Genomic DNA, 57671 nt, shown 5'->3' with positions numbered 1-57671 from the left:
AGCGCACCAGCAGGCGGGCGTCCGGCGGCTCGGCAGCCCAGACGCCCCAGAGGCTTTCAGGCGGTACGTAGCCATCCAATTCGCTCAGGATGGCCAGGGCATCGGTATGGCCCTCGTACAGCTTGACCAGGCCCAGATCATGATGGGCTACCTGGGCCAAGGCGCGCCAACGGTCGAGGGTCTGACCCTGGCCGGGCAAGGGCAAGCGGTCGAGGCCGCGCTGATTGAGAATCTGGAGTCGGTGTTGCAGCAGTGCGGGAGTGACCTCGTCATAGGCCCACTCGTCCAGGGTGTCCTGAAGGCTATCCAGATCGATCGACATCGGCTCCATCCCGTGGCTGGCGACGGCGCTGTCCACGACAACGCTCGTTAGTGCAGACCACGGGGAGCGATAAGGGGTTTCGCTTGGGTCCTATGCTGGCCGACGGCAGGCGTGTCGCTAGGCCATGCCCAGTCGTTTGCGCCGCGCGGCCGTGAGGCTCTGGCGCACCCCGGCATACCCGGCCCAGGGGTCGTCCTTGAGCCCTTCGAGGCGTTGCAGGAGGGAATCGAAGCGCCATTGGTCGCTGCCCTGCAGGTCGTTCAGCTCGGCGCGCGCCACGGGCACCGAAACGCCGAGGTGGGGACGGGCGCGCAGGGAAAAGGCACTGACCGTGGTGGCGCCGTGGCGATTGCGCAGGTAGTCGACGAAGATCTTGCCCTGGCGGTTGTGTGCGCCCATCTTGGCAGCGAAGAGCCTGGGCAGGGTGTTGGCCAGGTGCTGGGCGGCCGCCTGGGCGAAGGCCTTGACGGTGTCCCAATCCTGGCGCCGATCCAGGGGCACCACCAAATGCAGGCCGCGGCCACCGCTGGTCTTGACGAACGCCTGGAGGTCCAGCTCGTCGAGCAGGGTAAGCACCAGCTCCGTCGCTTCCACCATGCGTGACCAGAGCAGGGCGGGATCGGGGTCGAGATCGAGGATGAAGCGGTCGGGGCGATCGATACGGCCGGCGGTGGCATTCCAGGTATGGAGTTCCAGCGTACCCATCTGGGCCGCGCCGATGAGCGCTTCCCGACTGTCGATGACCATCAGCGGTGCGTGACCCGGATCCAGCTCGGGCGGCAGTTCGCGGATATGGGGGATCGCCAGGGTCTGCTTGTGCTTCTGGAAGATCTGCTCGCCGGCGATACCCTCGGGCGTACGGACCAGGGCCACGGGCCGCTCGGCCAGGTGCGGCAGGATCCAGTCGGCGACGGCGGCGTAATAGCCGGCCACGTCGAGTTTGCGCGCGCCGCTGGCCGCGTCGATGACGCGCTCGGGGTGGCTGATGCGCACCCCGGCGACGGTAGCCTCCTGCTGTCCGGCACCGGGTTTGCGCCGAGCCGGGACGTCGGGACCTTCGGCTTCCCGTGCCGGCGCGGCCCTTTCGAGGCCGATGCCCTCAGCGGGCTTGTCGTCACGCAGGCCATGGAAGACGCCCTGACGGACGATGCGATCCTGGGTCAGCTCGGCGTAGGCGATCTCGCACAGCTGCTCGGGTCGCAACCAGGTCACCGCGCGGTAGGCGGCGCCCCTGGGCGGATCCACCACCGGCGGCTGATCGACGATCAGCGGCTGGAATCGGGCGTGCAACTGCTTGAGCAGGGCAGCGGTAAAGCCGGTGCCGACCTTGCCGGCATAGTGCAGCCGGCCCTGGTCATCGTGCAGCGCCACCAGCAGCGCGCCCAGGTGCTGGCGGCTGCCCTTGGGCGGGGTGTAGCCGACGATGATGAATTCCTGGCGATGAGCGCACTTGAGCTTGATCCAGTCCTTGTTGCGCCGGGAGCGATAGGCGCTGCCCAGGCGCTTGCCGATCACCCCTTCGAGGCCCAGTTCGCAGGCGCTGGCCAGGATGCGATCGGCCGGTACCTCGAAGGCGGCGGAAAAGCGCAGCAGGTCGCTGTCGTTGCCGTGCTCCAGCAGCTTGCCGAGCAGCTCGCGGCGCTGCTCGACCGGTACCTCGCGCAGATCCGCGCCATTGAGATAGGGCAGGTCGAACAGGTAATAGGCGATGCGGGTCGCCTTGCCGGTCTCGAAGGCATTCTGCAGCGCCTGAAAGCTGGAGACGCCCTGGGCATCGTTGACCACGATCTCGCCGTCCAGCCAGGCGTTTTCCAGACCAAGGGCCGCCAGCGCCCTGGCCTGCTCGGGCAGACGTTCGGTCCAGTCGTTGCCGCTGCGGGTGAAGAGGCGCACCTCACCGTCCTCGATATGGGCGAGCAGCCGGTAGCCGTCGTATTTCACCTCGTACAGCCAGTCGCCGGCCGGCGGACTGTCGACCAGGGTCGCCAGTTGCGCCTCCAGGGTCTCGGGCAGCTTGGCCTTGCGTGCCTTGGCCTGGCGCGCCGGCGCCTTGGCTGCCTTCGGTTGGCTGGCGGTTTTGCCCTTGGACTTCGCCTTGGGCTGCGCCAGCCGTGGCAGGGTCTTGTCGCTCAGCACGCTGTCGGGTTCGGCCGCGGTCACCTCGTAGTCGGCACTGTCGCGGGCTTCAGCGTCGCGTTCCTTGATCAGCAACCACTGCGGCTTGTCGCCATGGCCCTGCAGGCGGGTGCGCACCAGGGTCCAGTGGCCGCGGAGCTTTTCGCCGCGGAGTTCGAACTTGAGCTTACCTGCGGCATAGGCTTCGGCCGCATCGCCTTCCGCCAGCCACTCGCCGCGATCCCAGACGATGACATCGCCCGCGCCGTACTGGCCTTCGGGAATGCTGCCTTCGAAGCTGCCGTAGGCGAGGGGGTGATCCTCCACCTGCACCGCCAGGCGCTTTTCGCCGGGATCCAGGCTGGGTCCCTTGGGCACCGCCCAGCTCTTCAGGGTGCCATCCAGCTCCAGACGGAAGTCATAGTGCAGGCGACGCGCGTCGTGCTTCTGGATGACGAAGCTCAGGGCCCCCTTGGCCTTGCGCCGGCGCGGACTGTCCTCGTCACGCGGCTCGGCGGTGATGTCGAAGTTGCGCTTGCGGTTGTATTCGCTGGTCGAGCTGGCCATGGCGGCGCTCCTCACTTGGCCTTGCGGGTGCGGCTGGCGGCAGGGCTACGGCGGCTGGTCGAGCGACCGGCGCCTTTGGACTTGGGCGCTTTCTTGGGCTTGTCCTGCTTGCCGCCTAGGCTGCGACGCAGCAATTCGGTGAGGTCGATGACGTCGGCGCCGCTGTCTTCGGTTTCCGGCTCCTCGGTGAAGGCTTCCAGCTTGCCGTCCTTGAGCTTGCGTTCCACCAGGGCCATGACGTTGTCCTTGAAGGTGTCGTGGTACTGCTGCGGATCCCATTGCTCGGTCATCTCGTCCACCAGCCGCTGGGCCATGTCCACTTCCTTCTTGGTGACCTTGGCGTCCAGTCCTTCGAGTCCGACGTCTTCCGCGGAACGGACCTCGTCGGCCCAGCGCAGGGTGTTGAGCACCAGGGCATCGCCCAGCGGCATGATCACCGCCAGGTGCTGCTTGGAGTGCATCACCAGATTGGCCACGCCCAGCTTGCCGGCGGCGCTCAGGGTGTCGCGGAGCAGGGCATAGACCTTTTCGCCGTTCTTGTCCGGCGCCAGGTAGTAGGGCTTCTCGAAGTGCAGGATGGAGATCTCCCGCGCCTCGACGAAGGCGAGGATGTCGATGGTGCGAGTGGCCTCGGGCAACGCGTTGTGGATCTCATCCTCGCTGAGCACCACGTACTTGCCCTTGCCATGTTCAACGCCCTTGACGATGTGTTCGCTGGGCACCTCCTTGCCGGTGGTCTTGTTGATCCGCTTGTAGCCCACCGGATCGAGGCTGCGTTCGTCCAGCCAGTCGAAGTCGATGCCCGATTGCCGGGTCGCCGAGACGACCGAAACGGGGATGTGCACAAGGCCGAAGCTGACGGCGCCTTTCCAGATCGAGCGGGGCATGGACGTTCTCCTCTTGGGTGTCCCCTATGGATAGGCCGGCGATCCAGCGGGTTCCGCCCTGGGGAACCCCGCTCCGCTGTTGGGTTCTACCCCCGGAACGAGGCTTTTGCCGTCGCAGGTGCAGGGTAGAGAGGAGCAGGGTGTGGACAGTGTCGATCAAGAAGTTTTGCGCAAGACCCTGGCCTGGCGACGGGAGGGCCAGGGCGTCAGCCTGTTCACCGTGGTCCAGACCTGGGGCAGTTCGCCCCGGCCGCCGGGCGCCATGCTGGCCCTGCGCGACGACGGCCAGGTCTGTGGCTCCGTGTCCGGTGGCTGCATCGAGGACGATCTGATCGCCCGACTGCATGGCGGCCAGTTCGCCGGGAAGCGCCCGGAGATCATCACCTACGGCGTCTCGGGCGACGAAGCCGCGCGTTTCGGGCTGCCCTGTGGCGGCACCCTGCGTCTGGTCCAGGAGCAGGTCGGTGACTGGCGCTGGGTCGAGCAGTTGCTGCAACACTGCGACGGCCACGAACTGGCCTTGCGTGAGCTGGACCTGGCGACCGGCGAGGTGCGGATTTCCAGCACCACCCACGATACCCCGGTCACCCTGGACGAGCAGCGGCTGCGCCTGGTCCATGGTCCGCGCTGGCGTCTGCTGCTGATCGGCGCCGGTCAGCTGTCGCTCTATGTCGCCGACATGGCGGCCATGCTCGATTTCGAGGTGCTGGTCTGCGATCCCCGCGAGGAATTCCGCCAGGGCTGGGAGACGCGCCAGGCGCGTTTCATCTCCGGCATGCCGGACGATGCCGTGCTGTCGATCCGCCCGGACGAACGCACCGCGGTGGTGGCCCTGACCCACGATCCGCGTCTGGATGACCTGGCCCTGCTGACGGCGCTGCAGTCCGACGCCTTCTACGTCGGCGCCCTGGGCTCACTGCGCAACAATGATCGGCGGCGGGAGCGGCTGCTGCAGCTGGACCTGCCGGTCGCGGCGATCAATCGCCTGCATGGCCCCATCGGCCTGCATATCGGCAGCCACACCCCGCCGGAAATCGCCCTGTCGCTGCTGGCGGAGGTGGTGGCCGTGAAGAACGGCATCGCCCTCACCCAGAAGAAGCGCGCCCTGGTGGCGGTGGAGCAGGTCGCCTAGGGATGGCCGGGGTTCAGGTGCTGATTCTCGCGGCGGGTGCCGGGAGTCGCTTCCGCGCCGCGGGCGGCGGCGACAAGCTGCAGGCCACCTTGCCCGGACCGGCCGAGCTGACCGTGTTGCAGGCGACCTTTCGACTGTGGCGGGGCCTGGCTCTGCCGTGCCTGGCCGTGGTCTCGGATAGCGCTCCCTGGCGCGCCGAGCTGGCGCAGCAGGAAGGCCTGGCAGTGCTCAGTCTGCCCACCACCGGCATGGGCGACAGCCTGGCCGCCGCCATACGCGCGACGTCCGATGCGTCCGGTTGGCTGGTAACCCTGGGCGATATGCCCTTCGTGCAGCCTGGGACGGCCCGACAGTTGCTGGACCTGCAGCATCCCGCGCGTATCGTCATCCCGACCTGCCAGGGCAGGCGTGGTCATCCCGTGCTCTTTGGTCGGAATTTTGCCGCTGCGCTGGGCGAACTCGAGGGAGACGAGGGAGCGAAACGGCTCCTGCGCGAGGGTTCGGTGCTAGAGCGGGAGGTCGCGGACGCCGGTATCCACCACGATATCGATACGCCCGCCGACCTGGAAAATACCGGGCAGGTGACCCCAGAACTTCCCCAATTCGCCGCTCTTCCAACGGAAGAGCAAGGTTGTTGGGGACACGTACTCATGAACACCATCGAGTCCATGCTGGACTATCTCAAGACCCGCGAACTGCAACTCACCACGGCCGAATCCTGCACGGCCGGCAAGGTGGTCGGGCTGCTGTCGGAGATACCCGGCAGTGGTGGCTGCATCGAATCGGGTTACGTCGTCTATTCCCCCGAAGCCAAGCAACGCCTGCTGGGCGTCAGGCCGGAGACCATCGAGCGTCACAACCTCACCAGCGAGGAAGTGGCGCGGGAGATGGCCGCTGGCGCCCTGCGTGACAGTCCGGCTCAGGTGGCCATCGCCAATACCGGGCTGGCCGGGCCGGGCGGAGCGGACGGCATTCCCCAGGGCACCGTCTGCTTCGCCTGGGGCTACCGGGTGGGCGATGACATCGTGCTCTATTCCGAAACCCGGTACTTCCCCGGCGATCGCGAGGCCGTGCAACTGGCGGCGGCCCGTCACAGCCTCGGCGCCGTGGTGCCCTATCATCAACGTCTCGAACGCGAATCAGAGGAGAACGCCCGATGACCGAAGCCCTTCAGCGCGACATCATCCAGGCCCTGCAGGTCCCCGAACAGTTCGATCCGGCCGCGGAAGCGGAGCGTCGTATCCGGTTCCTCAAGGACTATCTGCTCGGCAGCCGCCAGGAGAGCTATGTGCTGGGCATCAGTGGCGGCGTGGATTCCTCCACCGCTGGCCGACTGGCCCAACTGGCGGTGGAGCGGGCGCGCGAGGAAAGTGGTAATGCCCGCCTGAGATTCATCGCCATGCGGCTGCCCTATGGCGTGCAGCGCGATGAGGCGGATGCCCAGCGTGCCCTGCAATTCATCCAGCCCGACGAGATCCATACCGTCAATATCAAGCCCGCCAGCGACGCCATGCTCGCCTCGGTGCGCGAAGCCCGGGTGGCCTTCGATGACGAGCTCCATGAGGACTTCACCCTGGGCAACGTCAAGGCGCGCCAGCGCATGATCGCCCAGTACGCCGTAGCCGGCGCACGCCGAGGACTGGTGATAGGCACCGACCATGCGGCGGAAGCGCTGATGGGCTTCTATACCAAGTTCGGCGATGGCGCCTGTGATTTGACGCCACTGCACGGACTCAACAAGCGGCGGGTAAGGGCGGTGGCCGAGTGGCTAGGCGCACCGAACGAGTTGGTGCACAAGGTGCCGACCGCCGATCTGGAATCCCTGTCGCCTGGCAAGGCCGATGAAGATGCCTTCGGCATTACCTATGCCGAGATCGACGATTTCCTGGAAGGCAAGGCGGTAAGCCCGGCTACCCTAGAGATCATTCTCAATACCTACCGGCGTAGCGCCCACAAGCGCGATCTGCCCTATACGCCTTTCCATTGAGATCAGGGGTTTGCGAGTGTTTGTTTAAGTTATTTCTCGAATAGCGGCCCTGGTACGATTGCCATCCCTACGTGTGCTGCGCTGCTATTCGACTGACACCAAGGCATTCGTCGTTAGGTTAGATATCGCTTTATACATCTGATTTAAGCAGATGATATTAAAGGATTTTTCCTGATTTTCCGTGCCTGCCGGTCATTGAGATTTGGCTGAACTTTTGCGCGCCGTCGGGGCTCAGACTCTTTCAGACACACCCGCGTGAGTACTTCCGATTGCAGTAGAGCCGCGGCTGTCTGGAGTGGCGTCCTCATGGACGCCGCTGCGGGTTGCCGACTCCCTTAAGGGGTTCGGCCAGCCGGGCCTCTTTGGCGGTAAGCCAAGCAGTAGCGGGTTCATGACCAAGGTCGCAGCGCCGGCGCGTTGCGGCCTTTCACGCGTCCCAAGATGGAGTCAGGCTCGATGTCGAACACCGATCTCCCCGGTTCTTTTTCCACCCTTTCCCTCGATCCCGCTACCGCTGCCCAGACCCCGCGCATCGCCATAGAGGCGGTCACGCCGGCCGTGGACAATGGCCAGTTTCCCGCCAAGGGCATCGCCGGGCGGGTGGTCGAAGTGACCGCCAAGATCTTTGCCGATGGCCACGACAAGCTGGCCGCCAGCGTGCTCTGGCGTCAGGAAGGCGAAGAGAACTGGCAACAGGCCCCGCTGACGCTCGAGACCAATGACCTCTGGCGTGGTCGCTTCACGCCGCCAGCCGTGGGCCGCTATGAATTCGTGGTGCAGGCCTGGTGGGATGTCTGGGGCACCTACCGCTACGAGATCGAGATGAAGTACGCCGCGGGTGTCGGGCTGAACCTGGAATTGCAGGAGGGTCGCCTCCATGTCGAGCAGGCGCTGTCCCGTGCCGAAGACGAGCAGCGTAGCCCGCTGGAGGCGCTGCTGCAGCGCCTGGACCAGGCCGGTGGCGAAGGTGACAAGGTCGCCGTGCTGCTGGCAAGCGAGGCGAACCAGGCCATGACCCCGGTGGACGCCTATGCCCACCTGACCCACAGCATCGAATATCCGTTGGACATCGAGCGCCTGCGCGCCGAATTCGCCAGCTGGTACGAACTCTTTCCCCGTTCCATCACCGATGATCCCCATCGCCATGGCACCTTCCGCAACGTGATCGGCGAATTGCCGCGCGTGCGCGACATGGGCTTCGATGTACTGTACTTCCCGCCGATCCATCCGATCGGTTTGGCCCATCGCAAGGGCAAGAACAACACCCTGGGTGCCGGCGCCGATCAGCCGGGCAGCCCCTATGCCATCGGCAGCCCGGACGGCGGCCACGATGCCGTGCATCCCGAGCTGGGTACCCTGGACGACTTCCGTGCCCTGGTGGCGGCAGCCGCCGATCACGGCCTGGAGATCGCGCTGGACTTTGCCATCCAGTGCTCGCCCGACCATCCGTGGCTCAAGGAGCATCCGGGCTGGTTCTCCTGGCGCCCGGACGGCTCGATGCGCTATGCGGAGAATCCGCCGAAGAAGTACCAGGACATCGTCAATGTCGACTTCTACGCCCAGGACGCCGTGCCGGATCTGTGGCTGGCGCTGCGCGACGTGGTCTGGCACTGGGTGGAGCAGGGCGTGAAGATCTTCCGCGTCGACAACCCCCACACCAAGCCGCTGCCCTTCTGGGAATGGCTGATCGCCGACATCCGTGGACGCGATGCCGATGTCATGTTCCTCGCCGAAGCCTTCACCAAGCCGGCCATGATGGCGCGCCTGGGCAAGGTGGGTTACAGCCAGAGCTATACCTACTTCACCTGGCGTAACACCAAGGCCGAACTGACCGAGTATCTCACCGAACTCAACGAAGCCCCTCTGCGCGACTGCTACCGGCCGAATTTCTTCGTCAATACGCCGGACATCAACCCGGCCTTCCTGCAGACCAGCGGCCGCCCCGGCTTCCTGATCCGTGCGGCGCTGGCCACCATGGGCTCCGGCCTCTGGGGCATGTACGCCGGCTTCGAACTCTGCGAGGGCGCGCCGCTCACGCCGGGCAAGGAGGAATACCTGGATTCGGAGAAGTACGAGCTGCGGCCGCGCGACTTCTATGCGCCGGGCAACATCATGGGCGAGATCGCCCAGCTCAACCGTATCCGCCGGCAGAATCCCGCGCTGCAAACCCATCTGGGGCTCAAGGTCTATACCTGCTGGAACGATCAGATCCTCTACTTCGGCAAGCGCACCGATGATCTGGGCAACTTCATCCTGGTGGCGATTAACCTGGATCCCTTCAATGCCCAGGAGGGCCACTTCGAATTGCCGCTGTGGGAGCTGGGCCTCGACGATCACGCCACCACCTACGGCGAAGACCTGATGACCGGGCACCGCTGGGCCTGGCACGGCAAGACTCAATGGACACGGCTGGAGCCGTCGATGCCCTTCGGCATCTGGCGCATCCAGGCGGGCCACTAGCGATACCTCGGACGGAGCGCGTCAGGCGGCTCGGGGACAGCTCCCCAAGTGCCTGGCGCCTTCCGTCATCATCGCCGGACGGCCTGGACGACCGGTGCACGCATACGTTTCAGACGCCCTGTTAAGGACCTGACGACATGGCAAAACCCAATAAAGCTCGCTCCCGCAAACCCGCCGCCTTCATCGACGACCCGCTCTGGTACAAGGATGCGATCATCTACCAGGTGCACGTGAAGTCGTTCTTCGACTCTAACAACGATGGCATCGGCGACTTCCCCGGCCTGATCGACAAGCTGGACTACATCGCCAGCCTGGGCGTCAACACCATCTGGCTGCTGCCGTTCTATCCCTCGCCGCGGCGCGACGACGGCTACGACATCGCGGAATACCGTGGCATCCACCCCGACTACGGCACCATGGCCGACGCCAAGCGTTTCATCGCCGAGGCCCATGCCCGGGGCCTGCGGGTGATCACCGAGCTGGTCATCAACCACACCTCCGACCAGCATCCCTGGTTCCAGCGCGCCCGGCGCGCCAAGAAGGGCTCGGCGGCGCGCAACTTCTACGTCTGGTCGGACGATGACCAGAAGTACGATGGCACCCGCATCATCTTCCTCGACACCGAGAAGTCCAACTGGACCTGGGACCCGGTCGCCGGCCAGTACTTCTGGCACCGCTTCTATTCCCATCAGCCAGACCTCAACTTCGACAATCCGCAGGTCATGAAGGCCGTCATCTCGATCATGAGGTACTGGCTGGATCTGGGTGTCGACGGCCTGCGCCTGGACGCCATTCCCTATCTGGTGGAGCGCGACGGTACCAACAACGAGAACCTTCCCGAGACCCACGTGGTGCTCAAGGAGATTCGCGCCGAGATCGACGCCAACTATCCCGACCGCATGCTGCTGGCCGAGGCCAACCAGTGGCCGGAAGACACCCAGCTGTACTTCGGCGATGGCGACGAATGCCACATGGCCTTCCACTTCCCGCTGATGCCGCGCATGTACATGGCCATCGCCCAGGAAGACCGCTTCCCCATCACCGACATCCTGCGCCAGACGCCGGAGATCCCGCCCAACTGTCAGTGGTCGATCTTCCTGCGCAACCACGATGAACTGACCCTGGAGATGGTGACCGACCGCGAGCGGGACTACCTCTGGAACTACTACGCCTCGGACCGCCGGGCGCGCATCAACCTCGGCATCCGTCGCCGCCTGGCGCCCCTGCTGGAGCGCGATCGCCGGCGCATCGAGCTGCTCAACAGCCTGCTGCTGTCGATGCCCGGTACCCCGACGATGTATTACGGCGACGAAATCGGCATGGGTGACAACATCCACCTGGGCGACCGTGATGGCGTGCGCACCCCGATGCAGTGGTCGGTCGACCGCAACGGCGGCTTCTCCCGTGCCGACCCGGCCAGCCTGGTGCTGCCCTCGATCATGGACCCGCTCTATGGCTACCAGGCGATCAACGTCGAGGCCCAGTCGCGCGATCCCCATTCGCTGCTCAACTGGACGCGGCGCATGCTGGCCGTGCGCAAGCAGCAGAAGGCCTTTGGTCGCGGCACCCTGAAGATGCTGTCGCCTACCAACAGACGCATCCTGGCCTACCTGCGCGACTTCACCAATGCCCAGGGCGAGCACGAGACCATCCTTTGCGTGGCCAACGTCTCCCGTGCCGCCCAGGCGGTGGAACTGGACCTGTCCAGCTTCGCCGGTCAGGTACCGGTGGAAATGATCGGTGGCAGCGCCTTCCCGCCCATCGGCCAGCTGCCCTACATGCTGACCCTACCGCCCTATGGCTTCTACTGGTTCTACCTGGCTGGGAACGAGCAGATGCCCGCCTGGCACACCGAGCCGCCGGCACCCATGCCCGACTACCAGACGGTGGTCATCAAGCGCAATCTGCAGGAGCTGCTGGACGGCGAGCCGCGCCGCATCTTCGAAGAGGTGCTGCCGGTCTATCTGCCCAAGCGTCGCTGGTTCGGTTCCAAGGATGAGACCATCACCGGTGTGCGGCTGGACTATGCCGTGCAGATCAACACGCCCAAGCTGCCGGTGATGTTCAGCGAGGTGGTGGTAACCAATGCCAAGGGCGAAGAGCGCTACGCCTTGCCCCTGGGCTTCCTTGCCGAAGAGGACCAGCATTGCAGTCCGCTGGCGACCCAGCTGGCGCTGTCCCGCATCCGCCATGTGCGGCGGGTGGGTCTGGTGACCGACGCCTTCGCCCTGACCAGCTTCGTGCACGGCGTGTTCGATGCCTTCCGCAAGGGTGCCAGGCTGGCGTCCCCCGCCGGGGACCTGAGTTTCGAGGTCTACGACCAGGCCGAGGACTTCGCGCTGGAGCCGGATATCGAGATCAAGCACCTGGGCGTCGAGCAGTCCAACAGTTCGCTGATCGTCGGCGACCACCTGATGCTCAAGCTGATCCGCAAGGTGGCGCCGGGTATCCACCCGGAAGTGGAGATGGGGCGCTACCTGGCCCAGGCCGGGTTCGCCAACATCGCTGCGACCCATGCCGTGGTCCAGCGCGTCGCTGCGGACGGCACCCCGCATGTGCTGATGCTGGTGCAGCAGCACATCCACAACCAGGGCGATGCCTGGACCTGGAGCCTCGACGGTCTGGATCGCGTCACCCGTGACCTGCTCAGCGGCGGCATCTCCGACGTGGAGAACGAATTCACCGCCATGGGCGATCTGACGGCCTTCGCCGGCGTGCTGGGCAAGCGTCTGGGCGAGATGCATCTCGTGCTGGCGCAGCCCACCGAGGACGCGGCCTTCGCCCCCGAGACGGTGGACGCCGAGGCGGCCAAGGCCCTGGCGCATCGCGTTCGCCTCCAGGTGGACAACGCCCTGGATACCCTGCAAGGTCTGGGCGATCAGCTCGACGCCACTGGCAAGTCCCTGTTGCAGGGCCTGGTCGGCAAGCGCGAAGCCCTGGCCAAGCGCATCGAGGCCCTGGCGGCCGATGTCGAGGGGGGGCTGCGCATCCGCGTCCATGGCGATCTGCACCTGGGTCAGGTGCTGGTGGCTCAGGACGACGCCATCCTCATCGACTTCGAAGGCGAGCCGGCGCGGTCGCTGGAAGAACGTCGCGGCAAGTACGGTCCGCACAAGGACGTCGCCGGGGTGCTGCGCTCCTTCGACTACGCGGCGGCCATGGTCACCCAGTCGAGCAACGCCGGTGCGGATACCTCGGAAGAGCACCTGCAACTGCGTGCCAAGGCGGCCGAGACCTACCGCAATGCTTCCTACGCGGCCTTCCTGGAAGGCTATCGCGCTGCGACAGCCGACATCGGCCACCAGTGGAGCGAGCGGGGCGAGCAGGCGGCACTGGATCTCTACAGCCTGGAAAAGGCGGTCTATGAGATAGGCTACGAGGCTGCCAACCGACCCACCTGGATCAACATCCCGCTACGGGGCGTTGCCGCCATCGTCGAGACCCTTTTGTCCGGAGCCCGCGCATGACCGATCACAACAGCGTTCCTGTCGCTCCGCTGGACGACGCCCGGCTCTCGGCTGCCGAGGCCGAGTCCCTGGCCCGTGGCGAGCACGGCAATCCCTTCGCCGTGCTCGGCCCCCATTCCGATGGCGAGGGCCTGATCGTCCGCGCCTTCCTGCCCAGCGCCCTGGGCGCAGAGCTGGTCGATCGCGTCAGCGGTCGGTCGCTGGCCCAGATGCAACCCGGGCGGGTGCCCGGGCTGTTCGTCGCGCGGCTCGACTACACCGCGCCCTACAAGCTGGTCATCCGCTGGCCCAGCGGGGTGCAGGAAACCGAGGATCCCTATTCCTTCGGGCTGCTGCTGGGAGAAACCGATCTCTATCTGTTCAACGAAGGCCGCCATCGCAATCTCGGCGAGACCTTTGGCGCCCAGCGCTGCCAGGTCGACGGCGTGGAGGGCGTGCGCTTCGCGGTGTGGGCACCCAATGCCCGGCGCGTCTCGGTGGTCGGCGACTTCAACAGCTGGGATGGGCGCCGTCTGCCCATGCGCCTGCGCGCCAACAGCGGCGTCTGGGAGCTCTTCGTGCCACGCCTGCCGGTCGGCACGGCCTACAAGTACGAGATTCTCGGCCAGCACGGCGTGTTGCCGCTCAAGGCCGATCCCATCGCCCTGGCCGCGGAATTGCCGCCGCGCACCGCCTCGGTGGTGGCCGACAACAAGCCCTTCACCTGGCACGACCAGGACTGGATGGCCCGCCGTCGTGAGTTGCAAGGCGTGGAAGCACCCATCTCGGTCTACGAACTGCACGCCGGGTCCTGGCGCCGCGAAGGTGGTGACGAGGGGCGCCAGTACAACTGGCGCGAAATGGCCGAGCGTCTGATTCCCTACGTCCGCGAGATGGGCTTCACCCATATCGAGCTGTTGCCGATCATGGAGCATCCCTTCAGCGGCTCCTGGGGCTACCAGCCCCTGGGCCAGTTCGCGCCCACCTCGCGCTTCGGCACCCCGGCGGATTTCGCCGCCTTCGTCGACGCCTGCCACCAGGCTGACATCGGCGTCATCCTCGACTGGGTACCGGCGCACTTCCCGACCGACGAACACGGCCTGGCCCGCTTCGATGGCACCGCGCTGTACGAATACGAGCACCCCTACGAGGGCTTCCACCAGGATTGGAACACCTACATCTACAACCTGGGGCGTCATGAGGTGCATGGCTTCATGCTGGCGTCGGCCATGCACTGGCTCAAGCACTTCCACATCGACGGTCTGCGCGTGGATGCCGTGGCCTCCATGCTCTACCGCGACTACTCGCGCAAGCACGGCGAGTGGATCCCCAACATCCATGGTGGTCGCGAGAACCTGGAAACTATCGCCTTCCTGCGTCATCTCAACGAGGTGGTCCACGAGGAAGCGCCGGGTGCCCTGGTGATCGCCGAGGAATCCACCTCCTGGCCGGGCGTCAGTGCGCCGGTCAGCGAAGGCGGCCTGGGTTTCGACTTCAAGTGGAACATGGGCTGGATGAACGACACCCTCCACTACGTGGAAGAGGACCCGGTCTATCGCCAGTACCATCACCACCAGATGACCTTCGGCCTGGTGTATGCCTGGTCCGAGCGCTTCATGCTGCCCATTTCCCACGACGAGGTGGTGCACGGCAAGGGCTCGATGATCGAGAAGATGCCGGGCGACGTCTGGCAGAAGTTCGCCAATCTGCGCACCTACCTGAGCTTCATGTGGACCCATCCGGGCAAGAAGCTGCTGTTCATGGGCTGCGAATTCGGCCAATGGCGCGAGTGGAGTCATGATCGCGAGCTGGACTGGTTCCTGCTGGAGCACGGCACCCACCGAGGCGTGCAGCAGCTGCTGGCCGATCTTAACCACCTCTATCGTCACGAACCGGCACTGCACGAGCGCGATCACCTGCCCGAGGGCTTCGACTGGGTGGTCGGCGACGACAATGGCAACAGCGTCTTCGCCTGGTTGCGCAAGGACGCCCAGCAGCGACCGCTGCTGGTAGTCGCCAACTTCACCCCGGTACCGCGTTACGACTACCGGGTAGGCGTGCCGTCGCTGGGTCATTGGCAGGAGATCTTCAACAGCGATGCCGAGCGCTATGGTGGTTCCAACCTGGGCAACGGCGGCGGGGTAACGGCCGAGGAGATCGGCGCCCACGGCCAGCCGGCCTCGCTGAATCTGCAAGTGCCGCCGCTGGGTCTGCTGGTGTTCAAGCCGCAGGGCTGATTCGGGAGCGCCCCATCAGGGGCGCGCTCCGCTGACAGGCATCCCCATTCTGGGCGATGCTTGTCAGGCATCTGGCAACCGAGAGCACCATGATCGATCTCGCCGAATGGAATCTGAAGGTTCCCGTACCCCTGCCCGTAGCCCAGGTACAGACCGCCGAACTCAACAGCAGCGCCTTTCGCAGCCCCTATCTTGCGCGTGGTGAGGGGGGATCGCTGGTGTTCTGGGTCCCGGTAACCGGCACGCCGCAACCCTTCAACACCTATCCTGCCACCGAGTTGCGCGAAACGCGCCCGGACGGCAGTGCCTATGCGTGGAAGTATCGCGAAGGGGATGCCCTGCTGCAGGCCGAAGCCGTGGTGCAACAGGTGCCCTCACGCCCCGAGGTCATCATCAGTCAGATTGAGGACCAGACCGCCGTGCCGGCAGCCCCCCAGGCGCTGTTGCAGCTGGTCTATCAGGTGGAAAGCGTAGCCACTGCCAAGGGACAGGTCGAGCAGGGCCGACTCATCGCCCGATTGCGGGAGAGTCCCAGCGACAGCCCCAAGGATGTCATCCTGCTGGAGCGCCTGCCCCTCAATAGCCGTTTCAGCTATGACATCAAGCTGGCCCGCAGTGGCGTGCTCACCGTCCGCGCCCACGGCACCGGGTCGCGCAACGGTGACCTGGGTCTGCAGCTCGATAGCGCCTGGAGCAGCCATCACCTGTATTTCAAGGCCGGTGCCCGCCTGCGCGATGGGGAGGGGCCCGCCACCGAAGGCGGGCGGGTCCTGTTCTACCGGCTGATCTCCATGCACCAGCCCAACAACCGGTGAGGCTGCTTCAGGTCGCGTGCTTTTCCTGCTGCTTGCGCTCTTCGCGCCGGTCGTTGCTGACCTTGAGCTTCTTGGCCCGGCTTTCCAGGGCGAAGTAGAGCACGGCCGCGATCAGCAGCGGCAGGATGAAATACAGCGTCCGGTAGCCGAGCAGGGCGGCGATGATCTTGCCGTTGGAGAGGCCGTCATTGGCCAGCAGAGCGATGAACACCGTTTCCAGTACCCCGACGCCAGCCGGGATATGCACGATGACCATGGCGATGCTGGAGAGCAGCAACACGCCCAGCACATGCAGATAGTCCACCTGGCGGCCAAGGAACAGGTAGACGATGGCCGCCATGGCCATCCAGTTGATCGAGGACACCAGCAGCTGCAGGCAGGCCATGCGTAGCGAGGGCAGGGCGAGGCGTTGCTTGCGCACCGTCCATTCGCGCTGCTTGGCGAAGGCGCAGACACCCAGGTAGAAGACGATGAAAGCCAGCAGGCCGAAGCCGATCAGACGCAGCGTGGTGTCGCCGACGAACCAGTTGGGCGGCATGTCTACCACGCCACTGACGAAGATGCCGCCGGCCAGCAGGATATAGCCGAGCCAATTGGTGGCGATGCTCAGGGAAAAGATGCGGGTGATGGTGCCGCTGGAAAGGCCCAGGCGAGAATAGAGACGGTATCTCATGCCGATGCCGCCGACCCAGGTGCTCAGGGTCAGGGTGAAGGCGTAGCAGATGAAGGAGACCAGGAACACCTGGCGCTTGACCAGCTTGTGTCCGCAATAGGCACGTCCGATCAGGTCATAGCAGCCATACATGATGTACGACAGCACCACCAGGCCGCCGGCCATGGCCAGCGTGGTCCATTTGTAGCCGGTGAAGACCTTCCAGACCTCGCCCCAGTCCACCTTGCGGGCATAGATCACCAGCAGCACCACTACCGCGATCAGAAAGACCCAGGTGAGGATCTTCTTCGCCAGCACCCAGCGACCATTCTGCGGTTTGTCGGCAGCCTGCTGGTCGTCCTCGTCGTTGGTATGATCCAGGGCGTCGCTGTGGCTGCTCATCGTTGGGGATACCTTGAAATCGAGGAATCGACCCGATCCTGGGTTTCGAGTTCGGGCTGCACTGGCGGACTCACCAGTTCGATCTTGGGGGTATGACCGGGCAGCCAGCCGACCCAGGCGGGGAAGTGGCGCAGGAAGTGAAAGACCAGCATCGTCTTGGCCAGATGCCAGTAGGTGCGCTTGGGTACCTTGCTGCTGTCGACGTGCTCGCAGTGATTCTGGATCAGGGTTTCCAGGCGACCGCGCAATTCGCGGTTAAAGGCGTGGTCATGGAAGATCAGGTTGCATTCGAGGTTGAGCGAGAGACTCAGGGGGTCGAGATTGCTCGAGCCCACGGTGGACCAGTGCTCGTCCATGGTCGCCACCTTGCCGTGCAGGGGCCGCAGGCAATATTCGTAGATCTCCACCCCGGCCTTGACCAGGTAGTTGTAGAGCATCTGGGCGCCGACCTTGACGATGGCCATGTCCGGTTCGCCTTGCACGATCAGCACCACGCGGACGCCCCGCTGCGCCGCATTGCGCATCTCCCTGAGCAGCCGATAGCCCGGGAAGAAGTAGGCGTTGGCGATCACCACCTCGCGCTTGGCGTTGCGCAGCATCTCCAGGTAGTGCTTTTCGATGTCGGCGCGATGCTCGTCGTTGTCGCGGAACACCAGCAGCGCCTGGGCATTGCCGGGATTGCGATTGTCGGCCGGCTTCTGCGAGCGCTTGCCCCACCAGCGGTGGGTTTCTTCCGGGGAGTTGATGGCGTCGCGCGCGAAGCGGTGGATGTCATCGACGATGGGGCCTTCGACCTCGACGGCGTAGTCCTGCTTGGCTTCGGGTCCGAAGTCGCCCAGGTGCTCGGCGGAGTAGTTGATGCCGCCGATGAATCCCAGGCGGGCGTCCACCACCACGATCTTGCGATGCAGGCGACGGAAGAGATTGGTCCTCATGCCCATGACCAGGGGGCGCGGATCGTAATAGCGGAACCGCACGCCGGCATGCACCATTTCATCGATGAAGTCGCGTGGCAGATCGGGCGAGCCGTAGGCGTCCACGGTGATGTCCACCTGGACACCACGCTTGGCCGCCGCGACCAGCTCTTCCTGCAAGGCCTTGCCGACCTTGTCGTAGAAGAGGATGAAGGTCTCGATGATGATCTCGCGCTCGGCCGCGCGGATCGCCTCGAAGACCCGTGGAAAGAAGTCCTCGCCGTTTTCCAGCAAGGCGATGCGGTTTCCGTCCCGCCATTCGAAATTCATAGGTGGAAGTCCGCAGCCAGGGGAGCATGGTCGGACAGGTGCGACCACGGCTGATTGCCTAGCACCTGTGGGCGCCCTACGCTGACGTTGCGCGTGTAGATGCGATCCAGGCAGAGCAGGGGTCGCTTCGCCGGGAAGGTCTTGGGCAGGCGCCCCGCGGTCTTCATGAACACCTCTTCGAGGCCCGCGCCCTGGCCAAGGATGTCATTGGCCTTCTGGCGCCAGTCGTTGAAGTCCCCTGCCACCACAACGGGGGCGTCGCTGGGCAGGGATTTGATATGTTCGCAGATCAGCTGCATCTGCATCTGGCGATGTTTCTCGCGCAGGCCCAGATGCACGCAGATGACGTGCAGATCCACGGCCTGATCCGGGATACGCAGGACGCAATGCAGCATCCCGCGCTTTTCCGGACCGGCGATGGAAATGTCGAAGTTGTCGTAACTGACGATGGGAAACTTCGACAGCACCGCATTACCGTGATGGCCGTCCGGGTAGACCGCATTGCGCCCATAGGCGAAGTCGGTCCACATCGAATCGGCCAGGAACTCGTACTGCGGCGCCGCCGGCCAGTTCTCGAAGCGCAACGGGTGCTTTTCGTGGGTACCCAATACCTCCTGCAAGAAGACAATGTCCGCTGACACCGTCCGCACCGCCTCGCGCAATTCCGGCAAGATGAACTTGCGGTTGAAGGACGTGAAGCCCTTGTGCGTGTTGATGGTCAGGACCTTGAACGAAAAACCCTGTTGCGCGTTCGTCATGCCTGGCGCTTCCTCCGCTTGGTCTGGGTCAGCTCGAACAGCAATACCGAGCGTCCGGTGACCTGATAGGTGTCTCCGAAATTGAAGACGTCGCCGGCATCCAGGTCAGGCTGATTGGTATCCAGTTGCAGGGACCAATGCTCGCCCATGGGGACTTCCGGCAGGGTGAAATCCACCACGTCATAATGAGCATTGACCAGAATCAGCAGCGAGGTATCCGCGCCCTTGCGACGAATGCCGGTCGGCTGGGCACGGCCATCGAGCAGGATGCCCATGCACTTGTTGCTGCCGTCCTGCCACTGCTCGTCGCCCATCTCGGTGCCACCGGGCTGTAGCCAGGTGACATCCTTGACGCCCAGTTCTTCGTTGTAGGCACCGGTGAAGAAGCGGCTACGACGCAGCAGCGGATAGCGGCGACGCAGGTCGATGAGGTTGCGCACGTATTCCTGGAGTTCGGCGCTCTTTTCGCTGATCTCCCAGTTGACCCAGCCGATCTCGCTGTCCTGGCAGTAGCCGTTGTTGTTGCCGCCCTGGGTACGCGCGAACTCGTCCCCGGCCAGCAGCATGGGCGTGCCCTGGGAAAGGAAGAGGGTCGCCAGCAGGTTGCGCATCTGCCGATAGCGCAGTTCGATGATCTCCGGATCGTCGGTCTCACCCTCGACACCGCAGTTCCACGACAGGTTGTGGGAATGGCCGTCGTTGTTGCCTTCGCCATTGGCCTCGTTGTGCTTGTCGTTGTACGACACGGTATCGGCCAGGGTGAAGCCATCGTGGGCGGTCACGAAGTTCACGGACGAGTAGGGCTTGCGACCACGACGGTTGAACTTGTCGCCGGAGCCCAGCAGGATCTTCGCGAAATCGCCGATCTTGTCTTCGTCACCCTTCCAGAAGGCCCGCGCGGTGTCGCGGAAGGTGTCGTTCCATTCCATCCAGCCGGGCGGGAAGTTGCCGACCTGATAGCCGCCGGGGCCGCAGTCCCAGGGTTCGGCGATGAGCTTCGTCTCGGCCAGGATCGGATCCTGACGGCAGGCGTGCAGGAAACCGCCGCCTTCATCGAAGCCGTCCGGCTCGCGGCCCAGGATGGTGGCCAGGTCGAAGCGGAAACCGTCCACGCCCATCTCAGTCGCCCAGTAGCGTAGCGAGTCGGTGACCATCTGCAGCACGCAGGGGTGGCTCATGTTCAGGGTGTTGCCGGTTCCGGTATCGTTGATGTAGTAACGCGCATCATCGGGCATCAGGCGGTAGTAGTTGGCGTTGTCGATGCCCTTCAGCGAGAGGGTCGGGCCCATCTCGTTGCCTTCGGCGGTGTGGTTGTAGACCACGTCGAGGATGACCTCGAGGCCGGCATTGTGCATGCGCGCGACCATCACCTTGAATTCACCGATGGACTGGCTGGCCATGTAGCGCGAGTGCGGGGCGAAGAAGGCCAGGGTGTTGTAGCCCCAGAAGTTTCTCAGGCCCTTTTCCAGCAGGTGGTTGTCATCGAGGAAATAGTGGATCGGCATCAGCTCGACAGAGGTCACGCCGAAGGACTTGATGTAATCGATGACTTCGCTTTCCTGCAGGCCGGAGAAGGTACCCCGGGCGTTCTCGGGCACTGCCGGGTGCTGCATGGTGTAGCCGCGGACATGGGTCTCGTAGAACACGGTGCGGTCACGCGGGACACGCGGATGGGTGGTGTTGCCCCAGGTGAAGGCGGGGTCGATGACCCGGCACCGCGGCATGAAGGGGGCGCTGTCTCGCTCGTCGAAAGACAGGTCGCCGTCGGCGTGGCCGATGGTATAGCCGAACAGGGCGTCGTTCCACTCCAGCTCGCCGACGATCTGCTTGGCGTAGGGATCGATCAGCAGCTTGTTGTGGTTGAAGCGGTGGCCATTCTGCGGCTCGTACGGGCCATGCACGCGGTAGCCGTAGAGGGTACCGGGGCGGGCGTCGGGTAGATAGCCGTGCCAGATCTCGTTGGTGAATTCCGGCAGTTCGATGCGCTCGATTTCTTCCTTGCCTTCGTCGTCGAAGAGACAGAGTTCTACCTTGGTGGCGTTGGCGGAAAAGATGGCGAAGTTCACGCCGGAGCCGTCCCAGGTAGCGCCCAGGGGATAGGGCAGGCCTTCACGAACACGAGACTTGGACTTGCTGATGAACGCGGTCGCTTCGGTTAAGGGCTTGTTGGAATCGGTTGATGTCATTTCGACGCTCTCGGGGATAGCTAGGAAGGAAGTAGCTCTGACTCGGCTCTCAATACCTGCCGGTGGCTGAATCGATACAGATCCGGCTACCATTATATGAAAGGCCCGACGCAGCGCAGTTCCGGGCCCTGATGGCGAACCGACAAAGCGTTGTTTTTTCTGGAAAAATCAGGAGAACAGCGGTAACGCGAACACCGCAGCGAGGCGGCAGGGGAAGGCCTGGCCGAACGGCCAGGCCGGAACATCACATCACTCGGTGGCGGCGGGCTTGGCCGTGGTCGCCTTGGCGCGGGAAGCGCGCGGCTTCTTCGGCGTGGCCGGTGCCACCCCTACGCCGGTAGCCTCGACGTTGGCGTCGGCCTTGGCCTTGCTGGCCGGAGCCTTGCTCGCGCCGGTCTTGCCTGCACCGGGCTTGACCGCCTGCTTGACCTTGGTCGCGACCTTCTTGGCGGCCGACTCGACCTTCTCGGTCACGGACTCACCGGCAGCTGCGTCCTCGGTGGCGGCCTTCTCGCTGCCACTCTTGGTCTTGCCGGTGGTGCCGGCCTTGCTCGCGACAGGCTTTTCCGCGCTGGCTGCAGCCTTGGTCGCGCGGGGCTTCTTGGCCGCGGTCTTCTTGGCCACGCCTTCCTGTTCGGCTTCGTACAGTCGGGTCGCCATCTCCCAGTGGCGATCATGTTCGTGAGCCGGCCGTCCTTCGGACTCCCAGATCTGATAGGCGAGCTGCTGGATGCGTTCGTCTTTTTGGGTCATTGCGGTGCGGCTCCTTGAGTGATGTCTTGTGTGCTGAGCAATCCAAGCGGAAAACGTGCCAGAACCTCGCCGACAGAAAGCTCTTTCTTCTGGTCATGGACAGATGCCGGGGCAAAAGTTTCCCTGAAACGGTACATGGACAAGGTTTCGGGAAGTTTTATCCGGGTGTCCTGCCAACCCTCTGCGGAAAAGCGCAGCTTTCCGCTGTTCTCCAGCAGGTCGGAGGCATGCACCGGCACGATGACGATCACCGCCTGTTGCTCCCAGGTACGGGCGAAGGCCAGCACCTGATCGGCATGGGCACCCACTACGCTCAGGGGCAGGTAGTCACCTTCGGTGAACAGTTGCGGCTGCTGCTTGCGCAGTTGCAATACGGCAGCCAGTACCTGCTGCTTGATCTCGCCGTTCTGCCAGGCGTCCAGGGCGGCATCGACCGAGGCGTGCCTGGTCAGCGCCTGCTGCCGCGGGGCGTAGTCCACGGCGCGACGGTTGTCGGGCTCCACCAGGCTGAAGTCCCAGAATTCACCACCCTGGTAGAGGTCGGGCACGCCGGGCGCGGTATTGCGCAGCAGCATCTGCACCAGACCGTTCAGGGCACCCGCCGGCGCCAGTTCCTGTACCGCGGTGACGATCTCGCTGCGCAGGCCACGGTACTGGTCGTCGGTGAGCAGACCTTCCAAAAAGGCCTTGCAGGCCGCTTCGTAGTCACCGTTCGGCGCCCACCAGTCGGACTCCAGCTTCTCCTCGCGCAGGGCCTTTTCCTGCCACTGCAGCAAGCGCTCCAGATAGGCCTCCAGACCCTGCTGGTCATCGGCCTGCAGATGCAGTGGCCAGCTGGCGAGCAGGGTCTGGTAAAGCATGAGTTCGTCGCCCGGCGTCGGCGCCGGGGCGTCGTTCCACTGGCCGCGCAGCGGGGCGGCCTGCTGCATCCAGCGGGTGGCCTGGGCGATGTAGGCGTCCGGACGTTCCGAGACCACCGCCAGGCGGGCGCGGGTGTCCTCGCCACGCTTGTGGTCGTGGGTCGCGGTGGTCAGCATGTTGCGTGGGAAGTGTTCGGCACGCCAGCCGCTGGCCTGGTGGAAGGCGCTGAGCGGCTGGGCGAAATGCTGCGGATCGAAGCCCACGTCATTGCGCGACAGCAGCGGGGCGGAGCGATAGCAGGCGGTGTCTTCCACGGCCTTGGCGGCGATGGGCGAAGTGAGCTGCTGGAACTTGGTGATCGTCCGGCGCTGTTCGCGACGCGCCACGCTGCCCACGGGCTTGTGCCGCGGGGCATCACCACCCAGCCAGGCGCGCAGTTGCTCCAGCAGCGGCTGTTCTGCTTCGCTGACATGGGGGCGGGCGGCCTCCAGCGCGGTGTCGAACCACTGGGCATCGGCACCGACGAAACCTGCCGCGCCGGCATAGGTGCGGTAGACCTTGAACTGCACGATCAGCTCCAGCAGTACCCGGCGGATGGCACCCTGACTGGTGTCGCGGGTACGCCAGTCCTGTTGGGCGAGCAGGTGCAGGGTGTGCACGGCCGATTCGAATTCGCTGGACAGCGCGCCGGTGAGAACCAGCCGCCGTGCTTCCCGTACCTCTTCGAGGAAGTCCTCGGTACGACCGGTCTGCTCGGCCCAGAACCGGCGGAGCGGTGCTTCGCCGCTGGCCGCATGCTGCACCGCCGAGACTTCGTTCATGAACTCGTAGCCGGTCGTGCCATCGATGCCCCAGCCTTCGCGCAACTGCTCGCCGTCCGCCAGGATCTTCTCGATATAGATGGGGAAGCCGTCCTCCGGCGCACCACCGGTGCGGTTGGCGCAGAGGGCATCCACCCGACGGCGCAGCTTGCGGCAATAGGCACGGGGATTGGCCAGGCCGTCGATGTGATCCAGACGCAGACCGTCGAGCAGGCCTTCGCTGATCAAGCGGAAGATCAGCGAATGGGTTTCCTCGAACACCTCGTGGCGCTCCATGCGCAGACCGCCGAGTTCGGTGATGTCGAAGAAGCGCCGCCAGTTGATGTCGTCCGATGCGGTGCGCCAGCTGGCCAGGCGGTAATGCTGGCTCTCCAGCAGGGCATGCAGGCGTTCCTGGTTGGCTGGCTGGCTGCCGTCGAAGGCGGCGACGGCCTTCTCGATGGCGGCCGCCACTGCGGGATCCTTGGCGGCATCCGCCAGCTGGCGCTGGGCATCGCGGGCTTCGTCCAGATCCTTGGCACGCGCCGAGAAGGCATCGGCGAAGAGGCTCAGTTGCGGCAGGTCGCTTTCGCGCAGGATCTGGCCATAGGTGCCCGGGTTGATGGGGAAGTGGTGGGCGTAGTACTCCACGCGGAAGGCGCCTTGCTCGGCGTCGAACACCAGCTTGAGATCGCCGGCCTGCAGCACGTTGCCATAGGCGTCACCGAGGAAGGGCAGCAGCACCTGGCCCTGCAGATCCGGGTCGGGGCCATACCAGTTGATGTCGTAGAAGCCGGCATAGCGGCTCTGGCGACCCCATTCGAGGATGTCCAGCCACCAGGCGTTTTCCGAGCCGCCCACGTTGGTGTGGTTGGGCACGAAATCGGCGATCAGCCCCATGCCGTGCTCACGCAGGCGGGCAACCAGGCGCCGCAGCGCCTCTTCGCCGCCCAGCTCCGGGTTGACCCGGGTCGGATCCACCACGTCGTAGCCGTGCACGGAGCCGGCGCGAGCGGTGGTGATGGGCGAGGCGTAGACGTGGCTGATGCCCAGCTTGGCGTAGTAGTCCACCAGGGGCAGGGCATCGTCGAAGGTGAAGTCCTTGTGGAACTGCAGGCGTACGGTAGCGCGCAAGCGACTCATCGAGTGTTCTCCGGATTATTACGCGCAGTGCTCAGCACGCTCAGGCGTCGTTTAGGGGTAGCAGCGTTCAGCAGGCGCTCGGCCGGGTCGTTCCAGCGGCGCAGCCAATTGGGGTGTTCGTTGGTGGTGCCGGGCAGGTTGGCCTGCTCCAGCTGGCCCAGGGCATCCTCCACCGGCAGGATGATCAGCGGTGCCGGGGTGCGGCCGATGAAGGCGATGGCGGCATCGACCGCCTGTTCGACGTTGCTTTCCCGGGTGTCGTCCAGTTCCAGCACCTTGGCCAGGTATTGGCGATCCTCGGCCCGCTCGTCGAGCCGCTCCTGGCGCGAGGTGCCATCGGGCAGCAGCCCCAGCTCCTCCTGCCAGTCGGCATCGCGGCCCTGCCACCAACCGGTAAGGGTCGGCAGGTCATGGGTGGTGGGCATGCCCATGGCCGTGTCCGACCATTGCGCGGCGGACTTGAAGGCCTTGCCATCTCGCTCGAACAGCAGCACCTGCATGCCCATGATGGCGCGCTCGGCCAGGCGTTCGCGGAAGCCTTCGGGGACCGTACCCAGGTCTTCACCCATGACCACGCAGCGATGACGCCAGGATTCCAGGGCGACCAGTCGCAGCAGGTCGTCGATGGGGTACGAGAGATAGGCACCGTCGGCCGGCGAAGCGCCCTCGGGCACCAGCCAGAGGCGTTGCAGGCCCATCACGTGGTCGATGCGTACGCCGCCGGCATGGGCGAAGTTGGCCCTGAGCATCTCGATGAAGGCGCGGAAGCCGTGCTTGACCATGCCGGTGGGCGAGAACGCGGAAATGCCCCAGCCCTGGCCTTTCTGGCTGAGCAGGTCCGGTGGGCAACCCACGGTGACCGAAGCCAGCAACTCTTCCTGCCGACTCCAGGCCTGGCTGCCGCCGCCATCCGCGCCCACGGCGATATCGGCGATCAGGCCGATCTTCATGCCCGCGTCGCGACACTGTGCCTGGGCCGCGGACAGCCCTTCGCTGGCCAGCCATTGGGTGAAGGCATAGAACTCCACATCCTGGGCATGGCGTTCGGCGAATTCGGCCACGGCCGGGTTCCTGGGGTCGCGATACTGCTGCGGCCAATGCTGCCAGCTCGGCGAGGCAGCGCCTTGGGTAAAGGAGGCATGCAGGGCTTCGAAGCGACAATGGTTTTCCAGCGCCTCGTCCCCGTCGCGGCGGAAGGCCTCGAAGCGCTCGCGCAGCTCGCCGCCGGCGGTGCGAAACTCCAGGTGCAGGGTGCGCAACAGACGCAGGCGCAGTTTGGCCAGCGCCGGCCAATCGATCAGCTCCAGCTGCTCCAGGCGCTCGGCTTCCGCCTGCAGGCCGGCGCGCTGCATGGCCTGGCGTACGGACTCGGCGCCCAGAACCAGCTCCGGCGCGGCGTAGAGGACATTGAAGAACACCCGACTCGACGGCGAGTAGGGGCTGTAGCGGCTGCCATCGGCGCTGAACATGGCGTGCAAGGGGCTGATGGCCAGGGCGTCGGCGCCCTGGCCGCCGGCGGCCTTGGCGAAGTGCACCAGGCCCTGGAGATCGCCGGCGCCGCTGCCCCCTTCGCGTCTGAGGCTGTAGAGCTGCACGGCCAGACCCCAGAGACGGGCCTGTTCATTGCCGGTGGCGTCGGCGATGGTGAAGCAGCGTTCCGGCGCGACGGCCAGGGTTAGGGCTTCACCATCGACCTCGGCCTGGTGATAACCGACGGCGCTGATCGGCGCTAGCTGTCCGCGGTCATCGACCTGGCCGTTCAGACGCCCGCCACCTTCCAGCTGTACCTGGTAGCGGACACCGCGCTTGAACTGGTCCGGCGCCCCGACCGGTTTATCGATCACCGCGGTGATGAGCGGCGGCAGGTGGTGCTTGTCGCCCACCTCGTCCAGCTTGCGCAGGCTGGCGTCGATATCGGTGTCACTGTCCGCCGGCAATTCGATGGCCTTGAGCAGATTGCGCAATGCCTCCGGGCTTACCCGTTGCTGTTTGCCGTCGTAGGCGGTCCATTCGATGGCGATGCCCGCGGCCTCGGCCAGTTGTTCCAGACGATCGCCACTCATGCCTTTTTCTCCAGCCAGACCAGTGCCGAATGCGCGGTCAGCGTGCCGTCCTGGCGGGCAGGCGTTGCCGCCGCGTCGCTGCTGTGCAGCAACTCGCCCTGAGGCGCCTCGTCCAGCGGTACGGCCTTGTCGCTCAGGTTGAGTTCGATGGTCAGGCGGCTGCCGTCGGCGAGGCTCCAGCGCGCGCGCACGGCGCGGTCGGCCAGGGCTTCGGCGCCTGCGGGACGCGCCCCTTCCAGACGCGGGAAGAGTTCGCGACGGCGAATCTCCAGCAGCTCGCGGTACAGCCCCAACCAGGCCGCGTGATCGGGCTGATCGGCTTCGCCGAAATTGGGCTTGGAGTCCTCGAAGGTCTTGGGCGCGTTCGGATCGGGGATCTGCTGGCGATGCTCTTCACTGGTGAAGAAATCGAAGTCCTTGAACTCGTTACGGCGACCATCGCGGACCAGTTCGGCCAGTTCATCGTTGTGGCTGGTGAAGAACAGGAAGGGCTGACGGCTGCCCCATTCCTCGCCAATGAACAGCAGCGGAATCATCGGACTGAGCAGCAAGAGCGCGGTGGCGGCCTTCAGCGCCGGCTCCGGTGCCAGACGGGTCAGGCGTTCACCGAAGGCGCGGTTGCCGACCTGGTCGTGGTTCTGCAGGAAGATGACGAAGGCCGAGGCCGGCAGGTCCTTGCTGGGTTCACCGCGGGCCTTGCCGTGGCGAGTCTGCTCGCCCTGGTAGATGAAGCCTTCGCCCAGGCAGCGCACCAGCTTGGCCGTGGCGTCCTCGGTGAAGTCCTGGTAGTAGCCTTCGTTCTCGTCGGTCAGCATGGGATGGATGACGTTGTGCCAGTCGTCCGCCCACTGCGCGTCGTAATGCTTGCCGCCCAGCAGGGTGGCGGTGTTGTCTTCGTTCTCCAGCATCAGGTGGATGTGGCGACCCGGCTCTACGGTACTGCGGATCTCCTCGGCCATCTCTTCGAGGAAGCCCTTGTCGTTGATGGCATGGACCGCGTCGAATCTCAGGCCATCGAAGCGGTACTCCATCAGCCACATCAAGGCGTTGTCGATGAAGTAGCGGCGCACGGCGTCCTGGCGGAAATCGATGGCGGCGCCCCAGGGCGTATGGATGTCTTCGCGGAAGAAGCGCTCCGCGTAGGCATGCAGGTAGTTGCCGTCCGGGCCGAAGTGGTTGTAGACCACGTCCAGGTAAACCATGACGCCCTGGCCGTGGGCGGTGTCGATCAGCGATTTGAGATCGTCCGGGGTGCCGTAGGAGGCTTCCACCGCATAGGGCAGGACGCCGTCATAGCCCCAGTTGCGATCACCGGGAAATTCCGACAGCGGCATCAGTTCGATGGCGGTGACGCCCAGCGCGGCCAGGCGGGGTACCAGCTTCTCTACACCGGAAAAGCCACCCAGGGTGCCGACATGCACTTCGTAGATGACGCTTTCATGCCAGGGGCGACCCTGCCACTCGACGCTTTGCCAGTGGTAGGTGGTGGGGTCGATGACGATGCTGGGCTCGTGCACGTCGCCGGCCTGGGCGCGGGACGCAGGATCCGGGACCAGCAGATCCTCGATCTGATAGCGATAACGGGTACCGGCGCCGCATTGGGCCTCGACCGCGAACCAGCCGTCTTGCTCGGCCTCCATTTCAAGGGTCATGCCGCCTTCCAGGACCACCGAAACGGCTTCGGCGCTGGGTGCCCAGAAGTGGAAGAGGGTGCGGTCCTTGCCGACCAGGGTGGCACCGGCACGGGTTTGCCAGGCATAGCCCCCGGTCACCGCGGCTGCGTCGCGCGAAATATCAGTCATGGATAGAGAACTCCCGAAGCCGGACGGCATAAAAGACACTGCGGCCCAGTTGGCCGCAGTTGCTGTTATGACCGGTGAGAGTTGCTCAAAGTTGGGCGGGGAAAGCGCTTTTCGTCGGCCTTTTGGCGAAGGAAAAGCGCTTGGTAGCCACGTCGGGCATCAGGCGCCGACGTGACGCTCCTGATGCGCGGTGGCCTGGAGCAGATCGAGGTACAGCGAGGCATAGGGCTTGGCGCATTCGGACCAGAAGAACGGGCCCTGCATGGCCCGGTGACGCATGGCCAGCAACAGGTCCTGACGTTCGAACACACCCAGGGCGCGGTCGATGGCGCTGATGTAGTTTTCCAGCGACAGCGGGGCGAACAGGAAGCCGGTGGTGCCGTCCTCGATACTGTCGGCCAGACCGCCGGTGCGGGTGGCGATCGGCAGGGAGGCGAAGCGTTGGGCGTACATCTGGCTCAGGCCGCAAGGCTCGAAGCGCGAGGGCATCAGCAGGAAGTCGCTGCCAGCGTACATGCGCCGCGCTTCGGTTTCGCAGAAGCCGATGTGGGCGCTGACACGGCCAGGGTAGCGCAGGGCCAGGGCCCGCACCTGACGCTCGATGTGCGGCTCGCCACAGCCGATGACCATCAGCTGACCGCCGCGGGCAACGATGTGATCGGCGGCCTGGATGGTCAGGTCGATACCTTTCTGCTGAACGAGGCGCGAGACCACCGCGAACAGCGGACCGTTGGACGGCTCCAGACCGAATTCCTCGCGAATGCGCGCCGCGTTGACCGCCTTGCCATCCCAGTCCGACTCATGGAACTGCTGGCACAGGTGCGGATCGCTGCAGGCGCTCCAGCCGTCGTCGATGCCATTGAGCAGACCGGTCAGCTTGCCCTCCCGCGCCTTGACCTGCAGCAGCCCTTCCAAGCCGCAGCCGAATTCAGGCGTGGTGATCTCATGGGCATAGGTGTGGCTGACCGTGGTGATGTGGTCGGCGTAGACCAGGCCCGCCTTGAGAAAGGAGACCTTGCCCCAGAATTCGAGGCCTTCCATCTGGAAGGCATGGGCGGGAATGTCCAGATCGGCCATGACCGACGCCGGGAACAGACCCTGGTAGGCCAGGTTGTGGATGGTGGTCAGGCAGGGGGTGCTGGCACCCTTCCAGCGTAGGTAGCCAGCAGCGAGGCCGGTCTGCCAGTCGTTGAGGTGCAGCAGGTCCGGTACCCAGCGAATGGAGGCGTCGCCCAGGGCGAAGTCGGCGGCGGCGCTGGCCAGGCGACCGAAGCGGATGTGGTTGTCGGCCCAGTCGGCGCCGTTCAGATCGCCATAGGGATTGCCCGGGCGCTCATAGAGCTCGGGGCAGATCAGCACATAGACCACCAGGCCGTCGTCCAGGTTGACGCGGCCGATGTCGCAGGCGGGCATGGCCGCGCGGGCGGCGATACGGCCGACCATCTGCACACGGTCCTTGATCGCGGCGATCACCTGGCGGTAGCCGGGGATCAGCACCCGGACGTCATGGGAGGCGGCGAGGGCGCGCGGCAGGGCGCCCGAAACCTCGCCCAGGCCACCAGCCTTGACGAAGTCGGAAATTTCCGGAGTCACGAAAAGAATGCGTTTACGGCTTTCGACAACGGAGCTCAGCGTCAGCTGAGGCTCATCCGTGCGCTTGCGAGGAGAGCTGGATCTGGTGGAACGAGTGGCAGTTTCAACGGGCTCCAGAGCCCCAAATTTCCCCACGACGGCATTTGCCATGGCGCGCTCCCAATGCAGCAAGTTCGAGACTGAGGTTTACCTGATTGCTTCTTCCTGAAGCTCGATGCTCCTGGTTCAAAAACGCCTACAGCCGAGCTGCTACAGCCTTTTTGCCGGTCACCTCTTCTGAGATGTCTGGATTTAGGCGAGAACTGCTTCGCGGATTTCCAGATTGCTCTCGCACTGACTCTCGGACAACGTCACAAGTTTCCTGCTCGAATGTTGTGGTCCTGCTTCGTATTGCCAAATACATGCCCGAAAGCGGGTGCTTACTCTTGGTGCGCTCAGAAATAAGCCCTAGGTGAACCGCTTAATGGCCACCTGATCGAGACAATTAGCCGATAAATCAGACTTCTGGCTGGCGTACGACGGGTTCGTGCCTTTCGTCGGATTGCGGTGCGGGAGGCCCCTCCCGACGTCCCAGTTCGGTTCGCAGCTTGGGCAGGCAGAGGGGGAATTCGCGATTGATGTAGGTGATCAGCCGTTCCCGCACGAAGCAGCGCAGGTCCCAGTTCTTCGACGAATCGCCCGAGCTCACCAGCACCCGGATCTGGATGGACTCATGGGACGCATCGGTCACCTGCAGCACGCAGACACGCCCGTCCCATAAATGGGGCGCCTCGGCACAGGCGCGTTCCAATTCGGTGCGGATCGGCGCCAGCGGCAGGGAATAGTCAACCCATATGAAGACTGAACCAATCAGGCTGGAGGATGAGCGCGTCCAGTTCTGGAAGGGGGTCTCGATGAAGTATTGCAGGGGAACCACCAGGCGACGGTCGTCCCAGATACGGACCACCACGTAGGTGCCGGTGATCTCTTCCACCCGGCCCCATTCCCCTTCGACGATGACCACGTCGTCGAGCCGGATCGGCTGCGTCACGGCGATCTGCAGACCGGCGATGAGATTGCCCAGTACCGGGCGCGCGGCTATACCCGCGACCAGGCCGGCGACCCCGGCGGAGGCGAGCAGGCTCGCACCCACCTGGCGAACCGCGGGGAAGGTCATCAGCATCAGGGCGATACCCACCAGCAGCACGATGAAGCTGAGGCTGCGCACCAGCACTCGATTCTGTGTCTGGATACGCCGCGCCCGCAGGTTGTCCGCCACATCCACGGGATTGCGCAGGGCGATGGTGGCGCCGACGGCCTTGACCGCCCTGAGACCCAGCCAGGTGAAGGCAGCGATGCTCAGCAGACCGGTGAGGTGCTGTACCGCACGCAACAGCGGCAGGGCATCGGGTGCGGAATTCCAGACACCTTGCAGCACCACCAGGGGTACCGCCAGCCGCGCCGGCTTCTCGGCGTACTTCACCAGGTTGCGCGCCAACAGGAAGGGGTTGGCCAGCCGGCGAATGGCTGCGAACGCCAGCATCAGGAGGATGCTGCTGATCAGCAGGGCGACCCCTGCCGCGAGCAGCGTGGTGACCCAGGGGGCGTTGAGCCAACCTGTCCAGTCGATGACCGTCATGCGCTTTTCCTCAGGCAGACGGCTTCCCGGGATCCTGAAAAGCTGACGCGTCGGAATCGCGGGAAGCCTTTCGAGATACCTGTTTTCCGACTGAGGGGCTCCGCCACGGTTCCCCGAGGAAGCAGCAAAACCCTCTTCCTATTAATACCACCCCTTTAGGAAAGACCCGTTCGGCTCCCGGCAGGCCTTTCTGTCGATCAGTGGGGCAGGATGTCGCACCTCGCGTCTAAGCTCAGAGGAGAGTGCGCAGCGGACGCAGGATAAGAGTAGAATTCGCGCCCCAACGAGATACGTCCAGTCAGATGGCGGACCTGCGGAGATCGAGACGGATTTATGAAGCCAGTGGTAGTGGTTGTCGAAGACGAGAACATGTTGCTCGGGCTGATGGAAGAGGTGCTCGAAGGCGAAGGCTTTCAGGTGCACACCTTCGGTACCGCGGACCAAGCCTGGGAATACCTGTCGAGTGCGCGTCCGACGCCGGATCTGCTGATCACCGATGTCCGCATGCCGGGTGTCATCGACGGTCTGGAGCTGGCGCGCCGCGTCAAACAGCAGCTGCCGGGTCTGCCCATCATCGTCTCCTCGGGTTATTTCGAGGAACTCCAGCCCGAACGCGCCCCGGATATCTACTATCTGCCCAAGCCCTGGCGTTTCGATGATCTGCTGGCCGGCTGCTTCCGCTTCCTCAATCAGCGCAAAGGCTGATTGCTGTCCTCCGCGGCCTGCCCGCAGGCCGCTTTTCGCGCTTTCTGCAGTTCATACCTTCAGCCGGCCGCCTGGCTGGTCAACCTGGTGCAAGGCCTCTGCCCTGGGGAAACCGTCCAGGTGATGGCCCGGACGGGCCGTGCCCTGCGCTGTGCTGGCCCATCCCGCGGCAGGGATAGGCCAGCGTCTCAGCGGGGCGATCAGTTGCCCAGGACGTCGACCAGCCCCAGGACGAAGAACAGCACGATGCACACCGCCGCCACGGCAACGGGGATGAAGCGCGGATCCTTGATAGCCTTCCATACGGCCTGACGATTGCTGCGCGACCTTTCCATGACACCGCTCCAGGAGGAAAGCCGGCGAGCTTAAAGCATAGCCGGGGGCGGCGAACAGCGGCGCAGGGCGGCTCACGTCGGCATTTCCGACCGCTTCGGCCCCTAGGCGACGCCGATCTTCCACTGCGGTGGTGGCGGCGTGCCGTTGACCGCGAAATCGCCGACGATGCGATCCTTGTAGATGCGCGGATTATGGGAGGCGAGGGTACGGGCATTGCGCCAGAAGCGATCCAGTCCCTGCGGTCTCAGCGTGGCCGAGGCGCCCAGGGCGTCGAACAGGCGTCCGGAGGCGTCGATGATCAGGTCCGTGACCACATTGAGCGACTGGCAGACCTCCAGTTCGGCCAGTTCCACCGCGCGATCCTCGGCCGCCTGGTCATCCGCCTGCCTGAGGTCATGCACGCGCTGCAGTGCCTCGGCATTCTTCAGGGCGATCACCCCGGCGCAGTAGGCGGCGCTGCGTACCTGGCCTACCACGGCCAATACCTGTGGATCCTGGCTGACCCGGTCGGCATTACCAATGCTGAAGGTGCGGGTGCGAGCGGCGACCGCGGCCGCCACCTCGCTGCTCATGGCCCGCCCCATGCCCGCCAGGTTGGCGAGGTGAAAGACCTGGAAGAAGCCCGGCGAATAGCGGAAGCGCTCGCCTACCGTAACCACGTCCCCAGGCTCCACCCGCACATTGGTAAAGGTGGCCGTGCCGCTGGCGGTCAGCGTCTGGCCGAAGCCATTCCAGTCATCCACCACTGCCACGCCGGGAGCGTCGCGGCGGATGGTGGCCATGACGCGATTGCCGGCGTCATCGGTGGCGCCCACGTCGATCCAGTCCGCATAGAGCGAACCCGTGGTATAGAACTTGGTGCCGGAGAGCAGCAGGGCGTCGCCCTCCCGGCGCACGCGGGTACTGAATTCGGCCCGCCGGGCATCGCCGACCTCGCTGGAGGCCGGACCCAGGGTTTCACCCGCGGCGATACGGGCGAACCAGCGGCTGCGGCGTGCCTGGTCATCGCTGTTGAGCAAGCCCTCGACAAAGCCCATGTGACCGCGCAGCGCCTGCACCAGATTGGAGTCGGCCTCGCCCAGTTCGATGAGCAGGGCGAACAGTTCCGGCAGGGTGACGCCCGCGCCGCCATGCTCGACCGGCAATCGCAAGGCGGTGAAACCAGCCGCCTTCAGCCACGCCAATTCTTCGACCGGCAGTCGCCGCTGCACCTCGCGTTCTATGGCGCCCGCGCGAATACGCTGGAACAGCGGCTGAAAGCGGGCCGAGAGTTCGGCGTGGCGCGCGGAAGGGCCGGCGCCCCAGCCTGCGGAAATGATGCTCATGGAAGAGGAGATCCTTCTGGTCGTGTCAGCAGAGAGTCGGGAAGCGCGAGCCCAAGGCGAGCCAGCTCGGTATGGGCGGCTCGGGTGCAGCCGATCAGCACCATCGCCGCCATCAGGCGGCGGCCGAGGGTTCCTACGAGAGATACCCGCGCTGTAGCGAGGTAGCGGGTGCGCGTGGCCGCTCCGGCTCGACTCAGGGTCGTCAGCCTCGCTAGCGGAGGGGGCCTGGGTCCGTCGGAGGCTTCCAGCCCGGCAACGAAATTCGCCCTTGCAGTTCGAGCAGACGGAGCAGGCGGAAGAGTGTTATCAAACGGCGGCATGGCGAACTTTGAAGTACGGGAAAGTTGGCGGAAGTCTAGATGAGCGTTAAAGAGCGCCGCCAATCTTCAAAGCTGCTAAGGATATGTCTTTAACTGATCTTCAATGCAGGTGTTGCTCACGCAACAGTTGAGCTGTCTGATCGGTGTTCGCTTATAAGCTTATGATTTTTTGGAAATTATGCTATGTAAGGTAAGAAGTGATAGATGGCTTGAACAAAGCGTTCAATCAGGCGAAGTTACAAGGAACGAGGTGGTCGAATAACGCCTTTTTCATGAGGTAATGCCTTAACGGTATTTGGCTTCTCTCTTGTTTTTCCCTAGGGTCGGCTTTGATTTCTCGTTATCAGGACCCTGCGGTGACTGTCTATCTCGATGCGCGGCACCGCCGTCTGATCAAGTTGCTCCTGCAAACCGCCACCGGTCGAAGTGAATGGCCAACCTGGGGGCTGATCGTCGGTGTCTACGCCGGCTGGCTGACGCTCGTCTGGGCGTGGCCGCTAGTGGGTTTCTGGATCCTGCCGCCGCTGACGATCCTGGTGGTGCTGCATCAGTCCCTGCAACACGAGTTGATTCATGGCCATCCAACGCGCTGGCCCGGGGTGAATGCCGTTCTCGCCCATCCGCCCCTCGGCCTCTGGTTTCCCTTTCCGCTCTATCGCGACAGCCACCTGGCGCACCATCGGCGCGAGAACCTCACCGATCCGACCCTCGATCCCGAGAGCCGTTATGTCGCTGGCGAACTCTGGGAGCAGCGGGGGCAGGTCGGGCGTGCGTTGCTCTGGATGGACAAGACCTTGATCGGTCGGCTCCTGGTGGGCCCGATCCTGTCGCTGCACGGCATGCTGGAGCTCGAAGTACGCCGCGGGTGGCGCGGGGAGCGGGGTGTGCTGCGCGTCTGGCTGATTCATCTGGCGCTGTGTGCAGGCGTGCTCCTGGCGATCCACTGGCTGTCTGGCATGCCCCTGGAGGTCTACGTGTTGGGGGTAGCCTGGCCGGCGCTGGCCGTGGCGCTGATCCGCTCCTTCTACGAGCATCGTCCGGCGCTGGACCCTGCGCAAAGATGCGTACTCAACGAGAGCGGTGGGGCGCTGCGCTGGCTGTTCCTCAATAACACCCTGCATCTGGTGCACCACGATCTGCCGGGCCTGCCCTGGTATTTCATTCCACGGGTCTATCGAGCCAGGCGACGTACCTACCAGACCCGCAGCGGTGGTTTCCTGTTTTCCGGCTTTCGCGACTTGGGCCGCCGGTTTGCCTGGCGACCCGTGGATGCGCCGTTGCATCCTCAAGCGCGGGCAGCAGGTAGGCCGGCAGGCAGACGGCCGCCTGCCCTAGCTTTCATCACCAAATAATACCACCCCTGTAAAGAGCTGTTCAGTCTCCTTCGACTCCTCTGCTGCAGCAATCAACGGCGAAGGGACCAGCCACGATCGAGACGCCGTGGTCGTCATGATCGAACCGAACACCGGCGTTGGACTGCAGACGAAGTGATGCGCAAATTGGGAGCGCTCCGGCTTTACTAGACAGGGGGTGTAGTCGAATGGATGGCTTCCGGGATCGCCTCGTCAGGCGTGTTCCCGGTTTACTTCGCCTTTGGCTGATTGCTGCAACAGCCTGACCAAGGCGCGGACGCTTTCCGGCAGCGCCTCCAGATCCCTGACCAGGATATTTCGCTCGCGCAGGGCCCAGGGCTCTTCGAGCCGTACCGTCTTGATGGCCATGCTTTTGCCGTGATGCTGGGCGGCGGATTCGGGCAGGATGCCGATGCCCACCTTGGCTTCGACCATGCGGCACACGGCCTCGAAACTGGAGAGCTGGATACGCAGATTCAGGGTGGCACCGAGACGCTCCACCTGATCCCGCAGGAAATTCAGCAGGCTGGTGCCCTCGCGCAGACAGATGTGCTGGTAGTCCAGGGTTTCACGCAAGGTGACCTGGGGCAGGCTCGCCAGAGGATGATCGGTCGGCACCACCAGCGTCAGGCGGTCCATGCTGTAGGGCAGGATCTGCAGATTGCTGGCCTCGATCAGTCCGGCGGTGATGCCCAGATCCGCTGCCCCGTCGATGACCCCCCTGACGATGTCACGATTGAGACGCTCCTGCAGATCCACCGTCACGCCGGGGCGGTCGGCGAGATAGCCGGCCAGCACCCCCGGAAGAAACTCGGTGACCGCTGTCGTGTTGGCGAAGATGCGGATATGTCCGCTGGCATCGCTGCGGTACTCGGTGAATTCGCCTTTGAGGAAATCCACCTGGCGCATTACCAGGCGGGCGTGTTGCAGCAGCCGCTGACCCGCTGGCGTGAGCTCCACGCCGCGGCTGTCACGGTATAGCAGGCGGATGCCGAATTGGCTTTCGAGGGCCTTTATCCGGGCACTGGCAGCTGCCGGAGAGAGAGCGGCCCGGCGTGCGCCCTGGGTCAGGCTGGGCGATTCGGCGATATGGATGAAAAGCCGCAGGTCAGGCAGGTCGAAATGCATGCTTCTGTGCTCAGTAGGGTTTTTGGCGTTCAGCCTAGCCGAATGCCGGCTTACGCAAATGTAAATTCACAGAACGAAACAACTCCCCTCAAGCTGGTCGAGAGCCTGATGACGGGAGCCAAACATGAACAATATGTCGGCCAAAGCCTGGGTGGGCCGAACCCTCGACACCCAGGAGTTCCTGGGTCAGCGCCAGGTTGCGCGTATCGCCCATACCCTCGACGAACCGCCGCTGGCTGCAGGCGAGGCGCTGCCCCCGCTCTGGCACTGGGCCTTCTTCGATAATCCCGTGGCAGGTGCCCAGCTCGGGCCCGATGGTCACGCGGCGCGGGGTACCTTCCTGCCGCCGGCGGAAGGGCGTAATCGCATGTGGGCGGGTGGACGCCTGGAGTTTCTCGGCGAACTGCGCGTTGACGAGCAGGCTCGTTGTCTTTCGACCCTGCTGCGCGTCGAGGAGAAGGCGGGCCGCAGCGGCAGCCTGCTATTCGTGACCGTCGAGCATCGCTATTTCCAGCGCGACGAACTGGTACTGCGCGAAGAGCAGGATCTGGTCTATCGCGAGCCCGGGGCGCCCAAGGCCGGCAGCGGCGAAGCCATTACCCTCGGTAGCTGGGCGGAGTCGGTGGTACCCGAGCCCACGTTGCTGTTCCGCTATTCGGCAGTGACCTTCAACGGTCATCGCATCCACTACGATTGGCCCTACGCGACCCAGCAGGAGGGCTATGCCGGCCTGGTCGTCCATGGCCCGCTCATCGCGACCCTGTTGCTGCGCAGCTTCCGTCGCGCCTATCCCGCCGCGCGGTTACGGCAATTCAGCTATCGCGGCGTTCGCCCGCTGATCGCGCCTGCTCCCTTCACGCTCAGTGGTCAGGTCATCGCGCCCGGCGAGGCGGAGCTGTGGGCCGGAAATGGCGACGGTGTCGCCCAGATGGCTCAGCTGCGTTTCGAGTGACAGCGGTGCCCCTATAACGACAAGAGAGAAATCCCCATGCTGGATGAACGACTAGAAGAATTCGCCGCCATTCGCGATGGCGTCCGTGGCCTCTGCGCGGGCTTTCCGGCCGAATACTGGCGCCGAATCGATGAGCAGAAGGGCTTTCCCCAGGACTTCGTCCAGGCGATGACCGAGGCCGGCTGGCTGTCCGCGATGATTCCGGAAGCCTATGGTGGCTCGGGGCTGGGCCTGGCCGAGGCGTCCATCATCCTGGAGGAGGTGAACCGCTGCGGGGGCAACTCCGGCACCATCCATGGGCAGATGTACAACATGTTCACCCTGCTGCGGAACGGCAGCGAAGAGCAGAAGAGCAACTATCTGCCACGGCTGGCCAGCGGCGAGCTGCGGCTGCAGTCCATGGGCGTCACCGAGCCCACCACCGGCACCGACACTACCAAGATCAAGACCACGGCGGTGCGCAAGGGTGATCGCTATGTGATTAATGGGCAGAAGGTGTGGATCTCCCGGGTGCAGCATTCCGATCTGATGATCCTGCTGGCGCGGACCACACCCCTGGAGGCCGTCCAGCGCAAGTCCGAGGGCATGTCGATCTTCCTGGTGGATCTGCGCGAGGCCATCGGCAAGGGGCTCACGGTTCGGCCCATCCCCAACATGGTCAATCACGAGACCAACGAGCTGTTCTTCGACGAGCTGGAAATTCCCGCCGGCAACCTCATCGGGGAGGAGGGCAAGGGTTTTCGCTACATCCTCGACGGCCTTAATGCCGAACGCACTCTGATCGCCGCGGAATGCATTGGCGATGGTCGCTGGTTCGTCGAGAAGGCCAGTCACTATGCCCGCGACCGTGTGGTTTTCGGTCGCCCCATCGGGCAGAACCAGGGCGTGCAGTTTCCCATCGCCGAGGCCTATATCGAGATCGAGGCCGCCGATCTGATGCGTTGGCACGCCTGTGATCTGTACGACCGCGGCGAGAACGCCGGGGCGGCGGCCAACATGGCCAAGTACCTGGCGGCCAAGGCCAGCTGGGAGGCGGCCAACGCCTGTTTGCAGACGCACGGTGGCTTTGGCTTCGCCACCGAGTACGACGTCGAGCGCAAGTTTCGCGAGACGCGCCTGTACCAGGTGGCGCCCATCTCCACCAACCTCATTCTTTCCTACGTGGCCGAGCACCTGCTCGAATTGCCGCGCTCGTTCTAGGGTGACTGCCATGACCCATACCGGACGTCTGGCGGCCTTTCTCGGCGAGCTGGCCTATGCGGATCTGCCAGCCAGCGTCGTCGCTCGCACCGAAGAGCTGTTTCTCGACTGGCTGGGCTCCGCCCTGGCCAGCGATGGCAGCCATCCCATACCGCTGTTCCATGCTTATGCGCAGACCATGGGGCCCCGCGAGGGGCGGGCCCGGGTACTCGTCGCGCCCTACGGCACCTCGCCCTACTTTGCCGCGCTGGTGAATGGCGCCGCCTCCCATCTGGTGGAGCAGGATGATCTGCACAACAGCTCGGTGCTGCATCCGGCGACGGTGGTCTTTTCCGCCGCACTGGCCGCGGCCCAGGACCTGGGAAAGAGCGGACAGGAGCTGATCGTCGCCGCGGTCGCCGGCTATGAGGCGGGCATCCGCATCGGTGAATTCCTCGGGCGCTCGCACTATCGGATCTTTCACACCACGGCCACCGTCGGCACCCTGGCTGCGGCGGTGGCCGTGGGCAAGTTGCTGGGCTTCAACCAGGAGCAGTTCATCCAGGTGCTTGGCAACGCGGGCACCCAGGCGGCGGGGCTCTGGGAGTTCCTGCGTGACGCCGCCGACTCCAAGCAGCTGCACACTGCCAAGGCGGCTGCGGATGGGCTGCTGGCGGCCTATCTCACGGCGCAGGGGCTGACCGGTGCGCGCAACATCCTGGAGGGCGAGCAGGGGATGGCCGCCGGCCTTTCCAGTGACGCCGACGCCCGCCGCCTGAGCGATCGCCTGGGGCAGCGCTGGGCCTTGCTGGAAACCTCGTTCAAGTTCCATGCGTCCTGTCGGCATACCCATCCGGCTGCCGATGCCCTTTTGGACCTGATGCAGCACGAGCGCCTGGCGCCCGACGACATCACCCGGGTGACAGCGCGAGTTCACCAGGGCGCTCTGGATGTGCTCGGGCGCGTAGACGTGCCGCGTACCGTGCACCAGGCCAAGTTTTCCATGGGCACGGTGCTGGGCCTGATCGCCGTCCATGGCAAGGCGCAACTGGGCGAATTCGCCAATTCCGCGCTGAACGATCCTGCGGTCGCGGCCTTCCGCGCGCGAGTCGACATGCGACTGGACCCCGAGGTCGACGCCGCCTATCCCCAGCGCTGGCTGGGAAGAGTCGAGGTGACGACCCGCCAGGGCGCCGTTCTGCAGGGACGTATCGACGAGCCCAAGGGTGATCCCGGCAATACCCTCGACAGGGCCGAATTGGAAGACAAGTTCCGCCGGCTGGTCGCCTTCGCCGGCAAGCGCCCACCCGCCGAGGCCGAGGCCCTGATCGCCCAGGCCTGGCGGCTGCACGAGTGCGTGGATCTCTATTGCTTCACCTGACCCGGAGTGAACCAAGATGGCTGTCGAAAAACCCCGTCCTCTGGATGGCATCATGGTCGTGAGTCTCGAACACGCGATCGCGGCCCCGTTCTGCTCCCGGCAGCTGGCCGACCTGGGCGCCCGGGTGATCAAGATCGAGCGGCCAGGCAGTGGCGATTTCGCTCGGGGCTACGACGAGCGTGTCTCCGGACTCGCCTCCCACTTCGTCTGGACCAATCGTTCCAAGGAGAGCGTGGCCCTGGATCTCAAGCAGGATGATGCCCTGGCCGTGCTGGACAAGCTGCTCGCCGAGGCGGATGTCCTGTTGCAGAACCTGGCGCCGGGCGCGGCGAATCGGCTGGGGCTCGGCTTCGAGGCGCTGCACGAACGCTTTCCCCGGCTGATCGTCTGCGACGTGTCCGGCTATGGCGGCGGTGGCAGCTATGAACGCAAGAAAGCCTACGACCTGCTGATTCAGAGCGAGGCAGGTTTTCTCTCGGTGACGGGGGGACCTGAAGATGACCAGTTGGCCAAAGCTGGCTGCTCGATCGCTGATATCGCAGCCGGCATGTATGCCTACAGTGGCATCCTGTCGGCGCTGCTGTTGCGGGAGCGGACGGGGGAGGGCAGTCGCGTCGAGGTCAGCATGCTGGAGAGCCTGGTGGAGTGGATGGGCTATCCGCTGTATTACGCCTACGCCGGCATGCCGGCCCCCGCGCGTGCCGGCGCCGCCCACTCCACCATCTACCCCTACGGACCCTTTCCCGCAGGCGATGGCGGCACGGTGATGCTGGGCCTGCAGAATGAGCGGGAGTGGCAACTCTTCTGTGAGCAGGTGCTGTTGCAGCCGGAACTGGTTACCGATCCGCGATTTTCCGCCAACTTCAAACGCTCGGCGAATCGCGGCGTGCTGCGCGACCTGATCGTCGAGGCGTTCGCCCAGCTCAAGACCGAAGAGGTCATCGCCCGCCTGGAGCGGGCGCAGATCGCCAATGCCCAGGTGAATGACATGGCCGCCGTCTGGGCGCATCCCCAGTTGCGCGAGCGCGATCGCTGGCGTGAAGTCGGCAGTCCGGCCGGTCCCTTGCCCGCCCTGTTGCCGCCGGCGAGCAACAGTGCCTTCGAGCCGCGGATGGATCCGGTCCCGGCGCTGGGCGAGCATACCGAAGCGGTATTGCAGGAGTTGGGCTATGACCACGCTGCGCTGGAGGCGCTGCGCCAGCGAGGTGCGCTATGACCCCTGCCGCCAACGAGCGTCCCGCTGATCCCCGCTCCGCCCTGTTCGTCCCGGCGACTCGCCCGGAGCGAATCGCCAAGGCCGTGGCCAGCGGTGCCGATGTGGTGATCGTGGACCTGGAGGATGCGGTCGCTGAAGCCGCCAAGGCGGCAGCACGCGGCGCCCTCGAACAGGCGCTGCTCGCCGCGCCTGCCTTGCGGGTCTGGATACGGATCAACGCCGCCGCTCACGCGGCCCATGGCGACGACCTGGCACTGTGCCAACGCCTGGAGCAGGTGCGCGGGGTGGTCCTGCCCAAGGCGGAAAGCGCCGCCCAGGTCGAGCGCGTCCATGCCGAGACGGGCAAGCCCGTCTGGCCGATCATCGAGAGCGCCCGGGGGCTGGATCGACTCAAGGAAATCGCCGGGGCTGCCGGGGTGGAGCGCCTGGTGCTCGGCGGTCTGGATCTGGGCCTGGATCTCGGTCTGGAAAGCGGTTCGGCGGCAGCCGAACGGCTGCTGGATCAGGCCCGCTTTCTACTCTTGCTGGAGGGCCGACTGGCCGGGCTGCCCGCACCCCTGGACAGCGTCTTTCCCGCCATCGATGACCTGGTCGGTCTGGCGACAGCCACCGCCAGTGCGCGTGACCAGGGCTTCGGCGGCCTGTTGTGCATCCATCCCCGCCAGGTCGCCGTGGTGCATGACAGCCTGCGGCCGACGCCAGCGGAAATCGACTGGGCGCGGCAGGTGATCGCGGCGAGTCAGGCCGATGTGGGGGTCTTCGTCGTCGACGGGAAAATGATCGATGCACCCGTCATCGGGCGGGCTCAACGACTGCTGAGGCGTCTGCAAGCAGGTGCTCCGGTGTTAGGCAGAGCTGAAGGCCCTGTTGGGCAATGATGAATTCCACCCCACGAAGGGGGCGCGTTTAATAAAGTCGACCTGATTACAAAAACAAGATGAGGTGTCGCCATGCCCACGCTGACTATCAAGACGCTGTTCTGTGCCGCCGTATTTTCCTTCGCCGGTTCGCTGCATGCTGCAGATGAGGCCCCGATTACCATCAAATTCGCCCATGTGGTCGCCGAGCACACGCCCAAGGGGCAGGGTGCAGTGCTGTTCAAGAAGCTGGCGGAAGAGCGCCTGCCCGGGCGGGTGAAGGTCGAGGTCTATCCCAACTCCTCGCTGTTTGGCGATGGCAAGGAGATGGAGGCCCTGCTGCTGGGCGATGTCCAGATGCTGGCGCCTTCGCTGGCCAAGTTCGAGCACTACGCCAAGGCCGTGCAGGTCTTCGATCTGCCCTTCCTGTTCGACAACATGGCCGCGGTCGATCGCTTCCAGGCCGGCCCCCAGGGCAAGGCGCTGCTGGCCAGCATGGAAGGCAAGGGCATCACCGGGCTGGCCTACTGGCACAACGGGCTCAAGGTGCTGTCGGCGAACAAGCCGCTGCGTGAACCCAAGGATGCCCGCGGCCTGAAATTCCGCGTCCAGGCCTCGGCGGTCCTCGATGAGCAATTCAAGGCACTGCGTGCCGTGCCGCGCAAGATGAGCTTCGCCGAGGTGTATCAGGGCTTGCAGACCGGGGTCGTCAACGGTACCGAGAACACCTGGTCCAACTACTACAGCCAGAAGGTCTATGAGGTTCAGCCTTACTTCACCGAGACCAACCACGGCCTGATCGACTACATGGTGATCACCAATACCAAGTTCTGGCAGGGGCTGCCCGAGGATGTCCGCAGCGAGCTGAGCAAGGTGATGGCCGAGGTCTCTATCGAGGTGAACCGCCAGGCTCAGGCCCTCAACGACGAGGCGCGTGGCGCCATCGCCAAGACCGGTACCAGCGAAATCATCGAACTGACTCCCGCGCAACGCGAAGACTGGCGCAAGGCCATGCAGCCGGTGTGGAAGCAGTTCGAGGGAGAGATTGGCAGCGAGGTGATCAAAGCGGCCGTCGACGCCAACCAGGCTAGCTAGAAAAGCCACGAGCGCTTCTTTCTTTCGCCCCCTGTCAGCTGTTGTCGGAGGTTCTTATGTCCGCCGTGACACGTCTTTGGGGCCGGCTGGAGGAGGCGCTCGTCGCCTTCCTGCTGGCGGTCATGACCCTGATCACCTTCTTCTACGTGGTGGTCAACAACGTTTACGCGGTTTTCTATTATTTCGCTGATCACCTTCCCTTTCTGGAAAAACCCCTCTTCGCCATCGGCGATGGCATTCTCTTCGTCTCCCAGGAAATGACCTGGAGCGTTGCCCTGGCCAAGGCCGTGTTCGGTTGGCTGATCTTCATCGGACTGGCCTGGGGCGTGCGCATCGGCGCCCACCTCGGGGTCGATCTGCTGGTCAAGACCTTTCCGCCCGCGCTGCGCAGGTCGGTTGCCTTGCTGGCGGTGGGCATCTGCATCCTCTACTGCGGGTTGATGACCTATTCCAGTCAGCAGTGGGTATCGGCGCTGATGACCGCCAACATCGGTGCTGAGGATCTCGACCGCTTCGGTGTGCACCAGTGGCATATCGTCATGATCGTGCCGATCGGCTTCGCGCTCATGCTGGTCCGCTTCGTCGAGGTGTTCCTGCGCATCCTGCGCAACGAGCAAAGTGGGTTCGGCGGACACAGCGAAGCCGAGGACGCTCTCAAACTTGTCGATGGACAGCAGGGCACGGAGCGCCAGCCATGACTATCACCTTTCTGTTCCTGGCGCTTTTCGTCCTGATGTTCATCGGCATTCCGGTGGCCATTTCCCTGGGGCTTTCCGGCGCGCTCACCATCCTGCTGTTCAGCAACGACTCGGTCCGCTCGCTGGCGATCAAGCTGTTCGAAACCAGCGAGCACTACACCCTCATGGCCATTCCGTTCTTTCTGCTGGCCGGCGCCTTCATGACCACCGGGGGGGTGGCCCATCGCCTGATCGAGTTCGCCAATGCCTGCGTCGGCCACATCAGGGGCGGGTTGGCCATCGCCGCGATCCTGGCCTGCATGCTGTTCGCCGCCCTCTGCGGATCTTCGCCAGCCACCGTTGCCGCGGTAGGCTCCATCGTCATCGCCGGCATGGTGCGTTCGGGCTACAAGCGCGAATTCGCCGCCGGCATCGTCTGCAATGCCGGCACCCTGGGCATCCTGATTCCGCCCTCCATCGTCATGGTGGTCTATGCGACGGCCACCGAATCCTCGGTGGGCAAGCTGTTCATGGCGGGGGTGGTGCCGGGGTTGCTGCTGGGGCTGGTGCTGATGGTGACCATCTACATCATCGCCCGCATCAAGAACATTCCGGCGCTGCCCCGCGCGTCCTTCAAGGAGGTGTTGCGCACCGGTCGCCGTGCCATCTGGGGCCTCATGCTGATCGTGATCATCCTAGGCGGCATCTACTCGGGCATGTTCACCCCCACGGAAGCGGCGGCGGTCTCGGCGATCTATGCAGCCATCGTCGCGGTCTTCGTGCACAAGGACATGAAGCTGAGAGCGTGCCACCGGGTGCTGATCGATGCGGGCAAGTTGACCGTGGTGCTGATGTTCATCATCGCCAACGCCATGCTGTTCGCTCATGTGCTGACCACCGAACAGATCCCCCAGTCGATCACGGGTTGGGTCGTGGCCCAGGGCTTCTCGCCGGTGGAGTTCCTGATCGTGGTGAACATCGTGCTGCTGATCGCGGGCACCTTCATGGAGCCGTCGGCGATCATCCTGATTCTCGCACCCATCCTCTTCCCAATCGCGATGCAGCTCGGGATAGATCCGATCCATCTGGGGATCATCATGGTGGTCAACATGGAGATCGGACTGATCACACCGCCGACCGGACTCAACCTGTTCGTCACCTCAGCGGTGACCGGGATGCCGCTGACCACCACCATCAGGGCCGTTTCCCCCTGGCTGCTGGTGATGCTCGCCTTCCTCATCCTGGTGACCTACGTGCCTTATCTGTCCCTGGCCCTGCCGAACTGGTTGGGCATGACCTGAGGCAGGGGAGGGTGACTGGGTGAAGCGTCCGACGACTTGCGACCGGACACTTCACCCAGTAGTTCAGTCGGCGCCATGAACAGAACGATCGGCCCCAACCGTCGTTGTCGCTACGCGGCCCCTGAATCGATCCTCGCCTAATACCACCCCTGTAAAAACCGAGCTGCCACCCTTCAATTCATCTTGCACGAACATGTCATGGAGACGATGACCACCCATCTCTGACTCCGCTCCTGGTCTTGGGCAGCTCGTCTTGCTAGCGTTCGCTGCTCAATAAGCGAAGAAGGCAGGGAGATGAGATGACCTACGCAACCCATGACGTCATTGTCCTGGGCCTGGGCGCCATGGGCGCGGCCACGCTTTACCAACTGGCCAGGCGTGGCGTGAAGGTCGCAGGCATCGATCGCTATGCACCGCCCCATGAGCTGGGCTCCAGCCACGGCGCGACGCGCATCACCCGCCAGGCGGTGGGCGAGGGCGCAGCCTACGTCCCCTTGGCGATCCGCTCGCAGCAACTCTGGCGTGAGCTGGAGGCGGAGCGGGACGTGCGGCTGTTCGAGCAATGCGGGGTACTGATCATGACCGCCACCGCGACGGCAACCTCCCATCACGGTCGCCCGGATTTCACCCAGGCCACCCTGGAGCTGGCGCGTCAGTACGGGATCCCTCATGAGGCCTGGGAGGGCGCCGTCATTCGCCAGCGCTTTCCGCAATTCCAGGTAGCGGCAGATGCGCTGGGCTATTTCGAACCAGGTGGGGGTTTTCTCTATCCGGAAGCCTGTATCCAGGCGCAACTGGACGGCGCGCGTGAGCGGGGTGCCCGGATCCATACCGATACCGTCATCGAACGCCTGGAGACGGACGAGCAGGGCGTAGTGCTGCATTCGGCACAAGGTCGCTGGCGGACGAAGCGGGTCATCGTCGCCGCCGGCATGTGGAGCGCTGAATTGCTGGGCGCACCTTTCGACCGGCTGCTGCGCGTCTGCCGTCAGACCCTGCACTGGTTCGAAGTCGCCAGACCTGAACTGTTTCCGGCGGATTCGCCAAGCTTCATCCTCGCCCATGGCAGTGGCGACAGCGATCTCTTCTACGGCTTTCCACCTCTGCCTGGCGAAAATGCCGTGAAGGTCGCCACTGAACAGTACCAGAATAATACCACCCCTATAGGGATTAATAGATTTCTTCATCCTGAGGAATCGAGCAGGCTATTCAGTAATCAAGTGGGCAGGTGGGTTGACGGTCTTTCCGCCCGAGCAGTGCGCAGCGCTGTCTGCGCTTACACCGTGACGCCCGATTTCGGCTTCATCGTCGACGAGCATCCGGCGCTACCGGGCGTGACCGTGGTCAGTGCCTGTTCGGGACATGGCTTCAAGCATTCGGCCGCGTTGGGCGAAGCGCTCGCCCAGCGCGTGACCACCGGACGCAGCGACATCGATCTCGGCAGCTTCAGCCTGGCGCGATTCGGCTAGCGGCTGCGTACCGTCAGGGTGACCAGCCGGGTCACCACCAGGGCGATGTACATGACACCGGAGAACTGCCCGAGCATGACCAGCGAGCGCGCCATCGGCTTGATCGGGTAGATATCGCTCAGGCCGACGCCGGAGAGGATGGCGAAGCTGACGTAGAGCAGCTCGGTCCAGGTGCGTGCGGCCAGGGGATCGTTGGCGGCGGTGAAGCTGTTGGGCTGCAGGATCTGACAGGCCGAGTAGGCATGGGCGAAGGCCCAGGCCAGCAGGGTGAAGGTCGCACCCACGGCGAAGAGTTCATCGGTGGTCGCCCGCTGGTCTTCCATCATGTAGGCGATGAGACTGCCCGCGGCATAGAAATAGAAGACCGCATCGAGGATGGCCAGGGATACCACCAGGTGGCGATCGCCCTGCCATTCCACCAGGACCGTGAGAACCAGGATGCAGCCGGCGAGAATGAACCCCAGCCACTGGATGGTCGGGCTCCGTCGCACCATGCGCAGGGCGGTGGCGAGGACGATGATGCCGAAGGCCCCGATGATGGCGCGCCCATGTTCTTCCTGCTCCACGAAGGGGTAGAGCAGCAGCCCGACTAGCTGGATGAACAGCAGGTTGGCGGAGGGGTAACGGACCAGGTAGTGCAACGGACTCTTCATCGCGACTCGGCGAAAGGCTCAGGGGCGGCCAGCGTAGCGGGTGGCGAGGCGCTTCGCCACGGGAGTCTGGTGCTCCCGTGGCGCGGACCTCAGGCGGCCTTGCGGCGAGTGGCAGGCAGCAGGATGGTCAGGACGCCCAGCAGCGGCATGTAGGAGCACAGCTGGTAGACGTATTCGATGCCGCGATGGTCGGCCAGATTGCCCAGTCCCGCGGCGGCGATGGCACTGACGCCGAACATCAGGCCGAAGAAGATCCCGGCGATCATGCCCACGTTGCCCGGTACCAGCTCCTGGGCGTAGACCACGATGGCCGAGAAGGCCGAGGCCAGGATGAAGCCGATGATGACGCTGAGCACACTGGTCCAGAACAGATCGACATAGGGCAGGGCGAGGGTGAAGGGCGCCGCGCCCAGGATCGAGAACCAGATGACCGCCTTGCGGCCGATGCGATCGCCGATGGGGCCACCAAAGAAGGTTCCGGCTGCGACCGCACCCAGGAAGAGAAAGAGGTGCAGCTGGGAGCTGGCCACCGAGAGGCCGAAACGCTCGATGAGATAGAAGGTGAAGTAGCTGGTGATGCTGGCCATGTAGATGTACTTGGAGAACACCAGCAGCGCCAACACGATCAGCGCGAAGGTCACCTGGCCGCGGGACAGGCCGTGGCTGACCGTGGCGACCTTGCGCCCCTTAGCGCTACGCAGGTGATTGCGATACCAGCGCGACAGCCCGTATTGCACGCCGATGGCGAACAGCGCGAAGAGCGCGAACCAGGCGACATGGGTCTGACCATAGGGAATGACGATGGCTGCCGCCAGCAGGGGGCCGATGGCGGTGCCGGCGTTGCCGCCGACCTGGAAGGTGGATTGCGCCAGGCCGAAGCGTCCCCCCGACGCCAGGCGGGCTACCCGCGAGGTTTCCGGGTGAAAGGTCGAAGAGCCGACGCCGATCAGCGCCGAAGCGGCCAGGATCGCGGGAAAACTGCCGACAAAGGCGAGCAACAGTACCCCGAGCAGAGTACAGACCATGCCGGCGGGCAGCAGATAGGGTTTAGGATGGCGGTCGGTATGGAAGCCGATCCAGGGTTGCAGCAGGGAGGCGGTGATCTGGAAGGCCAGGGTGATCAGACCGATCTGGGTAAACGTCAGACCATAGCTGTCCTTGAGCATTGGATAGATCGAGGGCAGGACGGATTGGATCAGGTCGTTGATGAGGTGGGCCAGCGCACAGGAGGCCAGGATTCCCGCCACCATCGGCGAGGCGCCGGCCAGGGCGGCGGGGGGATTTTCGCCAGGTACGGCTGGCGTGGCAGAGGAAACGGCCATGCAGGTATTACCCTTATTATTTATGTCCAGCCGCTCACTGTGGCATCCTGTGGTATCGGAATCCAGTGCCAGTTACCGGATGTTTCCGGCAACCGACCCCACGTCACCCGGGCGCTTGACCTGGCTGGGGATAGATCGCACCTTCCACTCTTTTCACGCTTTTGTAATGGCAGATCCCATGACAGCCAAAGATCCACTGCTCCTCGACCAGCAACTCTGCTTTTCCCTGTACTCGGCTTCGCTGGCGATGACGCAACTCTATAAGCCCCTGCTGGAGAGCATGGGCCTGACCTTCCCGCAGTACCTGATCATGCTGGTGCTCTGGGAGCATGACGGCCTCACGCTCAAGGAGCTGTCCCATCGGCTGCGGCAGGATTCCGGTGCCCTCACCCCCGTGGTCAAGCGCCTAGAGGCCGCCGGGCTGGTCACGCGCCGTCGCAGCGCCGAAGACGAGCGCAACCTGTCTATCGAATTGACGCCTGCGGGTCGCGCGCTGCGCGATCAGGCCAATGGGGTCAACAGCCGGGTGCGGCAGGTCTGCGCCCTGGGCGATGCGGGCCTGGATGATCTGCGCGAGACCCTGGTCATGCTGCGCACTCGTCTGGATGAGGAAGGTAACCCGACGTCCTGAACCAACCGGGCACGAGTGGTTCCCATGGCTACAGTCGCCGGGGAATTCGCATGACCTTCAACTACCAGCCTGACCAGGATTATCTGCTCGTGGATCTCACCAGCGGGCGCACTGCGGGCAAGTTGCTGCACGGCGAATTGCATATCGCCGAAAGCTGCCAGGGGGAAGATCCCCGAACCTACGCCCAGTTGCGCGACGAGAAAACGCTACGCAGCACCCTGGGTGACGAGGTCGGACAGCGCGAGGGCGACATCCTTACCCTGCGCCGGACCGGTATCAGGCTGCGCCTGGTCCCCCTGGAAATCGCCTGCGACTAGCCATCGCGCCGGCTGAGGATCGCCCTGAACAACAAGGCGACCAGTGCCACGTTGATCAGCGCCAGCAGGCAGAGCAGACCCAGCACCGCCTGGGGGCCATGGTGTTCCAGGACATAGCCACAGAGCAGGGGCGTGGCGGCCTGGCCGAGCAATGCCGGGCGCGCCATGCGGCCGAGGATGGTGGCGTATTCCGCCGGACTCCAGAGCGCCAGCGGCAGGGCGCCGCGAATGATGGCCCTCAGGCCATTGCCCGCACCGAAGATCACCAGACCCACGACCGTCACCCAGACCAGGCCGGGCCCGAGGGTCACCTGCAGCAGGCCGGCGGCCGTGCAGACCACCGAGGCCAGCGCCGTCCACAGCGGGTGGCCGTTGCGGTTGAGCAGGTCGATGATCCGCGAGGCGACCTGACTTGGCCCCAGGCAGGCGCTCAGCGCCACGGCGCTGGCCAGGCTGTAGCCGATCCCCTGCAGCAGGGTGATGAGCTGGATGGAAATGGCTGTCATCAGCACCGCGCCCAGGGTGAAGAGGGCCGTGAGTACGGTGTACAGGGCGCGATCAACCGGTACTGCCGGTGCCGCCTGGGTGGGCCGCGGCGCTTGGGTGGAGAGGGACGGCGCGGGCAGGGCGCGTCGATACAGCGGCCAGATCGTCAGCAACAGGACGGCCGCATAGACCAGGCAGGTGGCGCGCCAGCCCAGGTGACTCACCATGAAGGCGGCGACGGGCCAGGTAATGGCCGTGCAAAAGCCGGAGACCAGGGTGATGCCGCTGATCGCCGAGCGGGACTGGGTGCCGTAGCAGGTGCCCAGGGTCGCGAACAGGGCATCGTACAGACCCGCGGCCATGCCAACACCCATCACTACCCAGGCGAGCAGGAACAGCGGCAGATGCTGGGCGCTGGCCATCAGGATCAGTCCAGCGGCCACCCCCAGGCCGCTCAGCGACAGCAGCGTGCGGCCGCCCTGGCGGGCGATCAGGCGGCCGCACGCCGGTGCGAGCAGCCCGGAAACCAGAACTCCGAGCGAGAGACCGCCATAGACCCATTGCCGGGACCAGCCGGTCTCCTGCACCACCGGGTCGGCCAGCACCGCGAGAATGAAAAAGGAGCCGCCCCAGACGAGGATCTGGGCGATGCCGAGCAGCAGGATCTGTAAGGGCGAAGCCTTGGCGGTAGGGAGGGTCATGACAGCGTCGAGCAGGATGGCGAACGGAGGGGAGGGACCTTAGCCCCAGTTACCTTTTGCCGCAATCGTCTGATTTTTTGGGGCAAGGGCATTTTGTAATCAACCCGACATCTGGCTTGCCTAGGCTGCTGTGCTTGACCGTCTTCCTGCAGTGACGCCTCCATGCTTCGGATCCTAGCGCCCCTTCGCCGCCTGTCCCGCCGTTCCTGGTTGAGAGCCCTCAAGACCGGTCCGCGGATGCTGTTCTCCTTTACCTTCGCGGCCGTGTTGCTCGCCGGATTGGGCAGCTTCTCCCTGTGGGAGATGCAGCAGCTGCGCCGTCAGGCGCTGAGCATGGAGCAGGACTGGTTGCCCAGTATCGCCATCGCCGATTCTCTGGCGATCAATCTCGGCAAGTTGCGCAATCAGGCCTCGGTGGTCCTGCTCAATGCCGAGGATCCGGGCGCCGTGGCCATGAGCCGGGTCACCCTGGAGCAACTGGTCAACGAAACCGATCAGCTGTTCCGGGACTATGCGCCGGTCGTCACCGATGCGACCGAAGGGGATTCGATCAAGGCCCTGCACGAGGCCTATCTGCCTTTCGTGGCAGGCCTGCGCGAAGAGGTGCGCCTGATCGAGCAGCAGCAGGTTCCGGCCGCGCGGGTACAGCTGGATACCGTGGTGGGCCTCAAGGGCGATCTGATGGACATGCAAGTGCAACTGCTGCGTGAATTGAACAAGCAGGGCGCTGCCCAGGCCAAGGAGGTGGCGAACGTCCAGTTCCTGCAGGCCCGCGCCATCGTCTGGTCGGTCATCGGCGGCGCCATTCTGCTGCTGCTGCTCCTGGCCTGGCGTCTGACCCGTAGCGTGGTGCAGCCGTTGCGTCAGGCGCTGGACATCTCCGGTGGCATCGCCGCGGGTGATCTGCGGCAGAACATCCAGCCCCAGGGACGCGACGAGGCAGCCATGCTGCTGCTGGCGCTGGAGCGTATGCAGGGCAATCTGCGCGAGATACCGGCAAGGCCTCGGAGCAGCTGGCCTCGGCCTCGACCCAGGTGAGTGCCGTGATGGATGAAAGCTGCCGCAACCTGGAGCAGCAGACCACCGATATCCAGCATGCGGCCAATGCCGTCACCCAGCTCAACCAGGCGGTCCAGGCAGTGCGACCTCCACCTCCGCCGAATCGCAGCGCTGCGTCGATCAGGCCAAGCAGGGGCAGACGCAGGTCCGCCAGACGCTGGCCGCCATCACCCAACTGGTGGGCAACGTGGACGAGGCGGCCAACCAGGCGGACCAGTTGGCCGAGCAATCCAAGGGTATCAGCAAGATGCTCGATGTCATCCGCAACGTCGCCGAGCAGACCAACCTGCTGGCGCTCAACGCCGCCATCGAGGCGGCCCGGGCCGGGGACGCCGGACGCGGCTTCGCCGTGGTGGCCGACGAGGTGCGCGGCCTGGCCAGCCGCACGGGCGACTCGACCCGCGAGATCGAAGGCCTGATCGATGGTATGCAGCAGGTCAGCGAGAAGACGGTGACCGCCCTGGATCAGAGTCGACTCCAGGCCAGCCATACCCGCGACCAGGCCCAGGCGACCTGGCAGGTGCTGGAAGGCATCACCCAGGCCATCACCGCCATCGGCCAGCGCAACGACGCCATCGCCGCGGCCACCGAAGAGCAGACGGCCACCACGGCGGCGGTCGATCGCAATCTGACGCTGATTCGCGACGCGGCGAGCCAGACCGCCGCCGGCGCCCAGCAGACCAGTGCCAGCAGCCAGCAGCTTTCCGCCCTGGCGGCCGATCTGCACGGCGCCCTGCAGCGCTTCGTGGTCTAGGGCAGGCGGGATCTCAGGCGGCCAGCATCACCCGGTCGCGGCCTTCCTGCTTGCCCCGGTAGAGCGCCTGGTCGGCACGCTCCAGGGCGCTGGCGAAGGCCTCGCAATCGCGAATCTCACAGACCGCCAGGGTCGCCGTGACCCGCGCGGGACCGCGTTCGAGGGACTGGGTGACGTCGGTCAGGCGCTGGCGGATGCGTTCCGCCACGCCCCAGGCCACTTCGGTCCGCGCCTGGGGCAGCAGCACCAGGAATTCCTCGCCACCCCAGCGCGCCGCCAGATCGGAATGGCGCACCTCGCGACGGATGACGTCGGCGATGCCCTGCAGCACCAGATCGCCGCAATCGTGGCCGAAGCGGTCATTGATGTGCTTGAAGTGATCGACGTCGAAGAGGATGAGGCTGCCGGTCACGCCACTGTGCTTTTCCGCCTGATCGAGAATTCGCCGCCGGTTGTAGAGGTTGGTGAGGCTGTCGTGGCTGGCGGAGTGCAGCAGGTCCAGCTGCATCTTGGTGCTGTGGTGGAAGGAGGCACCGGTGCCATAGAACAGCAACCCCAGGGCGCTGATGACGTTGACGATGCCGAAGAGCTTCATTGCCAGAGGTGCGAGAGCCGCGGGAGGGTGCAGCAGATAGCCGCCTGCCAGGGTCACCAGAATGCCCAGCACCAGCAGCAGATGACGGATCGGCGCGGTGCGGTAGTTGTAGATGACGATCGGCAGGATACACAGCACGTAGTAGTGGAAGTTGCTGTCCCAGCCGAGTTGCCAGGTGGCGATCCAGGCGTGGGCAACGATCTCGCAACTCATGGTCAGGCTGGCGATGCGATAGCGCCGCTGGCGCAGGGCGGCCAGGCAGCCGACGTAGGCCGCAATGCTGAGCACGTTGGCCCAGGCCATCAGGATCTGGTCGAGCAGAACGAAAATGACCAGCAACGCCACATGAATGGCCATGGCCGCCTGGACCACGGGTTTGGCGACTTGCCAGAATTTGCCCAGGGAGTCGTTGAGAGCCTGGTTGCGATCACGATAGGAAAGAGCAGTCATGAAGAGGTCACCATAAAGCAGTGCGCCAATGATAAACGCGCTAACAGTAAGCTTAATGGCAAACGGCCAGTCCGGGTGATCCTTTAGCCGAATGGAGGCTGGAAAGGATCGAGTGGAGCGCTGTCGCGACCATCGGCGCTCCTGACTGCTGCACTGCGACGCCAATCGTCAGATCTTTCCGCCCAGCCGCCCACTGATGGCCTGGGCGGCTCCAAGGAGCTGCAGCGCGGCGGCGCCTTCGACCTCGGCCTGGAAGCCTGGCGCGGCGCCGACCAGGGTCAGCACCCCGGCGAGCCGGCCGCCGGCTCCAAACAGCGGTGCGGACAGCGCATTGACGCCGGCCATCAGCAGGCCATGCACCGGTTGGATATGGGTCTCCCGCAGCTGGCGTGCACCTTCCGCCAGCTCCGCCGCGCTGGGCGCATCCGGCCGGTGCAATTCTTCGGCCCGCAACGCCGCGGTCTCGACCTCCGGCAGGAAGGTATTGAACACCAGGCCCGTGGAGGAGCCCAGCAGTGGCAGCACCGAGCCGACCTGGGTCACCAAGGTGACGGCGCGCAGCGCCTGTTCCACCAGCACCACCGTCGGCCCCTTGTTGCCCCAGACCGCCAGAAAGCTGGTTTCGCCGACCTCGTCGCGCAGATCGGCCAGCACCGGCGCCGCCAGCTTCACCACGTCCAGCCGACCCAGGGCCGCCAGGCCAACGAAGAGGGCGGCCTGGCCAAGTCCGTAGTGATTGGTCCGCGGATCCTGCTCGGCGAATCCGCTGGCGATCAGCGCCTGCAGGTAGCGGTGCACCTTGCTGGCGGGCATGTCCAGGTGGCTGGCCAGGCGCGACAAGGACGTCGACGGCGCCAGCTCGGCGAGGGCCTTGAGGATGTCGGTGCCGACCTCGGCCGCCTGCACCTTCTGGCGTCGGGGGAGTGCTGCTTCGGGGGTGTTCGTCATCGCTTCCATCGCGTGGGTAAAGGCAGCGTTATAGCTTGACGCTCTCCTGGGTTCAATTTACTTTTTGCGTAAACCTGTTACGCATAATGGGTGGCCTAGGTGGACAAACAAGAACAAGCAACAACACCAGTGACCTATCAATCCGGCTTTGGCAATCACTTCAGCGCCGAGGCCCTGCCGGGTGCCCTGCCAGTCGGGCAGAACTCGCCGCAACGCGCGCCCTTCGGCCTCTATGCCGAGCAACTCTCCGGCACGGCCTTTACCGTGCCGCGTCACGAGGCTCGGCGCTCCTGGCTGTATCGGCTCAGGCCTTCGGCCGCCCATGGCCGCTTTCAGCGCTGCGCGCTGCAGTTGACCGGCGCGGAGCTGGGCGCGCCCACACCCAATCGCCTGCGCTGGAATCCCTTGCCGATGCCGGCCGCCGCCACCGATTTTCTCGCCGGGCTGGAACGGCTCGTCGCCACCGACCCGGGTGACCAGACCGAGGGCGTCAGCCTCTATCGCTATGCCGCCAATGCCAGCATGACCGCCGTCTTCTACGACGCCGACGGAGAATTGCTGATCGTGCCGGAGCGGGGGCGGTTGGACCTGGTTACTGAGCTAGGTCTGCTGCGCATCGAGCCGCTGGAGATCGCGGTGATTCCACGCGGCATGAAATTCCGGGTGGAGGTGGTGGAGGGCGAGCCGGTACGGGGTTACGTCTGCGAAAACCACGGACGCTCCCTGCGGCTGCCCGAGCTGGGTCCGATCGGCAGCAACGGCCTGGCCAATCCGCGGGATTTCCAGGCGCCCGTGGCCCGCTTCGAGGATCGGGAGGCACCCACCCGGCTGGTGCAGAAATTCCTCGGCGAACTCTGGGAGACCGAGCTGGATCACTCGCCGCTGGACGTGGTCGCCTGGCATGGCAACAACGTGCCCTACAAATACGACCTGCGTCGCTTCAATACCCTGGGCACCGTGAGTTTCGATCATCCCGATCCATCGATCTTCACCGTGCTGACCGCACCCGGAACCAGCGAAGGGGTGGCCAACATCGACTTCGTGATCTTTCCGCCGCGCTGGATGGTCGCGGAAAACACCTTCCGTCCGCCCTGGTTCCACCGCAACCTGATGAACGAATTCATGGGCCTGATCCAGGGCGCCTACGACGCCAAGGCCGACGGCTTCGCGCCCGGTGGTGCCTCCCTGCACGGCTGCATGAGCGCCCACGGCCCGGACCGGGTCTCCACCCAGAACGCCATCGCCGCCGACCTGCGGCCGCACCGGATCGAGAACACCATGGCCTTCATGTTCGAAACCGGGCGCGTCCTGCGGCCGACCCGTCACGCCCTGGCATCGCCGCTGCTGCAGCCCGATTACGATGCCTGCTGGGCGGGCCTCACCAAGACCTTTGTCGCGCCCGGCGCAGGAGCATCGGCATGACCGACGAATTGTCCAGCTGGGTCGCGTCGGCCAATGGCCATGCGGATTTTTCCCTGCACAACCTGCCCCTGGGCGTGTTCAGCCGCGGCGAGGAGAGGCCCCGCGGGGGCGTGGCGGTGGGGGACTTCATCCTCGATCTGGGCTTCGCACTCGAAGCGGGTTTGTTCCGCGGCGCGGCCCAGCGGGCCGCCGAACTGGCTGCTCAGGAAACGCTCAACGCCTTCTTCGCCGCTGGCGGGCCGGCGCGCGTCGCCCTGCGCCAGGCCCTGCAGGCCCTGCTGCGTGCCGATCATCCGCAGCGTGAGCAGCTCGAGGAGCTGGCGGAGTATCTGCTGGCACCCCAGAGCGCCTGCCGGATGCACCTGCCGGCGCGGGTCGGTGACTACACCGACTTCTATGTCGGCATCCACCACGCCACCCAGATCGGTCGGCTGTTCCGCCCGGACAATCCGCTGCTGCCCAACTACAAGCACGTGCCCATCGCCTACCACGGCCGTGCCTCGACCCTCGGGGTCTCTGGCGAGGCGTTCAAGCGACCCAAGGGTCAGACGCTCCCGCCCGGGCAGGAGGCGCCCGTGTTCGGGCCTTGCCGCCGGCTGGACTACGAGCTGGAGCTGGGGATCTGGATCGGCCCGGGCAATGCCCAGGGCGAGTCCATCGCCATCGGCACCGCGGCGGAGCATATCGCCGGTTTCTGCCTGCTCAACGACTGGTCGGCGCGGGACATCCAGGCCTGGGAATACCAGCCGCTGGGCCCCTTCCTGTCGAAGAGTTTCGCCAGCACCCTGTCGCCCTGGGTAGTGACCGCGGAAGCCCTGGCACCCTATCGCCAGGCGCAGCCAACGCGGCCTGTCGGGGATCCCCAGCCCCTGGCCTACCTATACGACGAGCGGGACCAGGCCCAGGGCGCGCTGGACATCGAACTGGAAGTGCTGCTGCGCACGCCGCGCATGGTGGAGCAGGGGCTGCCCGCCCAGCGGCTCGCCCTGAGCAATACCCTGAACATGTACTGGACGGTGGCGCAGATGGTGACCCATCACACCGTCAATGGCTGTGCCCTCCAACCCGGCGATTTCTTTGGTTCGGGCACCCTCTCCGGGCCGGATGCAGGCAGTTGCGGCAGCCTGCTGGAACTCACCCAGGGCGGCAAGCAGCCGCTGCAACTGCCAGGCGGCGAGACCCGTACCTTTCTGGAAG

45 protein-coding genes and 1 pseudogene (2 of these 46 cut by a window edge) are annotated in these 57671 nt (G+C 64.7%); 25 read left to right on the top strand and 21 right to left on the bottom strand.

Annotation, left to right across the window (positions count from 1 at the left end; translation table 11 throughout):
- The 3 genes from GSQ95_RS13160 to GSQ95_RS13150 all read right to left on the bottom strand — a co-directional run.
- Window positions 1-322: the start of an acyl-CoA dehydrogenase gene (locus GSQ95_RS13160; RefSeq protein WP_372240061.1), read on the bottom strand. Its footprint begins 689 nt before the window's first position; only the first 322 of its 1011 coding nucleotides appear in the window; the start codon lies at window positions 320-322; its stop codon lies beyond the left edge, outside the window.
- Window positions 323-439: 117 nt separating this feature from the next.
- Entirely contained in the window at window positions 440-3004 is a 2565-nt protein-coding gene (ligD, locus tag GSQ95_RS13155; RefSeq protein ID WP_158893148.1) for a DNA ligase D, read from the bottom strand.
- Window positions 3005-3015: 11 nt separating this feature from the next.
- The gene (locus tag GSQ95_RS13150; protein ID WP_158893150.1) at window positions 3016-3891 is read right to left on the bottom strand and encodes a Ku protein; all 876 of its coding nucleotides are present in this window, start codon (window positions 3889-3891) and stop codon (window positions 3016-3018) included.
- A gap of 142 nt (window positions 3892-4033) precedes the next feature.
- Here GSQ95_RS13150 and GSQ95_RS13145 point away from each other — a divergent pair, with 142 nt between their 5' ends.
- From GSQ95_RS13145 to GSQ95_RS13115, 8 genes and pseudogenes are all read left to right on the top strand, one after another.
- The gene (locus GSQ95_RS13145) at window positions 4034-5023 is read left to right on the top strand and encodes an XdhC family protein (protein WP_158893152.1); all 990 of its coding nucleotides are present in this window, start codon (window positions 4034-4036) and stop codon (window positions 5021-5023) included.
- 2 nt (window positions 5024-5025) lie between these two features.
- Window positions 5026-5508 (top strand): annotated as a pseudogene (locus GSQ95_RS26510) (NTP transferase domain-containing protein); the annotation flags it as partial.
- A 165-nt stretch (window positions 5509-5673) separates the two neighbouring features.
- Entirely contained in the window at window positions 5674-6183 is a 510-nt protein-coding gene (locus tag GSQ95_RS26505; protein ID WP_256664579.1) for a CinA family protein, read from the top strand.
- Window positions 6180-7010 carry an ammonia-dependent NAD(+) synthetase gene (gene nadE / locus GSQ95_RS13135; protein ID WP_158893156.1) on the top strand — a complete coding sequence of 277 codons (831 nt, stop codon included), beginning with the start codon at window positions 6180-6182 and terminating at the stop codon, window positions 7008-7010. Before GSQ95_RS26505 ends, nadE begins: the two co-directional genes overlap by 4 nt.
- A gap of 456 nt (window positions 7011-7466) precedes the next feature.
- Window positions 7467-9470 (top strand): alpha-1,4-glucan--maltose-1-phosphate maltosyltransferase, encoded by a 2004-nt coding sequence (locus GSQ95_RS13130; protein WP_158893158.1) that lies wholly within the window; start codon window positions 7467-7469, stop codon window positions 9468-9470.
- A gap of 137 nt (window positions 9471-9607) precedes the next feature.
- A complete protein-coding gene (treS, locus tag GSQ95_RS13125; protein WP_158893160.1) occupies window positions 9608-12937 on the top strand; it encodes a maltose alpha-D-glucosyltransferase in 3330 nt (1109 codons plus the stop codon).
- Window positions 12934-15153 carry a 1,4-alpha-glucan branching protein GlgB gene (gene glgB / locus GSQ95_RS13120; protein ID WP_158893162.1) on the top strand — a complete coding sequence of 740 codons (2220 nt, stop codon included), beginning with the start codon at window positions 12934-12936 and terminating at the stop codon, window positions 15151-15153. The genes treS and glgB overlap by 4 nt, the downstream gene beginning before the upstream one ends.
- An 89-nt stretch (window positions 15154-15242) precedes the next feature.
- Entirely contained in the window at window positions 15243-15968 is a 726-nt protein-coding gene (locus tag GSQ95_RS13115; protein WP_158893164.1) for a polysaccharide lyase family 7 protein, read from the top strand.
- Window positions 15969-15975: 7 nt separating this feature from the next.
- Here GSQ95_RS13115 and GSQ95_RS13110 read toward each other — a convergent pair whose 3' ends face one another.
- From GSQ95_RS13110 to GSQ95_RS13065, 10 genes are all read right to left on the bottom strand, one after another.
- Window positions 15976-17022, bottom strand: coding sequence for a YbhN family protein (locus GSQ95_RS13110; RefSeq protein ID WP_158893166.1), 1047 nt, complete (start codon window positions 17020-17022; stop codon window positions 15976-15978).
- The gene (gene clsB / locus GSQ95_RS13105) at window positions 17019-18266 is read right to left on the bottom strand and encodes a cardiolipin synthase ClsB (RefSeq protein WP_158893168.1); all 1248 of its coding nucleotides are present in this window, start codon (window positions 18264-18266) and stop codon (window positions 17019-17021) included. Before clsB ends, GSQ95_RS13110 begins: the two co-directional genes overlap by 4 nt.
- Window positions 18263-19024: an endonuclease/exonuclease/phosphatase family protein gene (locus GSQ95_RS13100; protein WP_158893170.1), complete on the bottom strand. Its 762-nt coding sequence runs from the start codon at window positions 19022-19024 to the stop codon at window positions 18263-18265. Before GSQ95_RS13100 ends, clsB begins: the two co-directional genes overlap by 4 nt.
- A complete protein-coding gene (glgX, locus tag GSQ95_RS13095; RefSeq protein ID WP_256664574.1) occupies window positions 19021-21210 on the bottom strand; it encodes a glycogen debranching protein GlgX in 2190 nt (729 codons plus the stop codon). Before glgX ends, GSQ95_RS13100 begins: the two co-directional genes overlap by 4 nt.
- A gap of 249 nt (window positions 21211-21459) precedes the next feature.
- Window positions 21460-21963, bottom strand: coding sequence for a DUF2934 domain-containing protein (locus GSQ95_RS26280; RefSeq protein WP_158893172.1), 504 nt, complete (start codon window positions 21961-21963; stop codon window positions 21460-21462).
- Complete coding sequence (treY, locus tag GSQ95_RS13085) at window positions 21960-24767, bottom strand: malto-oligosyltrehalose synthase (RefSeq protein ID WP_158893174.1); 2808 nt, start codon at window positions 24765-24767, stop codon at window positions 21960-21962. Before treY ends, GSQ95_RS26280 begins: the two co-directional genes overlap by 4 nt.
- Window positions 24764-26830: a 4-alpha-glucanotransferase gene (gene malQ / locus GSQ95_RS13080; protein WP_158893176.1), complete on the bottom strand. Its 2067-nt coding sequence runs from the start codon at window positions 26828-26830 to the stop codon at window positions 24764-24766. Before malQ ends, treY begins: the two co-directional genes overlap by 4 nt.
- Complete coding sequence (gene treZ, locus GSQ95_RS13075; protein WP_158893178.1) at window positions 26827-28632, bottom strand: malto-oligosyltrehalose trehalohydrolase; 1806 nt, start codon at window positions 28630-28632, stop codon at window positions 26827-26829. The genes malQ and treZ overlap by 4 nt, the downstream gene beginning before the upstream one ends.
- A gap of 159 nt (window positions 28633-28791) precedes the next feature.
- Window positions 28792-30375: a glycogen synthase GlgA gene (gene glgA / locus GSQ95_RS13070; protein WP_256664573.1), complete on the bottom strand. Its 1584-nt coding sequence runs from the start codon at window positions 30373-30375 to the stop codon at window positions 28792-28794.
- A 346-nt stretch (window positions 30376-30721) separates the two neighbouring features.
- Window positions 30722-31843, bottom strand: a complete 1122-nt coding sequence (locus tag GSQ95_RS13065; RefSeq protein WP_158893180.1) for a mechanosensitive ion channel family protein — start codon at window positions 31841-31843, stop codon at window positions 30722-30724.
- A 333-nt stretch (window positions 31844-32176) separates the two neighbouring features.
- On the opposite strand from GSQ95_RS13065, the gene GSQ95_RS13060 reads away from it, so the two are divergent.
- On the top strand, window positions 32177-32548 hold the full coding sequence (locus GSQ95_RS13060) for a response regulator (RefSeq protein ID WP_108581805.1): 372 nt from the start codon (window positions 32177-32179) through the stop codon (window positions 32546-32548).
- A 200-nt stretch (window positions 32549-32748) separates the two neighbouring features.
- Here GSQ95_RS13060 and GSQ95_RS26500 read toward each other — a convergent pair whose 3' ends face one another.
- Window positions 32749-32883, bottom strand: a complete 135-nt coding sequence (locus tag GSQ95_RS26500; protein ID WP_256664572.1) for a hypothetical protein — start codon at window positions 32881-32883, stop codon at window positions 32749-32751.
- A 102-nt stretch (window positions 32884-32985) separates the two neighbouring features.
- On the bottom strand, window positions 32986-34209 hold the full coding sequence (locus GSQ95_RS13055; RefSeq protein ID WP_158893182.1) for an acyl-CoA dehydrogenase family protein: 1224 nt from the start codon (window positions 34207-34209) through the stop codon (window positions 32986-32988).
- Window positions 34210-34885: 676 nt separating this feature from the next.
- On the opposite strand from GSQ95_RS13055, the gene GSQ95_RS13050 reads away from it, so the two are divergent.
- A complete protein-coding gene (locus tag GSQ95_RS13050; RefSeq protein WP_158893184.1) occupies window positions 34886-35881 on the top strand; it encodes a fatty acid desaturase in 996 nt (331 codons plus the stop codon).
- 213 nt (window positions 35882-36094) lie between these two features.
- Here GSQ95_RS13050 and GSQ95_RS13045 read toward each other — a convergent pair whose 3' ends face one another.
- On the bottom strand, window positions 36095-37009 hold the full coding sequence (locus GSQ95_RS13045) for a LysR substrate-binding domain-containing protein (RefSeq protein WP_158893186.1): 915 nt from the start codon (window positions 37007-37009) through the stop codon (window positions 36095-36097).
- 124 nt (window positions 37010-37133) lie between these two features.
- On the opposite strand from GSQ95_RS13045, the gene GSQ95_RS13040 reads away from it, so the two are divergent.
- From GSQ95_RS13040 to solA, 9 genes are all read left to right on the top strand, one after another.
- Entirely contained in the window at window positions 37134-37961 is an 828-nt protein-coding gene (locus GSQ95_RS13040) for a MaoC family dehydratase N-terminal domain-containing protein (RefSeq protein ID WP_158893188.1), read from the top strand.
- Between the two features lie 36 nt (window positions 37962-37997).
- A complete protein-coding gene (locus GSQ95_RS13035; protein WP_158893190.1) occupies window positions 37998-39161 on the top strand; it encodes an acyl-CoA dehydrogenase family protein in 1164 nt (387 codons plus the stop codon).
- 10 nt (window positions 39162-39171) lie between these two features.
- The gene (locus tag GSQ95_RS13030; RefSeq protein ID WP_158893192.1) at window positions 39172-40521 is read left to right on the top strand and encodes an MmgE/PrpD family protein; all 1350 of its coding nucleotides are present in this window, start codon (window positions 39172-39174) and stop codon (window positions 40519-40521) included.
- A 16-nt stretch (window positions 40522-40537) separates the two neighbouring features.
- Window positions 40538-41737, top strand: a complete 1200-nt coding sequence (locus GSQ95_RS13025) for a CaiB/BaiF CoA-transferase family protein (RefSeq protein WP_158893194.1) — start codon at window positions 40538-40540, stop codon at window positions 41735-41737.
- Entirely contained in the window at window positions 41734-42615 is an 882-nt protein-coding gene (locus GSQ95_RS13020; RefSeq protein ID WP_158893196.1) for a CoA ester lyase, read from the top strand. Before GSQ95_RS13025 ends, GSQ95_RS13020 begins: the two co-directional genes overlap by 4 nt.
- Before the next feature lie 72 nt (window positions 42616-42687).
- Window positions 42688-43689 carry a TRAP transporter substrate-binding protein gene (locus GSQ95_RS13015; protein WP_158893198.1) on the top strand — a complete coding sequence of 334 codons (1002 nt, stop codon included), beginning with the start codon at window positions 42688-42690 and terminating at the stop codon, window positions 43687-43689.
- A 56-nt stretch (window positions 43690-43745) separates the two neighbouring features.
- Window positions 43746-44387 carry a TRAP transporter small permease gene (locus GSQ95_RS13010; protein ID WP_158893200.1) on the top strand — a complete coding sequence of 214 codons (642 nt, stop codon included), beginning with the start codon at window positions 43746-43748 and terminating at the stop codon, window positions 44385-44387.
- Complete coding sequence (gene dctM / locus GSQ95_RS13005; protein ID WP_158893202.1) at window positions 44384-45667, top strand: C4-dicarboxylate TRAP transporter large permease protein DctM; 1284 nt, start codon at window positions 44384-44386, stop codon at window positions 45665-45667. The genes GSQ95_RS13010 and dctM overlap by 4 nt, the downstream gene beginning before the upstream one ends.
- A gap of 299 nt (window positions 45668-45966) precedes the next feature.
- Complete coding sequence (gene solA / locus GSQ95_RS13000; protein ID WP_158893204.1) at window positions 45967-47136, top strand: N-methyl-L-tryptophan oxidase; 1170 nt, start codon at window positions 45967-45969, stop codon at window positions 47134-47136.
- Here solA and GSQ95_RS12995 read toward each other — a convergent pair.
- Both GSQ95_RS12995 and GSQ95_RS12990 read right to left on the bottom strand, forming a co-directional pair.
- Complete coding sequence (locus tag GSQ95_RS12995) at window positions 47133-47789, bottom strand: ion channel (protein WP_158893206.1); 657 nt, start codon at window positions 47787-47789, stop codon at window positions 47133-47135. The genes solA and GSQ95_RS12995 overlap by 4 nt on opposite strands.
- Before the next feature lie 89 nt (window positions 47790-47878).
- Complete coding sequence (locus GSQ95_RS12990; RefSeq protein WP_158893273.1) at window positions 47879-49039, bottom strand: MFS transporter; 1161 nt, start codon at window positions 49037-49039, stop codon at window positions 47879-47881.
- Window positions 49040-49289: 250 nt separating this feature from the next.
- Here GSQ95_RS12990 and GSQ95_RS12985 point away from each other — a divergent pair, with 250 nt between their 5' ends.
- Together GSQ95_RS12985 and GSQ95_RS12980 are read left to right on the top strand one after the other, a co-directional pair.
- Window positions 49290-49742 (top strand): MarR family winged helix-turn-helix transcriptional regulator, encoded by a 453-nt coding sequence (locus GSQ95_RS12985; protein WP_158893208.1) that lies wholly within the window; start codon window positions 49290-49292, stop codon window positions 49740-49742.
- 50 nt (window positions 49743-49792) lie between these two features.
- Window positions 49793-50059 (top strand): hypothetical protein, encoded by a 267-nt coding sequence (locus GSQ95_RS12980; RefSeq protein WP_158893210.1) that lies wholly within the window; start codon window positions 49793-49795, stop codon window positions 50057-50059.
- Here the strand turns inward: GSQ95_RS12980 and GSQ95_RS12975 are convergent.
- The gene (locus GSQ95_RS12975; RefSeq protein WP_158893212.1) at window positions 50056-51246 is read right to left on the bottom strand and encodes an MFS transporter; all 1191 of its coding nucleotides are present in this window, start codon (window positions 51244-51246) and stop codon (window positions 50056-50058) included. The genes GSQ95_RS12980 and GSQ95_RS12975 overlap by 4 nt on opposite strands.
- Before the next feature lie 162 nt (window positions 51247-51408).
- On the opposite strand from GSQ95_RS12975, the gene GSQ95_RS26850 reads away from it, so the two are divergent.
- Both GSQ95_RS26850 and GSQ95_RS26845 read left to right on the top strand, forming a co-directional pair.
- Entirely contained in the window at window positions 51409-52284 is an 876-nt protein-coding gene (locus GSQ95_RS26850) for a methyl-accepting chemotaxis protein (protein WP_305982342.1), read from the top strand.
- Window positions 52285-52483: 199 nt separating this feature from the next.
- The gene (locus GSQ95_RS26845; protein ID WP_372241641.1) at window positions 52484-53059 is read left to right on the top strand and encodes a methyl-accepting chemotaxis protein; all 576 of its coding nucleotides are present in this window, start codon (window positions 52484-52486) and stop codon (window positions 53057-53059) included.
- Between the two features lie 13 nt (window positions 53060-53072).
- Here GSQ95_RS26845 and GSQ95_RS12965 read toward each other — a convergent pair whose 3' ends face one another.
- The gene (locus tag GSQ95_RS12965; RefSeq protein ID WP_158893214.1) at window positions 53073-54104 is read right to left on the bottom strand and encodes a diguanylate cyclase; all 1032 of its coding nucleotides are present in this window, start codon (window positions 54102-54104) and stop codon (window positions 53073-53075) included.
- Between the two features lie 168 nt (window positions 54105-54272).
- A complete protein-coding gene (locus GSQ95_RS12960; protein ID WP_158893216.1) occupies window positions 54273-55052 on the bottom strand; it encodes an IclR family transcriptional regulator in 780 nt (259 codons plus the stop codon).
- A gap of 99 nt (window positions 55053-55151) precedes the next feature.
- On the opposite strand from GSQ95_RS12960, the gene hmgA reads away from it, so the two are divergent.
- On the top strand, window positions 55152-56474 hold the full coding sequence (gene hmgA, locus GSQ95_RS12955) for a homogentisate 1,2-dioxygenase (protein ID WP_158893218.1): 1323 nt from the start codon (window positions 55152-55154) through the stop codon (window positions 56472-56474).
- A protein-coding gene (gene fahA, locus GSQ95_RS12950; protein WP_158893220.1) for a fumarylacetoacetase crosses the window boundary here: on the top strand, window positions 56471-57671 show its 5' portion. It continues 98 nt past the right edge of the window; 1201 of the gene's 1299 nt are visible here — the first part of the coding sequence; its start codon is at window positions 56471-56473; the stop codon falls past the right edge of the window. Before hmgA ends, fahA begins: the two co-directional genes overlap by 4 nt.

Origin of the sequence: Pseudomonas sp. BAV 4579 (assembly GCF_009765395.1) — a bacterium.
Taxonomy (GTDB): Bacteria; Pseudomonadota; Gammaproteobacteria; order Pseudomonadales; family Pseudomonadaceae; genus Chryseomonas; species Chryseomonas aestiva.
Note: the sequence above shows the minus strand (reverse complement) of the source record. Positions and strands in the feature narration are given on the sequence as shown.

Bases quoted from the DNA above. Each gene is read 5' to 3' on its own strand.
- ligD (WP_158893148.1), bottom strand. From the start codon at position 3,004: ATGGCCAGCTCGACCAGCGAATACAACCGCAAGCGCAACTTCGACATC.
- GSQ95_RS13150 (WP_158893150.1), bottom strand. From the start codon at position 3,891: ATGCCCCGCTCGATCTGGAAAGGCGCCGTCAGCTTCGGCCTTGTGCAC.
- GSQ95_RS26505 (WP_256664579.1), top strand. From the start codon at position 5,674: ATGAACACCATCGAGTCCATGCTGGACTATCTCAAGACCCGCGAACTG.
- nadE (WP_158893156.1), top strand. From the start codon at position 6,180: ATGACCGAAGCCCTTCAGCGCGACATCATCCAGGCCCTGCAGGTCCCC.
- GSQ95_RS13130 (WP_158893158.1), top strand. From the start codon at position 7,467: ATGTCGAACACCGATCTCCCCGGTTCTTTTTCCACCCTTTCCCTCGAT.
- treS (WP_158893160.1), top strand. From the start codon at position 9,608: ATGGCAAAACCCAATAAAGCTCGCTCCCGCAAACCCGCCGCCTTCATC.
- glgB (WP_158893162.1), top strand. From the start codon at position 12,934: ATGACCGATCACAACAGCGTTCCTGTCGCTCCGCTGGACGACGCCCGG.
- GSQ95_RS13115 (WP_158893164.1), top strand. From the start codon at position 15,243: ATGATCGATCTCGCCGAATGGAATCTGAAGGTTCCCGTACCCCTGCCC.
- GSQ95_RS13110 (WP_158893166.1), bottom strand. From the start codon at position 17,022: ATGAGCAGCCACAGCGACGCCCTGGATCATACCAACGACGAGGACGAC.
- clsB (WP_158893168.1), bottom strand. From the start codon at position 18,266: ATGAATTTCGAATGGCGGGACGGAAACCGCATCGCCTTGCTGGAAAAC.
- GSQ95_RS13100 (WP_158893170.1), bottom strand. From the start codon at position 19,024: ATGACGAACGCGCAACAGGGTTTTTCGTTCAAGGTCCTGACCATCAAC.
- glgX (WP_256664574.1), bottom strand. From the start codon at position 21,210: ATGACATCAACCGATTCCAACAAGCCCTTAACCGAAGCGACCGCGTTC.
- GSQ95_RS26280 (WP_158893172.1), bottom strand. From the start codon at position 21,963: ATGACCCAAAAAGACGAACGCATCCAGCAGCTCGCCTATCAGATCTGG.
- treY (WP_158893174.1), bottom strand. From the start codon at position 24,767: ATGAGTCGCTTGCGCGCTACCGTACGCCTGCAGTTCCACAAGGACTTC.
- malQ (WP_158893176.1), bottom strand. From the start codon at position 26,830: ATGAGTGGCGATCGTCTGGAACAACTGGCCGAGGCCGCGGGCATCGCC.
- treZ (WP_158893178.1), bottom strand. From the start codon at position 28,632: ATGACTGATATTTCGCGCGACGCAGCCGCGGTGACCGGGGGCTATGCC.
- glgA (WP_256664573.1), bottom strand. From the start codon at position 30,375: ATGGCAAATGCCGTCGTGGGGAAATTTGGGGCTCTGGAGCCCGTTGAA.
- GSQ95_RS13065 (WP_158893180.1), bottom strand. From the start codon at position 31,843: ATGACGGTCATCGACTGGACAGGTTGGCTCAACGCCCCCTGGGTCACC.
- GSQ95_RS13060 (WP_108581805.1), top strand. From the start codon at position 32,177: ATGAAGCCAGTGGTAGTGGTTGTCGAAGACGAGAACATGTTGCTCGGG.
- GSQ95_RS26500 (WP_256664572.1), bottom strand. From the start codon at position 32,883: ATGGAAAGGTCGCGCAGCAATCGTCAGGCCGTATGGAAGGCTATCAAG.
- GSQ95_RS13055 (WP_158893182.1), bottom strand. From the start codon at position 34,209: ATGAGCATCATTTCCGCAGGCTGGGGCGCCGGCCCTTCCGCGCGCCAC.
- GSQ95_RS13045 (WP_158893186.1), bottom strand. From the start codon at position 37,009: ATGCATTTCGACCTGCCTGACCTGCGGCTTTTCATCCATATCGCCGAA.
- GSQ95_RS13040 (WP_158893188.1), top strand. From the start codon at position 37,134: ATGAACAATATGTCGGCCAAAGCCTGGGTGGGCCGAACCCTCGACACC.
- GSQ95_RS13035 (WP_158893190.1), top strand. From the start codon at position 37,998: ATGCTGGATGAACGACTAGAAGAATTCGCCGCCATTCGCGATGGCGTC.
- GSQ95_RS13030 (WP_158893192.1), top strand. From the start codon at position 39,172: ATGACCCATACCGGACGTCTGGCGGCCTTTCTCGGCGAGCTGGCCTAT.
- GSQ95_RS13025 (WP_158893194.1), top strand. From the start codon at position 40,538: ATGGCTGTCGAAAAACCCCGTCCTCTGGATGGCATCATGGTCGTGAGT.
- GSQ95_RS13020 (WP_158893196.1), top strand. From the start codon at position 41,734: ATGACCCCTGCCGCCAACGAGCGTCCCGCTGATCCCCGCTCCGCCCTG.
- GSQ95_RS13015 (WP_158893198.1), top strand. From the start codon at position 42,688: ATGCCCACGCTGACTATCAAGACGCTGTTCTGTGCCGCCGTATTTTCC.
- GSQ95_RS13010 (WP_158893200.1), top strand. From the start codon at position 43,746: ATGTCCGCCGTGACACGTCTTTGGGGCCGGCTGGAGGAGGCGCTCGTC.
- dctM (WP_158893202.1), top strand. From the start codon at position 44,384: ATGACTATCACCTTTCTGTTCCTGGCGCTTTTCGTCCTGATGTTCATC.
- solA (WP_158893204.1), top strand. From the start codon at position 45,967: ATGACCTACGCAACCCATGACGTCATTGTCCTGGGCCTGGGCGCCATG.
- GSQ95_RS12995 (WP_158893206.1), bottom strand. From the start codon at position 47,789: ATGAAGAGTCCGTTGCACTACCTGGTCCGTTACCCCTCCGCCAACCTG.
- GSQ95_RS12990 (WP_158893273.1), bottom strand. From the start codon at position 49,039: ATGGTGGCGGGAATCCTGGCCTCCTGTGCGCTGGCCCACCTCATCAAC.
- GSQ95_RS12985 (WP_158893208.1), top strand. From the start codon at position 49,290: ATGACAGCCAAAGATCCACTGCTCCTCGACCAGCAACTCTGCTTTTCC.
- GSQ95_RS12980 (WP_158893210.1), top strand. From the start codon at position 49,793: ATGACCTTCAACTACCAGCCTGACCAGGATTATCTGCTCGTGGATCTC.
- GSQ95_RS12975 (WP_158893212.1), bottom strand. From the start codon at position 51,246: ATGACCCTCCCTACCGCCAAGGCTTCGCCCTTACAGATCCTGCTGCTC.
- GSQ95_RS26850 (WP_305982342.1), top strand. From the start codon at position 51,409: ATGCTTCGGATCCTAGCGCCCCTTCGCCGCCTGTCCCGCCGTTCCTGG.
- GSQ95_RS12965 (WP_158893214.1), bottom strand. From the start codon at position 54,104: ATGACTGCTCTTTCCTATCGTGATCGCAACCAGGCTCTCAACGACTCC.
- GSQ95_RS12960 (WP_158893216.1), bottom strand. From the start codon at position 55,052: ATGACGAACACCCCCGAAGCAGCACTCCCCCGACGCCAGAAGGTGCAG.